A 57671-nucleotide genomic window follows, 5' to 3' on the forward strand; every position below is an offset into this window, starting at 1 on the left:
TAAGAAAACAAAAACCGGACAGTACGCAACTTCCGAAGATGTCCTTCAAAAGCTTTCCTCAAAACATGAGATCATCAAGCATATTCTGGAATACAGAACCTATCAGAAATTAAAATCAACCTATGTAGATGCGCTGCCTTCACAGATCGACAAGCAGGACAGTAGGGTACATACCAATTTCTCCCAGACTACAGCTGCTACAGGTCGTCTGGCGAGTGTAAACCCGAATCTTCAGAATATTCCGATCAGAACACTCCGCGGACAGCAGATCAGAGGAGCTTTCGTTTCAGGAGAAGGAAAAAAGATCATCTCTGCCGATTATTCACAGATCGAACTTCGTTTGATTGCTGAAATTTCAGGAGAAGACAATATGATCAAAGCGTTCCAGGATGGAGAGGATATTCACGCATCTACAGCCGCAAAACTGTTCAAAATACCTTTGGAAGAGGTTTCCAAAACCCAGAGAAGCCAGGCTAAAACCGTTAACTTCGGGATTATCTACGGTCAGGGAGCATTTGCATTGGCAGAGCAGACCGGTCTTTCAAGAAGTGAGGCCAAACAGATGATCGAAGCCTATTTTGAAACCTATCCGAAATTAAAGGAATACATGGCAGAGCAGGTAAGCAAAGCCCGCCAGATAGGCTATGTGGAAACGATTCTGGGAAGAAAACGTCATTTGAAAGACATCAATTCCAACAATTTCGTGGTAAGAGGTCATGCGGAAAGAAATGCCGTAAATGCACCGGTTCAGGGAAGCGCAGCAGATGTTGTAAAGCTTGCGATGATTAAAATCGATAAAGAACTGAAAGCACAGGAGCTGCAGACTAAAATGCTTCTTCAGGTGCATGACGAATTGGTGTTTGAAGCCCCGATAGACGAGATTGAAAGAGCCTCAAAACTCATCAAAAACGAAATGGAAAGTGCTCTGGAAACCCAGGTGCCGTTATTGGTAGAAGTGGGAGTCGGGAATAACTGGCTGGAAGCGCATTAATAGAAAATATTTTCAATACAATAAGGTGAGTTTTTAAGCTCACCTTATTTGTTTGTCTTAGTTATAAGAAGTGATAATTTGACTTGCATCAAAATAGAAACATGATGCGTCATAATCATGCCAGCATGCCTGATATTGAGGACCGTTACCGTAGTTTGATGTGTTTACATTATCAGGTCTTCCCCGTTGATAAACCAGCATGTCATAATGCATCCCAATCCATATTCTGTTTTCAGAGATATTGATGCAGTCTTCTTTTGACCATTCCGGATGTTTTTTGTGAATTTTCCCGGCTTTTGTTTTTGAAAATTTTTCTTCTTCAATTTTTTGCTGTTTATCGATACTATCACTTTTTGCTTTGTTTTTAATGCTATCCTCTTTTGAAAGTTTAATATCAAGACCTGTTGTGTAGTTTTTTTCTGTATCTGTTTCAGTTTTTGAACACTGTCGCGACAGAAAACCTATAAATAAAATTCCGAAGAATATAATTAAAACAATTGCACAACCGTTATTTTGCTTCTTTGGTATTTGAGAATTTTGTGATGCTGTATTGATGGCTGCTTTTGAATTATCATGGATCGAATTACCGCATTGGGGGCAAAAAGCTACAGTATTACTTACACTGTTCTGACATTTTGGGCATTTAATTAGTGACATAGTTACTTTTTTTTGGTATACAAAAGTATTTTGAACTGCTTAAAATAGCTTACGGATTTCCGTATTGTCAATAATTAAATGAAAACAAAAAACAAAAATTTTGATAGATTGATACAAAAAAGAAGACTAAAAATTTAGCCTTCTGAAGTTTTCCCTGTTTCTACAGGAAACCCTAATAATCATCTTTCACCTCATTGATCTTACCTTCCTTTGTTGTTTTTCGGATTGTATTTCAAAAGAGTCATCAATATCCTAAAGAAATACGGGATAAAGATATTAAGTCTGAACTTCCTGTGAAATACTACTTTAGGGGTAGTTTTTGATGAAGCTGATGATAGTAACTGTCCATTGCAGTAGAACAACCGTCCATTACGGCACACAACAATTGATCAGAACCAATTTTTTTGATGAGTAGATCATCTTCACAGTGATGGGTATGATAATCTCCCATCTGAAGAGCAGAGTAAATATTCATGGAATACAAAAATAGTTTAATTCCGGAAAATCAAAAGACAGTCTGAATATATTTTATCTTTTGATCAGTTCCCCTTGACAAGATCAACAGCTTTGCCGGGTTGGCTATAGTTCCATCCCAGTTCAATAGCTTCTGTGATTTTGGATTGAATGAGCTTTGGGGTAATATTCATCAATTCTCTGCCGTAATCGATGGATCTACAGAAACCGGTATATATCAAAAGAAGCTGTCCTTCACTTTCATGCTGTACGGGAATTCCATATTCATCATCATGTTTTTCGTTATGCGAAACGATCTTTCTTATTTTCCAGTAAAAGATCTGATCATCGACCACTATTTTCCGGAGTCCTTTTTTTGCTAAAGCCATGGTATTTTTTTATTCATTAGATGTTTTCCTTCCACGAATAGTATTTATCTGCAGTATTCTCTTAATTCGTTCAAGAGTTGGACCTGTTCGGTGACCCATTCTGTATCCAGATCATATTTGGATTTGAAATTATTTGTAGCTGCCAGAAATTCTTCAGCTTTAGTTTTTCCTTCATGCTGTTCAATGATACCAGCAGTTTGTATATTTCTCACCTTAGATATTTGATTTCTGTTTTCCAACATTTTTTCCCAATGAATAAGATGCTTTGCGAAATTATGGGTTCCATTGATGGTATCCAGATAAACAACAGTTTCCATCACTCTTTCCTGATCAAAATAGAGTTGAGGTTTTTGTAAATAATAATCAAGATATTTATTGAGATAGTCAAGTGCTTTCTCATTATTATAAAAAGCAAAAACAAGAGCATACACATCACCTGCATAGCATACTTCACTTTTAAGAAGATGTACCCCAATGATGTCAATCTGGTTTTGATAGTTTTTTATGGCAGAGAAATAAGCACCAACAGTCCTTGTTCTCCAGTTAAAATCCCCAAGGAGTGCAGATGTAACTTCTTCAGTGATCTCATCTTTAAGTTGCTTCACCTCTTCAATCCATGAGTCTGAAGTGTGGCGTATTTTCATATAGAATGGTAAGACCCACTTGTTGATAAATTCTTGGTCTAAGTCAAATTCATTCTTAAGGCTTTTCAAATGATCAAAATCAGATCGGTGCCGCACTGTGGCTCCGGCAGAATGTAAATTAATTTCGTTTTGCAGATCTTCGTTCATTTAAGTTTTTTTACTTATTTCTATGATTTTTAATTTTCTTCAGCTCATCAATCTCCTTTTTCATCCTTTCCTTCCATCCTTTTCCATTCCTTTTTTCCAGATAAGAATCGGTCATTTCACTGTATTTTTCCTGAGCTTTAATATCTATCAGATCAATGACACAACCCGTATTCTGTGAAATAATACCATATTTTTTACCGATACTGTCTATCTTTCTGGTCGTTACTTGGTCATAAATCTGGAATGAGAGTCCTCCTGTATACCTCATAACGATCTGATCTTTTTTAATGTCTTTTTGAGCTTCTTTGATGTAATAATTCTCCTGCTTGGTAAGCTCTCTTTTGTTTTTTATAAAACCTTCAGCCGCGATGTAAATAAAAAATGCCAGAGCCAGCGTATTTAAAAAAGGAAATACGCTTAAAAATTTACTTTTAAAGTTTAATTTCTTAAAATCCAGGCTACTGACCAGATAAGAAGCCAATGCTGTCACGACAAAAACAGCTGGCAGATATTGCAACTGGCACCCTTTGACCATCTCCCATAGATCAAAACTCACAGGATAATTGATGAAATAATATCCGAAAATATACACCACAGTCACCAGCAGGATGACCGCTACATTGACGATAATAAGTTTTTTGTACATATCAGAAATCTTTACTTAACTAAAATAAGATTTTCTAAGGAAACTCAGTGCTTTTATTGGCTTTCACTTCTCCGAACATATCCAGAATAGCTGCATATTTTTTCAACAGACGCTTATTAATACGCGGATGGTCAGATTCCAGGTATTTTTTTGATAAATAGGAATAGCTATTTTGTTTACCGTTTTGAATCACAGTCAGGCTGTAAGTCGTATCAAGTAAAACCGGATAGTTTTTATTTTTGTTTTTCAACTCAAAATCTGCCTGATTATATTTCAGAAATTTTTTAAACTTTTTTGATTGGATGATATTAAAAAGACGCTCTTCATCTTTCTGTGAAAGCTCTACCGTTTTGGAGTAAAGAGGGCCGTCTTTATAGTAGGCACTTACATCACCCTTCTCCTTAAAAATATACATCAGATATCGGGATGGTGATCCGGGCGAAGGATCGGATGTGCCTAAAATGACATATAGATCGTTTTTATTTAAACCCCGCAGCCCAAACTGAGTATAAGAACTCACCTCTGAACGCAACGCGAATGTGGGGACTTTTTGAGCATATCCTAAAGTCAGCACGAGCAAAAAGAAGATCAGTATTATTTTTTTCAAAATCGGAGCCTTTTTTTAGTTGTTGAGAAGCAGTAACAATCTAGTCATGGTTTACTTTTGTGTAGGTAATTTCTTCATCTTTCAAACCGTATATTTTGCAATCTTCATTCGTCAGATCAATCAGATCAAAAAACAGGTGGAACTTGTACGTTCTTCCATTGATCAGTTTAGGATATTGAATCGTTTCTTTAATTGCGATCGGGTACGTATAGATTTGTCCGGGTTTTATTTTTGTGGTTTTTTTGATACAGTCTTTGAAACAGTCCACATCAGCGATATAGTTGTTCATCTTGAGCTGCATTCTGTAAGGTGAAAAGGTTTTATTGATCTTGATTTTTTTGTTTCCTACGTTGGTGACAGTCAGTTCTACAACTCCTTTGTTTTGCAAATTCGCAGTACTGGCTTCAAGTTTTAAGGTACATTTTTTCTGCCCCGAAATGAACGAGGCGTAAAACATCATTACAATAAATAGAGCCTGTTTCATCAGTGATTTATTAATTCTAAGATAATTAAAATTTTAAACAAACTGATAAGTAATGTTAGATTGCCATTCTTTCTAATAAAGAAAATTTCTTTTTACGGCTTCAAGTTTCATGGGAAGTTCCAATTTTACCTTTTCACTGACAGCAGACCAACTTTCATAATTGTCTAACCTAAAACCTTTGTATATATCGAGAAAATCCAAAAAATTGGTTTTGAGGAGTCGTAATGTCTCGTACACATCATTCAGATTAAGAACCGTATGTTCGTCAAAACGGTACAACAGAAACTGTTCATCAGGGGTAAGTTGCTGTTCATAAGAAATTTGAGTAGCCATTTCAAAAACAGTTTTTAAGGCTGCCTGTTCTTCCAGAAGCAGATGATATAGAACTCCCAATACAGCTCTGGAAGTGATTTCCGTATCTGCGTTTGTGGAATTTTTATTTAAAATCTGTACAGTATCAAGTAGGTTTTTCGAGGTAGAAAGCTCGATAAATGTGTATTCAGATTCATTCTCTGACGCTAAAATAGAATCGGCCCATCCTGCAATATAATTCTTTGTAATCACACCATACTCCAGAAGGATTACAAAAACTTTCAGCAGATTTTTGTAATCCTTTATTGAAGCCCTTTTCATAGAAGGTTAGATATCATATTCAATTTCACCGATGTAGTACAGTGCATACTCTTCATCGTTTACAGAAACCGGATTGGGAATCGCATGTTTATTAGCGAAAATAATAGCATTCACCGGAGTTTCCAGACCAAGTTCATTGATTTTTTGTTCAATAACCGGAAGCCATTGATCGGCATAAGAATAATCTGTAAATTTTTCGTAGATGCCTAAACTTTCATCTTCGAAACCATATTCTAGAAAATCATAATCAAACCACTGTATATTTTGCGTTTCAGCGAATTTTGATACATAAAGATCTTCGTTTTCTTCCTCCGTATAATAACTTTCATCCTCTTCAGCAAAAGCATCGAATTCATCTTCATTTTTAAAATATCCCAACCAAAAGTGTGAAATCTCTTTCTCCATAAATTATTTTTTAAGTATACCGTATATTTATTTTAATCGTCTTAATTGTTCACTTTCACTGATGATTTTCTCCAGTCTTGAAAGTCTTGTTTTTTCCTGTTTGGCACTCATCAGCCAGTGAATGGTCACCTTTTTATAAGATGGCGCCTGCTTTTCAAAAAATTCCCAGGCATTTGTATGAGCTTTAAATTCTTTCTCATAAGCCGGATCAAGAATATGTTCCGTTTCATGATAATATGTTCCCGTTTTCTCCTCTTTTCTTGCGTCAAATACCTTCTGTCCTGCAGGTTTCATCAATCCGGCTTTCGTAAGTTCTTCCACCTTTTTTATATTGATGAGACTCCAGTTGCTGTTGGGCTTTCTTGGTGTAAACCGGTTGTAATAGCTTTCCTCATCTACCGACCTTCTTACCCCATCTATCCAGCCAAAACATAAAGCCTGATCCACAGATTCAGACCAGTTCATAGAAGCTTTTCCGGTGCCTTTTTTGTAAAAACCGACCAGAACTTCCTTTTCTGTTGTATGATTTTCCTCCAGCCACTTTCTGAATTCGTCCGTTGTTGCAAAAAATATAGGAGCCATGGTGAATCTTTTTGATGCGTATTAAAATGTAATATTACAAAACTTTTCTTTGAAATGAGAATTTGACAGGGACAAAATCGTCCGATCAAAAAATGCGGCAGTATGCTTTTTTATTGTAATTTTATTCAGGTAAAACGCTAGACAATGGAATTTCTTCAGGATCATTATGCCGTCCAAAACGAACTGCTCCTTATACTCATCTCAGTCCTTCTGGGATTACTGATCGGTGCAGAACGGGAGTACAGGAACAAATCTGCAGGGTTGCGGACCTTTATCCTCGTATGTTTCGGATCCTGCCTGTTCACTATTCTTTCCATTAAAATCGGAGTACAGAATCCGGATCGTCTGGCCGCCAATATCATTACCGGAATCGGTTTCCTGGGAGCGGGCGTTATTTTTAAAGGAGATAATAAAATCGATGGAATCACAACAGCCACCACCATCTGGGCGACTGCGTCTATAGGAATGGCCGTGGGTTCGGGATATGTCTATCTTTCACTTTTAGGAACAGCGTTGGTTATTTTAATTCTCAGTGCACTCATCTATCTGCAGAATTTCATAGACAGCAGTCACAAAATCAGGGAATACAGAATCACGGTGGCCGAATCAGAAGATATCAGCCATTGTGAAAAAATATTTAAGGATCACCACCTGAAATATTTTATGCTGAAAATGCAGTATACACGGGGAAGTCTTTCTATAACATGGAGACTCACGGGGAAACATACCAGACACGATGAGGTGGTAAGAAGTCTCATCAATGATCCTAAAATTACAGCCTATCAGTTTTAAGCTAAAGACAAAAAAATAAAGGCCTGAGCCTTTATTTTTTCTTGAAAACATACAGATCCTTGTTCGGTCCTGTGATTTCCTGTCCGTCCATATCAAGCTGTATCAGGATGTTTTCGCCTACTTTATATTTGTAACTGGCTGTTTTTCCTTTTAACGTAATCACGCTTCCTGAAGCATCCCATTCAAAAGTACCTTTATCCTGGTTTTTAGAATTTCTGTCGATGTATTCTTCAGTAATACTGAACGTTTTATCATTATTTAAAGTCAGGGAAGTCTTGATTCCAGGACAGTCGGCGCACGGAACCACCGCTTCATAAGTTCCCGGCCAGTCAAGAGCGTTTTCCGAAGTATCGCCTGCTGCGGTAGGAGTTGCCTTAGTAATGCTGTCCGCAGGATTGGTCTGTACAGCCGCAGAATCCGTTGCAGCATCCGTTGTTTCCGTTGTTTTTTCTTTCTGATTACACGATGCTAAAAAGACCGCCGATGCAATTCCGAGAATGAACATTTTGCTATTCATCATGATAAAGTAATTTAGATATATTAATAATTAAGTGCGGTGTTTGAAACAAAAACTGAGCCGTTTCGGGGTTGTAGAGTCGGAGAGTTTGAGTGTTTTAGAGTAAGAGAGTTGCTAGTTGACAATTACTGGTGCGAATCTCGAAACCCGAAACTCATATCCCGAAAAATATCTGAAATCTGATGTCTGGAATCTAAAATCTTGATTCTTAAATTCACCATTCACTTGCGAAGCAAAATTCACAATTGCCCTTTTTCAACCTCAATCTCAACCTTAGCCTTAAAAGTCTCATGTCTGAAATCTGGAGTCTGAAGTCTAAAATCTAAAATCCTCTCCCACGTAAGGCATATGTACAATATTCTTTGTAAATTGGGGCAAAATTTTGATTATGACAAAAAAGATACTTTTATCCGTATTTCTTTTGCCGGCTGCAATGGCATTCGCTCAGCAATATGGAGGAATGTGGATTCCGACAGAACTGAATGAAAAGGAAATGAAGGATATGGGAATGAAGATCTCTGCCAAAGACATTTTCAATACCCAGAAGCCTAGCATAAAGGATGCGGTGGTACAGTTTAACGGCGGATGTACTGCGGAAATCATTTCTCCAAAAGGGTTGCTACTGACCAACCACCACTGTGGATACGGACAGATCCAGGCACATTCTACGGTTCAGAATGATCTTCTTTCAAACGGATTCTGGGCTAAGAATCCAGAGGGAGAACTTCCGAATCCTGGCGTAAAAGTAGACTTCATTGTTGATATCAAAGAAGCTACCGATCAGATTTTAGAAGGGACAGACAACCTCGTGGAGCCTGAATTGGCTAAAAAGATCAGTAAAAATATTGAGGTTTATAAAAACGCTCAGAAAATAGAATCTTACCAGTCAATCATTGTAAAACCAATGTATTACGGTAATAAATATTACGCTTTTACTACTGAAACCTATAAAGATATCCGTTTGGTTGGGGCACCGCCTCAAAGCATCGGAAAATTCGGTAGTGATACAGATAACTGGGTTTGGCCTAGACATACCGGGGATTTCTCCATGTTCAGAATTTATGCGGGGAAAGATAACAAGCCTGCTGAATATTCAAAAGATAACGTTCCTTACGTTCCAAAACATTATCTGCCGGTTTCTATAAAAGATAAAGCTGAAAACGACTTTACATTCGTATTCGGATTCCCTGGAAAAACTACGGAATATCTTCCTGCGGTAGCTGTGGAGAAAATCATGAAGGATATTGACCCGGCGAGAATTGCTGTACGTGATGTGGCTTTGAAAACATTGGACGAAAAAATGCGTGTAGACAGTGAAACACGTATCAAATATGCTTCTAAATATGCATCCGTAGCCAATTACTGGAAAAAATGGATCGGTGAGGTAGAAGGACTGAAAAAGTCTAATGCCGTAGAGAAAAAAGTAATGTATGAAGGATCTTTAGTCGCTAAAAATCCTGAGATAAAAACTACTTTGGACCAGCTGAACAAACTGTACAATGACCAGGCTCCTTACGCATTGAACAATGCTTATTACACAGAAGTGGTAAGAAATGCAGAAACACTGAAGCTTGCCGGAGATTACTACGATTATGTAGCTTCTGTGGAAGCAGGAAGAATGGATGAAAAAGAGCTTGCGAAATTAAAAACAAAAGTGACTTCATTCTACAAAGATTACAGTGCAGAGCTTGATGCTAAGGTGACGGCAAAATTATTGGCTTTATATGCTAATAAAACAGCTCCTCAGTTTTTACCGGTAGGATTCAATAAATACAAGGACGAAAACCAGAATATTCCGATAATCGAGGAGATGTCTAAAAACTCCATCGTTACAGGAAGAGCTCAGGTAAACGGAGCAGCCCTGACAGCGGATGTAGAAAAGGCATTTTCTAATCAGGACAAACTGGTTAAGACGTTGAAAAAAGACCCTATTTATCAGCTGTATGTTTCTATGAAGGAAACGTATATGAAGAATGCAGATCCTCAGTTTACTGCTCTTCAGGGGAAAATTGATGATCTTCAGAAGAAATTCATGGCGCAGCAGATGGCAACGGATAAAGACAGAAAATTTTTCCCGGATGCGAACTCTACGCTTCGTGTAACCTACGGGAAAGTAAAAGGTTCTACGCCTAGAGATGCTGTTTCTTATGGCTACCAGACGCACCTTGCCGGAGTTATTGAAAAATATGTTCCGGGAGATTATGAATTTGATGTTCCTAAAAAACTCATCGATCTTTACAACAAGAAAGATTACGGATTTTATAAGGACAAATCAGGAGACGTTCCTGTTGGATTCACCGCTACCAACCACACTACGGGAGGAAACTCAGGAAGTCCGGCGCTTGATGCCAACGGAAATCTTGTAGGTCTAAACTTCGACAGACAGTGGGAAGGAACGATGAGTGATATCAATTATGACCCGCGTTTCAGCCGAAACATTATGGTAGATACAAAATATATCCTTTTCATTATCGATAAATTTGCCGATTCCAAATGGCTTATCGACGAAATGAAGGTGATCAAATAATACATAAAAATCATACCTTTAAGAATCTATTTAAATCCAATTTGAATAGATTCTTTTTTATTTAACAGAGATGAAAGATAAGATCATCAATATCCTTACTGCCTTCGAAACGGACGATATCGGGAAATCTTTTCCGCTGGATTACTGTCTGCCCCTTTACCACAGCGTTTCTGATGATAATTTGCCACATATAAGACACGTCATCAATTATAAAAATACCCAACAGTTTGAAGAGGATCTGGACTGTTTTTCAAAGCATTTCCAGTTTGTAAATTGGTCAGAATTCAAAGATTTTGTCAATGGCAGTTTTAAGCCAAAGAAAAAGATCGCTTTATTGACTTTTGATGACGGTTTCAGGGAGTTTTATGATGTGGCAGCTCCTATTCTGGAACGTAAAGGAATTTATGCCTGTAATTTTATCAATCCCGCTTTTGTGGATAATAAAGATATGATGTTCAGATGCAAAGCCAGTCTGCTGATCGATGAGATTGGAAAAAGAAAAACGATAGATCCTGAAGTATATCGCGTTTTGAATTTGAAAAATAAGGCGGAAAAACAAGCTTTGATTAACAGGATTTTAAACATCAGTTATCAGGAAAAAGAGATTCTTGATATCCTGGCAGAAAAGCTTGAAACAGACTACAAAGCCTATTCAAAAGAACAGAAACCTTATCTCAGTACAGACGAATTAAAAATACTGACTGAAAAAGGTTTTGGAATTTCTTCCCACAGTTGGGATCATCCCAAATACGGAGATCTTTCTCTGGAGCAGCAGATGGAAACCACCAACCGGACTTTCGGTTATCTGAAAGAAAATGGTTTTTTACACGAAACCTTTGCATTCCCTTTCACGGATTTTGGGGTGAGAAAGGAGTTCTTTGACGAACTGTTTAAAAATGAAGAAATCAAATTCAGCTTTGGATGTGCGGGCGTAAAACTGGACAGTGTGAAAAGAAATTTTCAACGAATTCCAATGGAAATGGGAGAGAGCGGAGAAAGGATCCTGAAAAAGGAAACGGCTTATTTCAGATTGAAAAAGATCATCAATAAAAATACAATTGTACGGAAATGATAGAGCTGAAAACCTACAACCGAGAACAACTGCAGGAGTTTATTTCTTCGGGAGATTTCCTGAAGTACGATTTTCTGCCCATCACCAGACACCGTGCAGAATCTCATATTAAAAATCCAAAGGCTTCAGATGAACAGACGCTTCTTATTCTGGCATTCTGTGAAGGAAAACTGGCAGGTTATGTAGGCTGTTTTCCCGACAGTTTTATCATCGATGGAAAAGAATTCAGCTACGCATGGCTGAGTACACTATATGTAAGCAGTGAATTTCGCAAGAAAAGGATACCCAAAAAGCTTCTTAAAAAGGTTTTTGAAGAATATGAAGACCGTATTGCCATAACAGAATTCACGAAAGAAGCGGAAGCACTCTATACGATTATGGGTGTTTTTGAGGATGTTTTCCCAAAAGACGGTAAACGTTACTACTTCCGGACAGATGCGGCTAAAATGATTCCCGAGAAAAAGCCAGGAACAAAGATTTTGACACCTCTTTTTCAAATAACAGACACAGCAGCCAATTCTTTAATTGCTTTAAAAAATGGCCCTTTAAAGAAGCCTGATTTTAAATTTGAAATTCTGGATCATATTGACACTGAAAGTTCTGAATTTATGTCAAAGTTCGGAAGCAGAAGAACGGCTGATGAAATCAATGTATTTATTAAAAATCCGTGGGTTTTGGAAGGAAAAAAAGAGCAGAAATACCTCTTTTCAAGCTATGCAGATGCTTTTAAATACTTCTGGGTAAAAGTTTACGACGACAATAATGTTTTAACATCTTGTTCATTACTGCTTTTGAGAGACGGATACCTTAAAATTCCCTACCTGTTTTCAGAATCAGGCTTAGATTATTTTACAGATTTTTTAAACTATTTTATCGTTAAAAATAAGATAAAAGCCCTCACCAGCTACCAGAAAGAGCTGAATGAAAAATTGAACTTATATAAAAATTTTCCAAAGATCTACCAACGTGATTTTAAACGCGAATATCTCTTCCACAAACAACTGCTGAATGATCTGCCCGAAGGCTTTGACCCAAAATATCAGGATGGCGACGGGGATTGTATGATGACGTAGGTTTTGAGTTTGAGAGTCGGAGTGTTTTAGGTTTTAAGCGTTGTTACGGGATTCAGGTTACGGAGTGCGAGTTTCGGAAACTTTGAATGTTTTAGGATGATTATGGTTATGAATTTCGGATGCCCTTAAATAAACGATAAAAATCTGGTGGCTGAGGTACTCGAAGCCACCAGTACTAATGTCTAAAATCTTGTTTCCTGGCTCTTGATTCTTGTCTCTAAAAAATAAAAAAACCGCCTCAATTATTGAAGCGGTCTCTATATTTAATGTCCGAAGATATCCTTCAGCGTTAGTTCTTGAAAGGTTCCCATCTCGTTGACGGCGTCCATATCGAGGTTTTCCTTCTTACCGATAATCGCGGTGTTGAAATGAACCGGTTTGATTTCTGTTTGATAAAACGTTTTGACGTCTTCAAAATTCAGAGTTTTGATCTGTCCGTAGATATCCTTTCTGAAATCGTGATAGATCCCAAGTTTTTTCAGTCGTAATGTGTTGAAAAATATATTGTTTCTGGTAATTCTTGTGGAAGCGATTTGTTTCAGCGCTGCATTTCTGGCGTTTTCAAACTGGGTTGGAACTTCAGGAAGTTCATTCATCAGTTCACCCATCGTGCTTACTGCGGTCTGAAGCTTGTCCGGCTGCGTTCCGATATATGTCGTGATATAGTCAGGATGTCCCAGTTCAGAATTGGCAGCATAAGAAACATAAGCTGAATACGCTAAACTCTTACTTTCACGGATTTCCTGGAAAACAATGGATGAAAGTCCTCTTCCAAAATATTCATTGAAAACATTGATCTTTCCGAAGTTTGAAGTATTCACCTCATGTCCTCTTCCTACTTTGCTCATTTCCATCTGCACCATGTCATAATCTGTGAAATAGACGTTTCCATTGGTTTCAGGTTCAGGATATTGCTTAGGTTGAGGGATCTGGAAACTTTCGTTTTCTACATATTGTCCGATATACTGTTTGAAATTTTCAAGTTTTTTCCCATAATAAAATACCTGATAAGGATATTTGAACAGCTTTTTCATTCGGTCTGTAAATACTTCCGCGTTGCTGGTTTCAAGTTCCTCCTTTGAAATAATATCCGTGTATCGTGAGAAGCTGCCCAGTTTGGTATAATTGGTCAGAGCAGTCATGATGCGGTTTTTATCTTTTCTGCTGGCCTGACGGTTTTCCAGAACGGTTTCTACAAACTGTCTGTAAATCTCCTGATCAGGTTTTACATCATACATCCAGTGCTGAAGAAGGGCAATCCCTTTTTCAATATTTTCCTCCAGTCCGCTCAGTGAAATCAGAAGCTGGTCGTTGGTTGTTTTAAAATCATTGCTCACACCGATCTTGAAGAATTCCTTCTTTAAATCTTCTGGTGAAAGATCTTCAGTTCCAAGATACTGTAGCAGCTGTGTAGAAATCCCAAGATCTCTGTCGTGATCACTTCCGAAAGGGAAAATAAAGTGAACCTGCGCAATATCATTGTATTTGTTCAGAACGAAGCTCAGCTTTTTATCCTTGATGGTATCTGTAAGGATTTCCTTCTCATAATCAATGAATTCCGGTTGTATGTCTTCCGTTTTTTCTGCGACGATTTCCTTTAAAAAATCTGACTGTGCTTCACGGTTTATCTTGATAGGGGTAATTCCAGGGTTTTCAACTCTTACCAACTGATCATTAACGCCTTTTTCTTTATAAACAATAACATAATTATCTTTGAAAAAAGCATTGGCAAAATCTACCACATCTTCTTTGGTGAAATCCTGATATTCATCCAGTTCATTCAGTTCCTGCTCCCACGATCTTCCCTTGATGTAAGTGTCATAAAGATTCGTAGCCAGTCCATCAGCTGTTTCAAGGCCTTTCAAACGCTGAAGTTTAAAATCATTGATGATGGCAGGAAGAATCCAGTCCGGGAAATCTCCTTTTTTGATCAGTTCGATCTGCTCCAGAACCATATCTTTTGCTTCATCCATCGACTGTGTTTCTTTAGGAACCGCTACGATAGAAAAATATCCGTACTGCTTCAGGCCAACAGAAAAAGCCTGTGCCCAAAGCATTCTTTGTGTCTGATTGATATTAAGATCAAGCAATCCCGCTTCGCCTCTGTTACTGAGAATATTGGCCACAATATCTGCCAACATCGCTTCTCTGGTTCCGTAGCTGTCTGTTCTCCACGCAAGCTGAACTCTTGGTGTAGTAGGACTTTTTACTGTTCTTTTTACAATTTCAGTTAATGGTTGTTCAGCTACAGGCGTTTTTTTCGGAAGTTCCCGGTAAGGAATTGTTCCAAAATATTGATTAACAAGCTGAATGGTTTCCTCGAAATCCAGATCTCCCACTAAAACCATAGCATAATTATTCGGCACGTAATATTCGTCAAAATATTTATGAATTGCTTTCATAGAAGGGTTTTTCAGGTGTTCCGGCCTTCCGATGGTCGTTTGCTGACCGTTTGGATGGGTAGGAAACAGGGCATCCATCAGTTCATAATTCACCACTCTTGAATCATTATCCTGAGCTCTGTTGAATTCCTCATATACCGATTCCAGTTCCGTATGGAAAAGTCGAAGGACAACTTCTGAAAATCTTTCCTTTTCTATTTTAAGCCATTTTTCAAGCTCATTATTCGGGACATTATTTTTGTAAACCGTTTCATCGAACCACGTATGAGCATTCGTTCCGCTGGCACCCAGTGAAGAAATCACTTTATCATATTCATTCGCGATGGCGTACTGGCTGGCATCTTGGGATACTTCATCTATTTTTTTATAAACCTCCTTCTTCTTTTCAGGATCCTGTTCCGCTTTGTGCTCTTCATACAACGCTGAGATTTGGTCAAGAAGTTCCTTTTCTTTCTCCCAGTTTTGCGTTCCGATCTTAGAAGTTCCTTTAAACATCATATGTTCAAGATAATGTGCCAAACCTGTATTGTCAGCCGGATCATTGTTACTTCCCGTTCTCACGGGAATATAAGTCTGTATCCTTGGGGCATCGAAATTCTGGGCAAGAAAAACCTTTAAGCCATTCTTCAGCGTATAGATTCTTACCTTATTTTCATCGTGCGTTATTGTAATATATTCGTAGTTGTTTTTATCTGTATGAACCGTTTCTTTGTATCTTTTGTCAATCATAAGCTAACTCATTTCATTCTTTTAGATCCGAATGCACTACAAATGTAAGCAATCAAAGAAAATTTCGGTGTGTTTTTGTGACTATTGCATCTATAACTTCGATTTGTAAAGATGAAAAGGAAATCTTTTTTCTTGTCACCATCATTCAGTGAATTTTTCAACGCCAACAATTGACCATTCATTGCGAAGCAAAATTCACCATTGACAGTTTCACGTTAAATTTCATCCCACTACTGTTCATTTGCTCAAAAAATTCAATAAGTTTGCATCAGGTTTTCCAAAAACAACCATTATGTCCGGAAACATTCTGATCATCGATGATGAGATCAAGCTCCTGAAATTACTGGGGATGATTCTTTCCCAAGAAAATTTTAACGTCAAAGAAGCTTCTACAGCACGTTCTGCGATGACCATGCTCGAGCAGCATGAATTTGATGTCGTTTTATGTGATGTCCGCCTTCCTGATGCTTTCGGGGTAGAATTGGTGCGATCTATCAAAACCAAGTATCCACATCTTGAAATTATTCTGATGACCGCTTTCGGAAATATTACTGATGCTGTTCAGGCCATGAAAAACGGGGCGTATGACTATCTGGTAAAAGGAGATGATAACGAGAAAATCATTCCACTGGTGTACAAAGCCCTGGAAAAAGTAAAAGATAACCGTTCTAAAATTGGTCAGAAAACTACTGTGTCAAAAGGATTCGGACAGATCATTGGAACTTCTCCGCTGATCCTTCAGTCTAAAAAACTGGCTGAAAAAGTAGCTTTAACGGATGCTGCTGTTCTTCTGACCGGAGAAACAGGAACCGGAAAAGAAGTTTTTGCCAATGCTATCCATGACGGAAGTGACAGAAAGAAAAATAATTTTGTAGCGATCAACTGCTCAGCTTTCAGCAAAGAAATACTGGAAAGCGAACTTTTCGGACACAAACAAGGCGCATTTACCGGGGCTGTAAAAGACAAAAAAGGTCTGATAGAAGAAGCCAACGGAGGAACCTTATTTTTAGACGAAATAGGAGAGATGCCCATTGAACTTCAAGCCAAATTGCTGCGTGTTCTCGAGACCGGAGAATTCATCAAAATGGGCGAGACGAAAGTATCCCGATCAGATTTCAGACTGATTGCTGCAACCAACCGCGATCTGGAAGACGAAATTAGACAAGGCCATTTTAGAGAAGATCTCTATTTCCGACTGAATGTTTTCGAGATCCATCTTCCGCCATTACGTGAAAGAAAAGAAGATTTGAAACTACTGGCCAAAAACTTTATTGATATTTTCTCCCGTAAACTTCACCTTTCAAACCTTCAGGTGAACCCTGATTACTATAAAACCCTTGAAAAAAACGACTGGAAAGGGAATATCCGCGAGCTTAGAAACGCCGTAGAAAGAAGCCTTATTCTGATGGAAGACAACATCCTCGATTCGGAAAGTTTACCCCATTATTCTGATAAAATCGTTCCTGAAAGCGACTCATTAAGCATGAGATCTCTTGAAAAAATTCATATCCAAAAAGTCCTTCAATACACAAAAGGCAATAAAGCCGAAGCCGCCAGGCTGTTGGAAATCGGTATTGCGACGCTGTATCGTAAGCTGGAGGAGTATGGATGGAGATAAATGAGTTGAAGAGTTTTAGCGTCGGAGTGTAAGAGAGTTATAAATTATGAGTTATTAGTTTCGGCGGGTGAGTGCCGATGAATAAACGACAAATATCTGGTGGCTGAGGTTCCCGAAGCCACCAGCGGTAATGTCTGAAATCTGAAATCTGAAATCTGATGTCTGACGTCTAGTATCTAAAATCTTGGCTCTTGCTTCTTGAATCTTGAATCTATCAATTCACCATTCCCTTGCGAAGCAAAATTCACCATTGACAGTTTCCCCTCTAACATCTAACCTCTAGTTTCTAACTTCTAATCCCTATCATTTCAATAAACGAGCCTATCAAAATGATAGGCTTTCGTGTTTTGGTATGGTTGAGTTATTTGTTTTAATGTATTGATTATTAGATTATTGAATGTTTTATTTTCAAATTGGGCCTTCTTTTGGCCTATAGGACAAGAATAAAATATTTTAAAAATGACAATTTCAAGAAAAACGTTCAAAAAACGTGAGCACGCAGGCTTCAGTCTGCTGATGGTATCGTACGTACTGATGACTCTATTAACCTTAATAATAACGATATGATGCTGATAAGTTTGATCCTGCTTTTTGCAGTGATGTTCTGGCTTCTCTATAAATCCGTTGAATTTTTTGATAAAATATAAAACTATGTGGAGTTTATTTTTCCTTTCAATTCTGGCCTTTGTGTACATCTGCTACGTTTTGCTGAAACCTGAAAAATTTTAACCGGTCATGAATACAGAAATTTTAGGCGTTATTGCCATGTTTGTGATCACATTAGTCATTGGAATATTTCTTGGAAAATACATTGCTAATGTGTACGGGTACAAAAAGACCTTTTTAGATCCTGTTTTTGAACCTGTTGAAAAAGTAATTTATAAAATATCGGGAATCAACCCGGCCCGTCAGATGACCTGGAAACAGAATATGTATGCCATGCTGACGATCAATCTGGTCTGGTTCATCATAGGATTCCTGATCCTGCTGACCCAGGCGTGGCTTCCTTTAAATCCCGACGGAAACCCGAATATGTCCCCTGATCTCGCTTTTAATACAGCTATTTCCTTTTTGGTGAACTGTAACCTTCAGCATTATTCAGGAGAAACGGGAGTCAGTTATTTAAGTCAGCTTTATCTGATGTTCCTGCAGTTTGTAACCGCAGCTACCGGAATGGCGGCTATGGCTGTTCTTTTCAAAGCTTTTAAAGATAAAACAACGACAGAATTAGGGAATTTCTACGATTTCTTTACTAAATCTGTGGTCAGAATACTCGTGCCGATCAGTATCCTTGTTGCTCTGATCCTTTCTGCTAACGGAAGTCCGATGACTTTTGAAGGGAAAGATCATATAACAACGCTGGAAGGACAAAAAGTGGATGTTTCCAGAGGCCCTGCAGCTGTTTTTGTAGCGATCAAGCACTTGGGAACGAATGGAGGAGGCTTCTTCGGAGCCAATTCAGCACACCCGCTTGAAAACCCTAATTATGTGACTAATATGACCGAAATGGTCACTCAGATGATCATTCCGTTTGCATTGGTTTTTGCGTTAGGATTCTATCTGAAAAAAAGAAAACTGTCATGGGTGATTTTTACCGTAATGACGGTCGGTTTTCTGGCGCTTGCCGTTCCGAATATCGTAAATGAAACCAACGGTAATCCTCTAATCACAGAAATGGGTACTGACAACAGCCTCGGAGCTATGGAAGGTAAGGAAATACGTTTCGGAAGTGCATCTTCAGGATATTGGAGCATTGCAACGACGGTGATCTCAACAGGGTCTGTTAATGCCATGCACGACAGTACAATGCCTCTTTCAGGCATGAATGAACTGCTGGCGATGATGATCAACTGTTTCTACGGAGGCTGCGGGGTCGGAATTCTGAATTATTTCATATTCATCATCCTCGCTGTATTTATCAGTGGTCTGATGGTAGGGAGGACGCCGGAATTCATGGGTAAAAAGATTGAAGCCAAAGAGATGAAGATCGCCATGATCGTGGCTCTGTTCCATCCGTTCCTAATATTGGTAGGAACAGCATTAACAGCTTATCTGCCTGAATTTGGTGCCAAAACATTGAATAATCCGGGATTCCACGGGTTCAGTGAAATGCTATACGAGTTTACTTCTTCTTCTGCGAACAACGGTTCCGGATTTGAAGGGCTTGGTGACAATACCCCATGGTGGAATATCTCAACAGGAATCGTATTGCTGTTATCCAGATTTATTCCGATCATCGGACCGATAGCGATTGCAGGATTATTGGCACAGAAAAAATTCATCCCGGAAAGTTCAGGAACTCTGAAAACGGATACGGCTACTTTCGGCTTTATGACGCTAGCGGTGATCCTTCTTATTGCAGCCCTGTCTTTCTTCCCGGCCCTTACATTAGGACCTATTGCAGAACAGATCCAGTATTTCTCTAAATAAACATTAAAAATTAAAATCAATAGTCAACCATTAGGAAGATTGAAATATCAGGGAACCAGTCTAAACTCATCGAAACATTCACCTGAATATATTATCCATTTTCAATCCTTTTTGTTTTAATCTGTCTTAATGGTTACCGTTGATTTACAATTATATAACTCTTTCAAAAAAAATGAAAAATCAATCACAGACATTGTTTCAAAAAGATTTGGTGAACGAAGCGATCAAACAGTCCTTCGTGAAGCTAAATCCGAAAATCATGTTTAAAAATCCCGTGATGTTCCTGGTAGAAGTAGGAACTGTTGTGATGTTCATCGTAAGCCTTTTCAGTCTTACAGGAGACAAATCACAGGGAAGCTTTGCTTATAATTTTACCGTATTCATTATCTTATTTTTCACCGTTCTTTTCGCCAATTTTGCAGAAGCTATTGCAGAAGCCAGAGGAAAAGCTCAGGCGGATACCCTTAGAAAAACACGTGAAGAAACTCCTGCTAAAGTAGTTTTGGAGAACAAACCGGGATTTCAGGTAGAAACCGTTCTGAGAATGTCTGCCGAAATGAAGCTTGGTGATATTTTCCTTTGCGAAACAGGAGACCAGATCCCGATGGACGGAGAAATTATCGAAGGACTTGCTACCATTGATGAATCTGCCATTACCGGAGAAAGTGCACCCGTTATCCGTGAATCCGGAGGAGATAAAAGCTCTGTAACGGGAGGAACAAAGGTTCTTTCAGACAGAATAAAAGTAAAAGTGACCACCAAACCGGGAGAGTCCTTTTTGGACAAAATGATTGCCCTTGTAGAAGGAGCATCAAGACAGAAAACACCTAATGAAATCGCATTAACTATACTTTTGGCAGGATTTACCCTGACCTTTATTATCGTAACACTCACTTTAAAACCTTTTGCAGACTATGCGCAGACTCCCATTACTATTGCGGCATTTATCTCACTTTTCGTTTGTTTGATTCCCACAACCATTGGAGGTCTGCTTTCTGCAATCGGAATCGCCGGAATGGACAGAGCTCTGAGAGCTAACGTAATTACCAAGAGTGGTAAAGCAGTGGAAACTGCCGGAGACATCGATGTACTGCTTCTTGATAAAACAGGAACCATCACCATCGGAAACCGTAAGGCGACGGAATTTCACCCTGCAGACGGAATCAGACTGCCGGATTTTATTAAAGCTTCTGCGTTAAGTTCAGTAGCCGATGAAACACCGGAAGGAAAATCCATTATAGAACTAAGCCAGCTAAAATCAGAAGACCTTCTTGTTCCCAACCCGGTCTATATAGATTTCTCAGCGGAAACAAGAACATCAGGAATTGATTTTGAAGACACAAGGATTAGAAAAGGAGCTTATGACACGATAAAAAAACTGACTGAAAAAGCCGGGAATATCTTCCCGAAAGAAACCCAGGATGCCGTTACCAAAATTTCCGAAAACGGAGGAACGCCTCTTGTAGTAAGCGTTAATGAAAAAGTCTGGGGGGTAATCGAACTTCAGGATATCATTAAAACAGGAATTCAGGAACGTTTCCAGAGACTGAGAAAAATGGGGGTAAAGACGGTAATGGTAACCGGCGATAATCCTCTGACTGCAAAATTCATCGCTGAAAAAGCAGGTGTAGATGATTTCATTGCTGAAGCCAAGCCCGAAGACAAAATGAACTACATCAAAAAAGAACAGCAGGAAGGAAAGCTGGTCGCGATGATGGGAGATGGGACGAATGATGCGCCGGCACTGGCTCAGGCCGATGTGGGAGTAGCAATGAACAGCGGAACACAAGCTGCAAAGGAAGCAGGGAATATGGTGGATCTTGACAATGACCCGACAAAGCTGATCGAAATCGTGGAGATTGGAAAACAATTGCTGATGACCCGTGGAACACTGACGACTTTCAGTATTGCGAATGACGTTGCTAAATACTTTGCCATTATTCCGGCACTGTTTATCACCTTCATTCCTTCGCTTCAGAAGTTGAATATTATGAATCTTCACAGCCCGGAAACAGCGATATTATCAGCCGTTATTTTCAATGCCGTGATCATTCCTTTCCTTATTCCGTTAGCATTAAAAGGCGTTGCCTATAAACCGATTGGTGCCAGTGCGCTCCTGAGAAGAAACCTTTTAATCTACGGTTTGGGTGGTGTTATTGTTCCGTTTATCGGGATTAAAATCATCGATTTAGTGATCAGTTTATTCTATTAAAATTAAAAAAATGAAAAATCATATTGTTGCAGCATTCAGACTGACTATTGTAATGCTGGCTGTCATAGGAATTTATCTGCTTATCGTGTATGGAGGCTCCAAAGTATTGCCTACAAAAGGAAATGCAGAGATCATCATTCAAAACGGACAGAAATTCTACGCCAATATCGGGCAGGAATTTAAATCAGAAAAATATTTCCATGGACGTCCTTCAGCTGTTGATTATAATGCAGCAGGAAGTGCCGGAAGTAATAAAGGACCGAGCAATGAAGAATACCTGCAAACCGTACAGAAAAGAATAGATACCTTAAAGATGACGCATCCGGGAATGGGAAATACAAAAGTTCCTGTAGAGCTGGTTACAGCCAGTGGAAGCGGCCTGGATCCGGATATTTCTGAAGAAGGCGCTTTGTATCAGGTAAAGAAAATTGCAGAAGTCAGAAATCTTTCAGAAGAAAAAGTAAGAGATTTAGTGAAAAATCAAACAGAGAAACCGTTTTTAGGACTTTTAGGGCCTTCAAAAGTAAATGTACTGAAGCTTAATATCGCTTTGGACCAATTAAAATAATCTAGCTATCACCGTGAAAAAATATATCATTACCAGTGCCATATTATTCGGGATCTTTTTCCCGAAAGCACAATCATCCGATTCATTAAAAACAGAAAATAAAGTGACTTTCTCTGCCTATGCAGAACTTTTCTACACCTATGATTTTAATGAACCTGCTAATCATCTCCGTCAGAATTTTTTATACTCCTACAATAGACATAATGAGCTCAATCTGAATTTAGGATTGGTAAAAGCCAATTATCAGAGTGAAAATCTCCGCGCCAATGTAGCTTTAATGGCCGGAACCTATGCACAGGACAATATGGCTGCCGAGCAGGATGCATTACGATACGTCAACGAAGCGAATATCGGAATCAGGATTTCTAAAACCAAAAACCTGTGGATCGATGCTGGGATTATGCCTTCACACATCGGTTGGGAAAGTGCCATAGGAAAAGATAACGTGAATCTGACCAGAAGTTTTGCCGCTGAAAATTCACCGTATTTCGAAACCGGGGCAAAAGTTTCTTACACGTCAGACAACGGAAAATGGTTTTTAAGCGGATTGGTGCTTAATGGCTGGCAGCGTATCGCAAAGCCGGAAGGAAACCAGACAATTTCTTTCGGGCACCAGGTGACCTATAAACCGACAGAAAAAATTACGCTGAACAGCAGTTCATTCATCGGAAATGATAAATCGAAGGCTGAAAAAAGGATGCGTTATTTCCATGATCTTTATGGGAATTTTCAGCTGACAGACCGTTTCTCAGCGTTACTAGGATTCGATATCGGGGCAGAGCAGAAAGAGAAAGGAAGCAGTAATTATAATATCTGGTACACACCCAACGTGTTAATGAAATACCAGCTAGACAACAAATGGGCTTTGGCGGGAAGAGTTGAATATTACAACGATAAAAACGGGGTCATCATCAGCACCAAAACGCCTAATGGTTTCCAAACATTCGGATATTCACTGAATGTGGATTATGCAATATTGAAGAACGTGATTTTCCGGACAGAAGCGAGAGGTTTCACATCTAAAGATGCCATTTTTGTGAAGAGTAATGAGATGAAACAGGGAAATTTCTTTATCACGACAAGTTTGGCTGCCTGGTTTTAGAGAGTGAAAAATAATTAATTAACCACAAAAGTCACAAAAGATTTTTACACTTAAGTTTTTTGAAGTTTAGATGTTTTGTGAGAAGAAGATCACATAAGTTTTTTTTAAATCAAAGATTTTTATTCAGAATATTATCCATAAACATCTGTGAAAATCCGTGCAATCTGTGGTTAAAAAACCAACCGCAAAAGTCACAAAAGCTTTTAACACTTAAGTTATTTGAAGTTTATATGTTTTGTGAAAAGAGATCACATAAGTTTTTTTTAAAATCAAAGATTTTTATTCTGATGATTATCAAAATCTGTGTAATCCGTGTGATCTGTGGGAGTTAAAAAATATCAACAAGATAGTTCAGCGAAACATTTTATACAGAATAATCGTACCTTACTTATACATTCTAAAGCGGTGGAAAATAAACCTTTTGTGCCTTTTGTGTTAAAAAAAATAAAGCAAAAAAAATCAATGTCATCAGCAAAACATTTTTTAGAATTGATCCAGAAATCCCGGAAAGGAAAATTCAAGATCTATATCGGGATGAGCGCAGGCGTGGGGAAAACATTCCGTATGCTTCAGGAGGCACAGTCTCTGCTGCGTAACGGCATTGATGTGAAAATCGGCTATGTAGAAACCCACGACCGTGAAGAAACCGTTGCTCTTACCGACGGAATTCCCGAAATACCGAGAAGATCGGTGTTCTACAAAGGTAAAAACCTGGAAGAAATGGATCTTCAGACTATTATTAATGAGCATCCGGAGGTGGTTCTTGTGGATGAATTGGCGCATACCAATGTAGAAGGTTCCAAAAACAAAAAAAGATGGCAGGATGTGCTGGAAATCCTTGATAACGGGATCAATGTCATCAGTGCCATGAATATCCAGCATATCGAAAGCCTGAATGAGGAGGTGAAGAATATTACAGGAATAGAAGTGGCTGAACGTGTTCCCGACAAAATTCTAAGTCTTGCCGATGAGGTGGTGAATATAGATCTTACCGCAGATGAACTGCTGGCCCGTCTGAAAGAAGGTAAAATTTACAAGAAAGAGAAAATCCAGACCGCCCTTACCAATTTCTTTCAAAGCGGACATATCCTGCAGCTCCGGGAGCTTGCCTTAAAAGAAGTGGCTGCACACGTAGAAAGAAAGGTAGAAACAGAGATTAAAACAGAGAATTTTAAACCTATAAAATTTCTGGCTTGCATCAGTAGTAATGAAAAGATTGCAAAAAATATCATCAGGAAAACAGCCCGTCTGGCGAGCTATTACAACAGCCAGTGGACGGTTCTGTATGTTCAGAAGCCGTCAGAGAATCCTGAAAAAATAGCCCTCGACAAACAGCGGTATTTGATTAATAATTTTAATTTAGCACAGGAATTGGGAGCAAAGGTGGTCCGGGTAAAAGAAAGCAGTGTCCACAAAGGAATTCTGGATTATGTGATTGCCCATAATATCACCACAGTTTGCATTGGAAAACCCCACGCAGAGCTCTGGCAGCGTCTTTCCGGCTATAGCTGGATTTATACGCTGATGAACAGGCTGAATGAAAGGCAGATAGATATTATTATTTTATCTTAGAAGTAATGAAACTTAAAACAAAACTCACCCTAGGCGTAGGTCTTTTATTTTTACTGATCGTTCTTATGTCAGTGATCGGATCCGTCTATATCAATAAACTGAAATCGGATACGGAAAAGATCCTTACGGCCAATTACAACAGTCTGGAGTTTTCCAAAAATATGTTGCTGGCACTGGATAAAATAAGTACGGACAGTGCTATTGCCGTTAATGATTTTCAGAAAAACAATAAACTGCAGGAGAAAAATCTTACTGAATTTGGCGAAAAGGAAGCGACTCAAAGTCTGAATCTCCATTTCAACAGCTATCTGAAACAAGCTTTTCCGGAAAAGGAAAAACTGATTCGTGAAGATCTGGCTAAAATCATGTCCCTGAATATGAAAGGGATTGAAAGAAAAAGTGATATCGCCATCATCACCGCTGAAAATGCCACCTTCTGGATCGTAAGTTTAGGAACGGTTTGTTTTCTGATTGCTTTTACCCTGCTTTTTAATTTGCCACAAACCATTGCGGAACCCATCAACCAGCTTACATTCAGTATCCGGCAGATTGCGGCTAAAAATTACAGTGAAAGAGTACATTTCAAAGGCAGCGAAGAGTTCAACAGCCTTGCAGATTCATTCAATACCATGGCGGAAAAGCTTCAGGAGTACGAAAGCAGCAGTCTTTCCAAGCAACTGATGGACAAAAAACGAATTGAAACACTGGTGAACAATATGCATGATGCAGTGATAGGACTGGATGAAAACCATTTTATCTACATGATCAATGACGAAGCGCTGAAGATCACCGGTCTGCATAAAGAAGAAATCATCGGAAAAACGGTTCATGAAGTGGCTGTCAATAACGATCTGATACGGGAACTTCTTAAAAATATTGATCATCCGGTAAAAGAACCGATCAAGATTGTTCGGGATCATAAAGAAAATTATTTTGAACAGGATATTATCCCTATCAATATTGTAAAAACGGGTGAAAAAGAAACCAAATACATCGGAAAAGTGATTCTTCTTCGCAACATTACGCCTTTCAAAGAGCTTGATTTTGCTAAAACCAATTTCATAGCGACCATTTCACACGAACTTAAAACACCAATATCTGCCATAAAAATGGGAGTGCAGTTACTCGGAAACCAAAAATTCGGGGAACTGAATGACCAGCAGAAAGAATTACTCAAAAGCATCAATGACGACGGTCAAAGGCTATTGAATATTACCGGAGAACTGCTGAATCTTTCGCAGGTAGAAACCGGAAACATTCGCTTAACCGTTGAAAAATGTTCACCGAAAGAAGTGGTGCAGGCTGCCGTGAAAAATGTCGAAAAGCTGGCAGAACAGAAAAATATTCTCATCAATACCGAATATCTTTTAGGCGACAATGATTTCGTGAATGCCGATTTCGATAAAACGGTCTGGGTGATGAATAATTTCCTTACGAATGCCGTTAAACATTCTTTCCAGGATGAAAACATTAGTATCACGGTAGAAAAACAGGACTCAATGATTCAATTCAGCATTACCGATACCGGAAGCGGCATTGATGAAAAGTACCACCGCCAGATCTTCGACCGCTATTTTCAGGTGCCGGGAGAGCATCAGAACGGAACAGGACTTGGACTGGCTATCTCCAAAAATTTTATAGAAAAGCAAAACGGCGAAATAGGAGTGAAGAGCTCCCCCAATCAGGGAAGTACTTTTTATTTCAGACTGCCGGTGGTTTAAACAGATTTTAAATAATTTTTTTTAAATTTGAATGAAAATCACACAAGATGAATACATCAGATCTAAAAGCTGACCTGATCAACAGAATAAGTCAGTTAAAAGAAAAAACAATTATGGAGGAGATTCAAAAACTGCTGGATTTTGAATTGAACGAAAACGAATATATTCTTACTGAATCCCAAAAAGACAGAATTGCTGAAGCACAGGCAGAATACAAAAACTCAGCATATCTTACAGAGGATAAAGCCAATCAGGATATTGAAGAATGGCTGGGAGAAAAGTAATCTGGACACATAAAGCCAATATTGAAAGAAAGGAAATTCTTGAATATTGGATTCTCAGAAATCAATCCAAAACATTCAGTATTAAACTAAATAAATTGATAATTAGCAGTGTCAAACTGCTGTCTCAATTTCCGTTAATAGGGCGGAAAACTGCTGTCACAAATGTAAGAGTAAAGATTGTTAAGGATTATCTTATATTTTATGAGTTTTCAGAAACAGAGCTAATCATCCTATCTCTTTGGGATGGAAGACGGGAGGAAAATAAAATTTGATGCGATGAACAGAGTTCCAAAGGTGAAAAAAGTGTTGCAGGATCAAAATTCTGAAGCATGGAAGCAACTGTGTCTTTATATTGATAAAGTAGCGGAAGAAGGACATGAGGAATTTGAACCGAGAAAAGGTATTGGTTCAGAATTGTTTCAATTGATCGAAACGCTTCCAAAGTCTATTGCCAAGCTGAAAAAAGTGAAAAAAATGATGCTTTATGGAAGTCATTTAAAGCAGATACCACCGGAAGTAAGGGAAATGGAATCTCTGGAAGAGTTTATTCCCTATACTTCTTATAATCTTATGTGGTTTCCTTATGAAATCATATACTGTAAAAATCTTAAAAGCAGTATAGTGAGTACAAGAGCGCTCTATGGAAATTATAAATTCCGGACGCATTTTCCTAATCTATATCAGCGCCCTTTAAGGTATTATGATTCTGAAATTGTAAAATGCAGTATCTGTAAAAATGAAATACCGGAAAATGAACCGGATCAGTATTGGGTTTCATTACCGATAGCAACAGATGTTCTTCCTCTGCTTGTGAATGTATGCTCAGAAAGTTGTAAAGCAAAAATCCCGCAGCCCTCGGAATTATATGTTCAGTTTCCACATAAAGGAGGAGAATTTATAAAGCAACCCGAAAAATATTAATTCAATAGCCATTTTTATTCCTGCCAATGCCTGATCATATCTTCGATTACCTATTACCCTTCTTTATAGCTGCGCCAGTGATATTTGGGATATTCTGTTATTTTCAGAATAAAAAAATCATCACAAAATACAGACAGCCGGATTCCGGTGAATTGAAAAATATCAGTGGAAAGATTGTTGTAGAAAGTGGTTCTCTACGTAAAAATTTCCGTTTTTGTACTTTTCAGATTCTGCTGAATCAAAACTCGGTTTTTTTATTTCCTACGGACTTCTATTTTATTCCCAGCCGTTTTATCAATCTTAATTTTAATTCAGATAAGAGAAACACGAAAAGTCCTACGGGGCTGAGAGAATTTAGTTTCAGTAATGATTCTGTTATTTTAATCTCCTATCCCGATTTTCTGGTTAATAAAAAGCGGACAATTTATCTGCAAAATCTTACACCTGACCAGATCAAGCTTTTTCAGGAAGCTTTAAAGAATAGATTTCCTTCTGTCCAGCATTAGTAAAATTCTTTTAAATTTACAGAATAACAAAACCATTCTATGAAAAGACTCATAAGTCTGTTATTATTCCTGTTCTTTTTCTATGCCTATTCTCAGGTTTCTGATAAAACAGCGTTTCTTATAAAACCTCTTGAAAAATTTGATTCATTCTATGCTCTTGATGATGAAAAAGTGAAGGATGTTGAAAAAGCACTGTATAAAAAAGTTTCTTCTGACGAACTTGTAATTTTAGCGGGAAAAAGCAAAAATGTGTATATAAAGGCTACAGCCATAAAAGTTCTGGCTCTGAAAGGAGATCAAAGACTGTTGGGTATTTTCAAAGATCATTTCTATTCCCAGGAAAATATAGTTTACAGAACGAGCTGTCTGTCCCACGAACAGTTGATTTCCACCTATATTTTTGAAACAGTTTCCAGTGAGGATAAAAAAGAGAATGGCTTTTCTATAAAGGATAAAAAGCGTTTAGAAAGAGAAATGGCTTCTCTTGTATTAAATGCAAAGCCCATCAACAAAGAATTGCTTGAAGCATTGAGCTATGCCCTGCCGGAAAATCAGGATACCTACACAAAGATCAGAAAACAGGTAATCGATACGAGATCTGCAGAACTGCTTGTAACCCTTGCGAAATATAAAAATCCAAATGATATTGAACTGATCAAAAGTTTCGGAGCGGATGCGTATTCTGCTATTGAACAGTTCCCTGATCCACAGTTTCTTCCGTTTATAAAAGAACATATTTCAGATTCATTAGATTTTTATGTGATGTTTGCGCTATCCAAATTTTGCAGTGAAGAGGCCAAAGAAATTGTGATCAAAGCGATTGAGCTGGATAAGGAACAGAATAAAGAAAATGATTGCGGCAACGGATGCCTTTCCACAATTTATCAGCATATCTATATGGAAAAATGCAAACTTTACTATCCTGTACTGGCAGATCTGTGGCTAACTGATAAAATTATATCTTTTGATATTCTGGATGATTATGAAAAAACGCATACCCAAAAAGAAACCGTAAAATTTCTACTTGATGGGTTTTCGCTGCCTGGGAAAGCGGAAGTTATTGTTGTTAATCAATTTGATATGGACAATACATTGGATTATTCAACGAGTGATATCGCCTTTGACAGTGGTTTGAGGCTTGTGAAACTGTTGGAAAGAACTAAAAAGATTTCGAAGGAAGTGTATGAAAAAGGACTGAGGGATTCTCTTCTGCATCTGGGTGATCTGGATTTTAAACGTTTCATATCAAAGCTGAAAGATAATGATTCAATACTGCAAAATAAGGATATCCTTTTGGACAAGCTTAGAAATAATGAAAGCGCTTACGGCGCTCTCGTTATCATAGACGGTATAAAGATGCTCAAGGATAAAAACCTTTTCAATGATGGGGCAGCTATTATTGTCAGCAGAAAAGCGGAATTCAAAAAGTTTCCGGTCTGGGAAAAAGAGTATAAAAATTTTATCAAAGAAAATAACATCAAAGAATAGTTGAACTATGAATACAATCAAAATCTTTATAATCAGTCTGTTTTGTACCCTTCTTCATGCACAGATGTCGGGACAGGCTTTTAAACTGGAAGAGCTTGCGAGATTTAATCAACTCACGATGACTGCTTTTAAAACAGAAATTAAGACACATCAATATACGTTCTACGACAAAACAGAAAGCCCTGTATTCATTCTGTTTGAGTATGACAGTCCGGGTTATGTTTACAAGATCGGAAAATTTGAATACACCGAAGAAAAATCTCAGGACAATATAGAGTTTCAGTTCAAGGACAAAAAAGAGCATGATGCCTACATAAAAACAATGCTCGCAGCAGGCTATAAACAGACCGAAAAAGGAAAGATTATGACCGGAGAAATGTATGTGGATTACTTTAAAAATAGAGCACAGATCAGAATGGTTTATCCTAAAACTGCACGAGACAGCTATACGATTCTCGTTTTTAAATAAATGACTGTTCAGCTCACAGCAACAAAAAAGAGCTGTGAAAAAAATCACAGCTCTTACAGATATAAAAAAGATAATTCGTTTAGATTTTAATAAACTTCTGACTCACGGTTTTGTCTTTCGTGAACAATTTAATGATATAGCTTCCCTTAGTTAATTCACTAACGTTTATGGTGTTCCCTGTTACACTTGTGGAGCTGATCATTCTGCCATTGGCATCATAAATTTCTGCTTTTATCACCGTGTTTTTAGATTTGATATTCAAAACATCCTGTACTGGGTTAGGATAGATGGTGGCAATATCACTGTCTTTACTTACTTCTGATGTGGCCAGTACATTTCGGACAGTCGTTGTGAAATTGTTGGTAATGATAGGATGATTGTAATCAAAATAAATTTTTGCAATATTACTGAAGCTGTCACCCATGGTAAGGGTAGCTTTTGTTTTGATTTTAAATGAAATGTATCCGTCATTAGTAGCATCATCAAAAGGCAGCTGAATATTTTCAAAAATAAATTCTATGACATTTGAGTTGCTGATCCTTGTGGTATAAGGGTGACTTCCCGCTAACGGCACTACAGAAGTAATATCAAATTTTGACAAATCGATTTCATCTTTTACAACAATATTCTGCGCATTTGCTGTTCCCTTATTTTCAAATCGGATCAGATAATGAACATAGTCTCCCACCTGCACCTGTGTGATGGATGTTCCTTCCAGACACGTTTTATCATTCGGATCAAAAGAATTGACAACGGTTTGATTGAGCGCAAAATGATTATCAGCAGGAGTTTCATCTGTTGCCCCGGTGATTTGCGCTGTGTAATGCAGAACTTCCCCGCCATTCAGTGCCGGTGTTTGGGTTGGCGTATTGAGTTTTAAAGTAACGGTAATTTCTTTTGTTTCAAATGGTAAAAGATTCGTGAAATTCCAGTTGAGAACACCTGTAGACTGTGAAGCAGGAACAGTCGTTGAGCTCAGATAATCTGTTACAGCATCATTGTAATTGAATACCAGTGTTCCTGATTGCGTAGTTGTTCCTTTGTTTTTATACACAATTTTGTACAGAGAATTGAATCCCGGTCTGGCATTGTTTGTGGGAATGATGACCACTTCCAGATCATTATGCGTTCCGTTTGCACTTACACAAAAGTTTTTAGTGAATGGGCTCGCCTGTGTTGGGAAATCCACGGTTGCACTGGCCGGAGAAATCGTAAAATAAGCAGGATTTTCAACAACCGGAGTGATCACATGAAGACCTTCCTGAACAGAAATAGAATAATTTCCGGAGCCGTCTGCTATATAAGTCCCGGAAGTAATTCCGTCTGTGATATTAAACTGCTGGAATGCCTTGTTCATATCATTCGTATCACAACCGTTATTGTTGGAATCATACTTGGTATTTCCCTGGATGGTATAGGTTGTTCCGCCGGGAGTAAATGAGCAGTAACTGTTCACTTCCACATTATTCTGCCCTACGCTGATCAGCATACTGGAAACCTGCTGTACTTTATCCGTATCGCAGCAGATATAAGCCAGATTGGGTGCGTACGTAGGCGATCCTGCATAGAAACTCAAATTGGGATTTCCATTTTTGATATTGACGTTTTTTATACTAGTTCCGCTTACACCAGCTCCCTGTAATTCTGTATTGTGGCTTAAATCCAGACTTGTAACCCCGTTTTCATTAAAATTAAAAGATTTTAGTCCCAGAACAGGAGAAACATCAAGAGAAGTCAATGCATTTCCGCCGATGCTCATATTGATCACTTCCGGAGTTCCTGTAAAATCAAGGGATGTGATATTGGTTCCTCCTAAGCTTAATGATTTAAGATTCGGCTTGTTTTGAAGAGAAACAGAGGTGATTAAAGGAGAGTTCAGGAGTTGCAGATTATCCAGACTATTGGTGTTTTGGATATTCAGTGAACTCAGTAATGGGTTGGCGTCCACAAACAGATATTGCAACAGTGGGGCATTGCTTAGATTGAGCGAAGTCAGTTTCGTATTTTTGATACTGAAATGCAAAAGCTGATTTAAAGACCCTAACGTTAGTGAGTTAAGATTTACCTTGTCAATGATAATTTTTTTTAGATTCACATTACTGGCAAGATTCAGACTTGTAACCGTGTTGGGGTAAATCGTATTGTCACTGAACTCAATTTCTTCAAGACCCGTAAGCGTTGAAATATTGACATTCGATAAGTGAGCATTGCCCCTGATGGTTAATCTTTTTAGAGTAGGATTCTGCAAAAAATTCATATTGGTCACATACCCTCCATTGGAACTAAGGTTGAAATCTTCAAGCTGGGTACAGCCTTGAGTATTGATGAGGTCTATTGCATTATTATTTACAATCAGAATTTTCAGGGCAGTCATATGGCTTACATTAACTTCATCCATAAAAATATTTCCCTGTACTACCAGCATTCTCAGATTGGCAAAATTCTGAATTCCGGTAATGTCGTGAATCTGGGTTTGATTTAAAGTGATGCTCGAAATATTCAAAGCTTCACTTACCTGAATTTCCCCGTCGTTGTTGGTGTCAATAACGGTCGTAGTTCCATTGAGATCCTGTGCAACAGAAGTCCATTGACTTGCTGAAAGAAGTTTTGCTTTAAATTGCGGATCCGGAAAGTTAATAATCTGTGCACTGAGTGATAAATGTGCAATGAGTAGCACAAAAAGATAGATTTTTTTCATGGTTTGGTGATATTAGTTGTGTAAATATATAAAAAATAATATTATGAAAAATAATTACATTTTAGTTTTTAATTATTTATATAATACTGTTTTTATTGTTTTTAATTGAATGAAATTATTTAAATAGATTGTTTGTGTTAATTTTTTTTAAATAATAATTTGAAGGCTTTTTAAATCCGAATCGTTCTGCAAACCCTGTCAAGGTTCAAAACGTTGACAGGGTTAATGGCTAAAAACAAGAAAAGCTGTGAGATTCTCACAGCTTTAAGGTATAATATGGTCAATTACTTTTATGCTTTAATAAATTTAAGCGTCAGCGTTTTGTTTTTTGTAGAAACTTTGATGATGTAATTTCCTTTCGCCAGATCAGAAACATTCACAGCATTGTTTTTTACTCCGGTTGTATTCAGTATTCTTCCGGCTGCATCGTAAATTTCAGCTTTAATGACTTCATCCTTTGATTGGATATAAAGAATATCTTTTACAGGATTAGGATAAATATTGAAACCATTTTTGCTGGTATTCACCTCAGATGTTGCCAGTACGGTTTGCACAGAAGTGGTATATGTATTGGTGACGATAGGAGCGTTATAGTCAAAATAAATTCTGGCTGTATTGCTGAAGCTGTTTCCGGCTGCTAAAGTAGATTTTGTCTTTATTTTGAATGAAACATAGCCATCGTTGTTGGCATCATCAAAAGGGAGCTGAATATTTTCAAAAATAAATTCCGCCGTATTGGTTCCCGAAATTTTGGTAACAAAGCTATGGCTTCCGCTTAATGGAACCAGCGTAGACAGATCAAATTTGGATGTATCAATATCATCTTTTACAACAATATTTCTTGCATTGGCAGTACCGTTGTTTTCGAATCTGATCAGATAATGAACATAATCTCCAACCTGAGCCTGTGCAATGGATGCGCCTTCCAGGCAGGTTTTATCATTCGGGTCAAAAGAGTTTACTACCGTCTGATTCAATGTAAACGTGTTATCTGCAGGAGTTTCATCTGCAACCCCGTTGATCTGGGCTGTGTAGTGAAGCACATCACCCATATTTAAAGAAGGGGTCTGCGTTGAGGTATTCAAAGTAAACTTAGCTTTGATTTCTCTCGATTCAAAAGGAAGAAGATTCGTGAAATTCCAGTTTAAAACTCCCGTAGATTGAGAATTGGGAACTGTAGTTGCACTTACAAAATTCATCAGGTCATCATTGAAACCGAATACCACATTTCCTGACTGCGTTCCGGTTCCTTTATTTTTGAAAACAATTTTATAATCTGCATCAAACCCCGGAACAGCAATATCTGTCGGGATGATTACAACTTCAAGATCCGGATGATTGCCGTTGGCCGTCATACAGAAATTCTGTGTTAGTGGACTTGTTTGCGCAGGGAAATTAGCTGTTAAACTTGTTGGCGAGATATTAAAATAAGTCGGATTTTCAAGAACCGGGCTGATGGTATGGGCTCCGGCTTGTACTGGAATTGAGTAATTTCCTGAACTGTTAGCCGTTATACTTCCTGAAATACTTCCGCTGGTAATATTGAATTTTTGGAATGCCTTGTTGGGATCATTCACATCACAACCATTATTGTTACTGTCAAATTTTGTATTTCCTGAGATCGTGTAAAAAGCTCCACCCGGAGTAAATGAACAGTATGAATTCACAACACATGAAGTGGTAGAAGGCAGTAAAGCGTTTACGTTGGAAATTTCAGAATCATCCGCACAGATATACGCAAGATTGGGTGTGTTGGAAAAAGTAGAATTATTATTTTGTGTAAAGTTATTGATGCCGTTTTTAATAAACAACGACTTAAGATTAGGATTCATGTCACATCCGAAAATTTTCAAATCTGTATTCTGAGATAAATCGATACTGATAAACTTGTTGTAGGTACAGTTCAGCATTTCAAGTTTTGGAAAACCACTGAAATTGAGTGTTATAAATTGATTACCCGCAATACTCAGAAATTTTAGATTAGGCGTCTGGCCTGAAGGCAGGGTTTGCAGCTTATTGGACGTTAAAGTCAGGTTGTTGAGATTTGTATTATTATTTAAAGATAGATTAGCAAGTTGACACTGCGTCATATCCACTTCATATAAATTGGTCAGTCCCGATAGATCCATAGACGGTATACTCGTGAAAAAAATGTCAAGATCATATAACTGGCTGCAACCCTGAAGATTTACGGATGATAAAACATAGCATCTGCTGAGATCAAGTTTATACAAGGCTGTACTATTGCTCAGATCGATGGTTTGTAATAAAGTAAAACTATCAATATAGAGATCCGTAAGATTGGTAAAGCTTTTTATACCTGCTATTGAAACTACATTATTAAAATTGGAGGAATAATTGGGCATATCATATAAATCAAAACGTAGTTTACTGATATTGGCAGCTTCAGATAATTGAATTTCGCCGTCATGGTTGGCGTCAATAATCGTATTATTACCCATGAGGTCTTTGGCCAGATAAGGTATATTAGCGACCAGTAAGCTTTTAAAATTGGCATCAGGAATATTCACAGTCTGAGCCTGAAATAAAGAGAGGATCATCATACAAATGATGAAGTAGATTTTTTTCATGGATTAATCTTATTTAGTTTATTATTCTTTTCTTGGTGAAAAAGAACAAAAATAAACCATTGAAATCTAATCTCAATGGTTTAATTATAATTTGTTAAAGATCTTACTGTTTCTCTATCAGATTCAGAAACTCCTGTTCATCCAGAATCGTGATGGTTCCGATGTCCTGAGCCTTTTTCAGCTTGCTTCCTGCCTTTTCTCCAACCACCAGGAAGTTGAGGTTTTTAGATACTGCAGAAATATTTTTGCCGCCATGTTTTTCCACCATTTCTTCCGCAGATTCTCTGGTGAATAAGGATAATTTTCCTGTGAAAAGGAACGTTTTCCCTTCCAGAACATTAGATAAAACCTCATTCGTGCTTTCACCTTTTTCAAGCTGTACTCCGTAAGACTTCAGACGCTCGATCATCAGAATATTTTCAGAATTCTTGAAAAATTCCACAATGCTTACCGCGATCTTCGTTCCGATATCTTCTACCTGACAAAGTTCTTCTGCTGTGGCTTCCTTCAGTTCATCGATCGTGGCAAAGTTTTTCACCAGTTTTTTGGCCACCGTTTCTCCCACATGCTTGATCCCGATTCCGTAAAGAACCTTTTCAAAAGGAATTTCCTTAGATTTCTCAATCCCTGAAATAATATTCTGTGCAGATTTTTCCGCCATTCTTTCCAGAGGAAGAATCTGTTCCTTCGTTAAAGCGTAAAAATCAGCAGGATTTTCAATTAATTTTTCTCTGTAAAGCTGCTCTATAGTTTCACTTCCAAGATTATCAATATTCAAAGCCTTTCTGGAAACATAGTGAATCATTCTTCCCACCACTTGTGGCGGGCAGTGAAGTTCATTCGGACAGAAATGGATCGCCTGGTCAACAATTTTCACCAATTCAGTTCCACATTCAGGACAGTTTTTAATATATTCGATTTCTCTGCTTTCTGAAGTTCTTTTTTCGGTGTGTACCCCTACAATTTTAGGAATGATCTCACCACCTTTTTCAACATACACAAAATCGTGCTCATGCAGATCCAGTTTTTTTATGATATCTTCATTGTGAAGCGAAGCTCTTTTAACGATGGTTCCGGCCAGTAAAACAGGTTTTAAATTAGCCACCGGAGTGATGGCTCCCGTTCTTCCTACCTGATAAGAAACACTCTGAAGCTCAGTTTCCACCTTTTCAGCTTTGAATTTATAAGCCATTGCCCATCGCGGAGATTTTGCCGTGTAGCCCAGCTGTCTCTGCTGCTGTAAAGAATTCACTTTTAAAACAATTCCATCAATTTCAAAAGGAAGATTGTGACGTTCCGTATCCCAGAAACTGATAAATTCCTTCACTTCATCCATTGTTTTGCAGAGTTTCGCCTGCTGTGAAGTTTTAAAGCCCCAGCCCTGTGCTTTCTGAAGCAGCTCCCAATGCGTTTCTGCAGGAACATCCTCAGAAATAAACTGGTAAAGTACAGAAGACAGACTTCTTTTTCTTACCTCGCCGCTGTCCTGCATTTTTAAACTTCCGCTGGCGGTATTCCTTGGATTCATAAAAGGGTCCAAACCTTCCTCCTCACGTAGTTTATTAAGCTTGTCGAAGTTTTTTCTCGTCAGATAAATTTCACCCCTCATAAAAAACTGAGCCGGGAAATCACCCTTCAGCGTCAGAGGAATATCCGAAATGGTTCGGACGTTGGAAGTGATTTCATCTCCCTGAAAACCATCGCCACGCGTTACAGCCTGAGTAAGCTTTCCGTTTTCATAAAGAATAGAAATGGAAACGCCGTCATATTTTAGCTCAGCAACAAATTCCACCGGATCACTGATGGTTTTGATAATTCTCTTCTCCCAGTCTTCCAGATCATCGAAATCATAGGAATTATCCAGAGAATACATTCTGAACTTATGCTGAATGGTAGGGAATACTTTGGTAATTCCTCCGCCTACACGTACCGTAGGTGAATTCTCGTCGTAAAATTCAGGGTGTTTTGCTTCCAGATCCTGAAGCTCTTCCAGAAGCATATCAAACTCATAATCAGAGATTGTAGCGGCATCTAGATGGTAGTAATTTTCATTATGCTGATGGAGCTCTTTTCGGAGCTGCTCTATCTTTTGCTGTATATTTTCAGACATTCCGTTCTATCTTTTGAGCAAAAATAGCTAAACTAATCTCATTAAAAAATACCGCAATAAAATATTATGGGAAAATTAAAAAAGCGTAATATGGTTTAACGTGTTGATTGAGTGCGAATTAAAACACTTGTTTAAATTAATTTAACACAATGTTATGATTTAGTTGAAAATTTGTTAAAGCTCTCTTAAACACCCGGTCCATAAAGTCAAAATACCTTTGCACATCTAATTTGTTAAGATGAGAAAAGTAAAGATTGTACTAGGATTATTGTTTTTGGGATTTGGAACACTGGCTTATGCGCAGACTACGCAGGCTTCTATTGTGGGAAGAATTACCGGACTGGGCAGTACCGCTCAGGAAAAAGTGAAAGTAACCATCGTGAACGAGTCTACAGGGTTCAGGACGGAGACGGAGACCAATTCGAAAGGTGAGTATATTTTTAAAGAAATTCCTCTGGGCGGACCTTATACGGTGATCGTGAACGAGGAAAAGAAAGAAGGATATAACGTTAATTTCGGAGATCAGGTTACGGTAAACATGAGCTTAGGTGGCGATGAAAAGCAGATAGAAGAAGTAGTAGTCACCGGAAACCTTAAAAACAAGATCGGAAACCTTGGAGCAGCGACCGCGATTTCAGCGAAGAACATCAGTATGCTCCCGGTCAACGGAAGAAATTTTACCAATCTTACTGAATTGTCCCCATTAAGCGGAAAAGGCGGAAACCTGTCCGGACAGCTGGGATCTTCTACTAACTTTACAATCGATGGGATGACGGCCAAAAACCCGACTTCTGCGGGATCTACAACCAGCCGTAGTGGCGCACCGTTTTCTATCTCGATAGAAGCTGTCCGTGAATTTAAGATCACGACCAACCAGTACGATGTAACCCTGGGAAGAAGTGGTGGTGGAACGGTAAGTGCCGTTACCAAATCCGGAACGAATAAATTTTCCGGAAGTGCATGGGAATACTTAAGAACCAACTGGCTTTCGAGCCCGTATGATATCAGAGGGAACAAAAGAGAGAACGATTTCTCTACATCTCAGTTCGGTTTTTCATTGGGAGGACCGATCATTAAAAACAAATTACACTTCTTTGTGGCATGGGATCACCAGCTGGATTCAAGGCCTTTGATTATTGCAGATATCAAATCTAAAGACGATGAGAAAAGATTCAATACCACCACACAGACGCTGAACCAATTCCTGGATATTGCAAGAGCAAAATACGGGGTAGGAAATTCGCCGCAGTTCGGGAGTTTTGATAAAGTAAGAAATTCGGATGCAGGATTCCTTCGTCTGGACTGGCAGATCAACGAAAAAAACTTATTGACATTAAGAAACAACTTCACGTACGATCTGAATAAAAACGGATTAGGAGATAATACTGCGATCAATTTCTTCGAATCTTACGGGAATGATAAAAACCTTGATAACAGCTTACTTTTGACGTTGAGAACAAATGTTAAGTCTAATATCACGAATGAATTAAAAGCACAGTATTTATACACGTTTCAGGACAGTTATCAGAACAATGAATTGGGAAAACCAGTTCCTAGAGCGGTAGTAGAAGGGGTTGCATCAAGTGTTGGATCAACCAATATCCAGATTGGAGGACATCGTTTCGGTCAGGAAGGTTTCAGAAATAATGTATTCCAGATTGTAGATAACTTATACTACAACACGGATAAAATTAAATATACCTTTGGAGTAGACCTGATGTATACCAGATCCAAATCTGTCTACGGAAGTGAAGTGAACGGAAGATTCCAGTTTCAGGGCATGAAAAATTTTGAAGATCTTACGCCTTACAGATTCTACAGAGAAGTACCATTGATGGATGATCCGTCTGTAAAATCCAGTATCTGGAATGCAGGATTGTATGGGCAGATTCAGACCAAAATAGCAACAGGCCTTGATTTTATGGCCGGATTAAGATTCGATTACGGAGGATATCCGAAAGCTGAATTCAATCAGAAGCTTTTTGACGAGATGGGTATCAGAACCGATAACCAGATCAAATCGTTTGTGATCCAGCCGAGATTTCAGTTTGACTGGAATATCAATGAAGGCAACAAAGATTTCTTAAAATTTGGCGCAGGAATCTTCTCTTCCGACATCAACAACTATATGGTGATCAATAACCTTGTTTTTGACGGAAAACATCTGGCAACAGTAGATGTGAATCCTGCTACGGCTGGTCTGACGCCTAATTTTCCAGGCTATAGAGATGATTACGGAAGTGTTCCTTCACTTTCACAGTATCAGATCCCGACCATCAATTATACAGGGAAAGATGCAAAAATCCCAATCGTCTATAAAGCGAATATCTCCTATACTCACTTCTTTAATGAAAGATTCAGAGCAGGAATTGCAGGATATATGGCGCTGGGAAGAAACAATTACTTCTACTATGACAGAAATATGAAGACTAACCCGGTTTTCAATTTAGCCAATGAAGGTGGAAGAGGAGTCTTTGTACCTGAATCTACGATCATCAATAATACGAATAACAGTGTAAGCATCGACTGGAAAGCAGGAAGAATCAATAATAACTTTGGACGAGTACTTGAACTTGTGAGCGATGGAAAAGTGAACCAGTACTCATTCGTGGTGGATACCAGCTACCGTTACTGGAAAGATGGGGAGATCACGGCAAGTTACACCTGGTCTGATATCAAAGACAATACTTCATACAACGGAAACGTAGCGAATTCCGCGACATTGTCCACTCCGATTCAAAGTGATCCGAGAGATTTAAGAATGAGCTATTCCGATAACCAGTTCCGAAATAAAGTAGTGCTTTACGGAAATTCGCCTACTATTGCAGGATTTACTTTGGGAGTAAGGTACTCTGGAATTGGAGGAACCCGTTTCTCAGTAACGGCAGGTGGAAATATCAACGGGGACTTTGTAGATTCCAACGACCTTGCGTATATCTTCCCTGAAATCATTACCCAACCGCTTCTCAATGATCCTGAAGTTGGACAGGCTCTGAAAGATTATGTGGAAAAATACAACAATGCTATAGCGGAACGTAATGGTGGTAAAAACGGATTCTACGGAGTTTGGGATGTACGTGTTGCCAAAAAAATCAAGTTTGACAAAATCGGAGCCTTTGAACTTTCTGTAGATATTTTCAACCTGGCGAACCTACTTAACAAAGAATGGGGAGTCAATAAGTCTTATGGAAATATGGCCTTATACAGAGTGACAAAATTTAACCAGGCTACAAAACAGTTTGAATACGTTAAGAATACCAGCGGTTTAGCGCCTCTTTCCGGGAATCCATACCAGATTCAGATCGGTGCCAAATACAGCTTTTAAAATGTAAACACTACCTTTATCAAACGTTTTTTAAGATTTTTATCTAATTATCTAAATTGTATTATGAAAAATTTTATCTTAGGGTTAGCAGTTTTAAGTACAGTCCTAATGAAGGCACAAACCCAGATTATCGCACACAGAGGCTATTTCCAGGCACAGCCGCCTACCACGGAAAATTCTATTCAGTCTTTAGAGAATGCCCAGAAATTAAAAATATACGGATCGGAATTTGACGTAAGAATGACCAAAGACGGCGTTCTGGTGGTGAATCACGACGAGCACCACGGGAAAATGGAGATCTCCGAAACGTCTTTCAAAGAACTGGAAGCGTTGAAGCTTTCCAACGGTGAAAAGTTTCCTACGTTGAAAGAATATCTGAAGCAGGGAAAAAAAGATACCGCTTTAAAACTGATCGTTGAGATTAAGCCTGCCAAAACTCCGGAACTGGAAGATGAGATCACTCAGAAGACTCTTAAAATGATCAAAGAAATGAAACTGGAAGGGCAGAGTGAGTATATTTCTTTCAGCTTAAACATCTGTAAAGAGATCAAAAAACTGGAGCCAAAATTCAAAGTACAGTACCTGAACGGAGAACTGTCTCCTGAGCAGATCAAAAAAGAAGGTCTTGACGGAATAGACTACCATTACAGTGTTTTCCAGAAAAACCCGACATGGATCGCTGATGCAAAAGCTTTAGGCCTTATCACAAATTCCTGGACAGTCAATGATCCGGCAGTATACGAGCAGTTGAAAAATCAGGGGATTGGTTTTGTAACCACAAATATTCCTGATCAGCTGAAAAATAAATAACAGTTTTTGTTACTGAAATTAATAGCCTGTCTCTTTTTTAGAGGCAGGTTTTTTTGTTTTTTACACTTGTAAACCACCCCGTCAAAAATTCTTTGAATTTTCGCCACCCCTCCACGGAAGGGGAATTTTCGTCAGTTCTGACAATTACATTCAACAGTATAAAAATCTTCGATTTTTGAGAGCTTATGTGAACTTCTTTACACAAAGCATTTAACCTTCAAATAACTTAAGTGCTAAGAGCTTTTGTGCCTTTTGTGGTTGAATTTTTTAACCACAGATTGCACAGATTTCCACAGATGTTTATGGATATTATTCAATATAAAAATCTTTGATTTTTTTTAAGGATTTATGTGAACTTCTTTTCATAAAGTATTCAACTTCAAATAACTTAAGTGCTAAAAGCTTTTGTGACTTTTGTGGTTGAATTTTTTAACCACAAATTGCACAGATTTTCACAGATGTTTATGGATAATATTCAGTCCAAAATCTTGATTTTTCCAGAACTTATGTGAACTTTTTATGCACAAAAAATTTAGACTTCAAATAACTTAAGTGTTAAAAATCTTTTGTGCCTTTTGTGGTTAAAAAAACTTAAGGATTTGATACCGCTATTAAAATTGTATTAAATGTCTATTCTTTAAGCCTTGTCAAAATGTTCTTTTGTAAATTTGTCCTAAGAAAGAATAATATTATGAATATAAACGGAAAAAATGCCATCATAACAGGTGGTGGAAGAGGGCTTGGAAAGGCGGTTGCATTAGCTTTAGCCAATGAAGGAGTACACGTGGCCATTACCGGTAGAAATGAAGAAAACCTTAAAAATACAGTGGAAGAAATCAAAGCGCTTGGGGTAAACTCTGCCTATGCGGTTTTCAGTATGGATAATGAATCTGAAGTGAAAGCGGGGATTGAGTCTCTTGCCAAGCAATTGGGAAGTGTGGATATCCTGGTGAATAACGCAGGAATCGGAGATTTTGGAAGTATTGAAGAGATGTCTTCCGAAACCTGGGAGCAGGTGATTAAAACCAATCTGTTTGGAGTGTATTATGCTTCCAAGGCTGTTTATCCGTTTCTGAAAGCGAATGGTGAAGGAGATATTGTGAATGTAGCTTCCACGGCCGGACTTAAGGGTGGTCCGAATATGTCAGCCTATGCAGCTTCTAAAGCAGCGGTAGTTTCATTATCCCAATCGATGATGGCGGAATGGAGAAAGCAGAATATCCGTGTTATCACATTGACGCCAAGTACCATCGCTTCGGATATGAGTATCCAGGGAGGACTTACAGACGGCAATCCGGATAAAGTGCTTCAACCGGAAGATTTCGCAGAATGGGTAAGAGATATTTTAAAAATGAACAGAAGAGCATTGATTGCTAACGGTTCTATTTTCTCTACAAATCCGTAAAAGGGTTAATCATATTTGTTTAATTGCTGCAGGATATTGGGTTATGTGATACCCGCTGCATTAATTTAAACAATAAAATATTTGATGGAGGCGGGCTTTAGCCCGTCTTTTTGCGTGAAATCGTACCATGATAAAGGTTAAATCTCCATTGGTGATGCATGGCATAATCGTTAATATGTCAAAATATTCAATAGAGGCGGACTTTAGTCCGTCTTTTTGCGTGAATTTATACAAATAATAAAGCTTAATGTCAATAGATGATGATACATAGCATATTCGTTAACATGTCAAAAATATTCAATAGAGACGGACTTTAGTCCGTCTTTTTGCGTGAATTTATACAAGTAATACAGTTTAATGTCAATAGATGATGATACATAGAATATTCGTTAACATGTCAAAAATATTCAATAGAAGCGGGCTTTAGCCCGCTTTTCATTTACACAAACCTATCCGGCTTTAGCCAAAATATAAAACAGCTTTATTTTCCTGTCCTGCTTATGGGCAACCTCTCTACGATCATAAAAAGTCACCCGATTCATCAAAACTTTGCGCCTTTGCGATTAAACCAAATAACATTGTTCTTAAAATAATCCATACTCATAGCACTTCAATTTTTTTAACCGTAATAACATTCTTATTTTTGCACCAAATTACTTACGCAATGCAAAATTATTTAGAATTCAATTTCAAAATTTCTCCATTACAGCCATGGAACGAGATATTAATGGCAGAGCTTATCGAAATAGGTTTTGACAGCTTTACAGAAGAAATCGACGGAATTTTAGGATATATTCAGAAAGAACTTTTTAAGGAAGAGGAACTTAAGACGCTTCCGCTTTTTGAAAATAAAAACGTGGAGATCACGTATTCGTTTGAAGAAATGCCGAATATCAACTGGAATGAAGAATGGGAAAAGAACTTTTCTCCAATCAATATTGATGATAAGGTGTTGATTAGAGCAGAATTCCATGAGTCGGTAGCGGGTATGCACGAAATTATCATTCAGCCTAAAATGTCTTTCGGAACAGGACATCACCCAACGACACACCTGATGATTCAGCAGATGATGGACATTGATTTCAATGGTAAAAAAGTCCTTGATATGGGATGTGGAACTTCTGTATTGGCGATTTACGCAAAACAGCAGGGTGCCGGAGAGGTAAAAGCTATTGATATTGATGAATGGTCTGTAGAAAACTCAAAAGAAAATGCTGTAAGAAACGGTGTTGAACTGGATATTGAACTGGGAACTGCGGAAAACTTAGGAAAAGAGAATTTTGATATTATTCTGGCCAACATCAACAGAAATATCCTGATCTCTGATATTCCTACCTATGTTGGTGTAATGAATGAAGGCGGTAAATTACTCCTTTCCGGGCTGTGTTTCTTTGATGTGGATGATATCCTTGAAGTATGTAAAGAAAGCGGTCTTGAGTTGAAGAAAAAGCTTCAGCGTGAAGAGTGGGTAAGCTTGTTGCTGGAAAAATAATGAAGCAAAATACGAATATGAAATCTTTACTCACCGTTTTATGTCTGCTATTCCTGCAGCTTTTCTCAGCGCAGGAAGAAAATATGACTTATGCTGACGGCGTTTTTAGCTTTGAGGAAAATAAAACCCAGAAAGTTTTTACGAACTGGACCAGAGTAAGAAAAGAACCCAATGTAAAATCGCAGGTTACGGATTCGCTGCAGACGAATCAACAGGTGATAATTCTTAAAAAAGAAGAAGCTATCCTGAGGCTAGGAGAGAGAGGTGCGAACTGGTACAAAGTTTCCTATCAGAAAGGAGAGGCAGTTTCCGAAGGTTATATCTGGGGTGGAAATCTCTGCGTAGGTTTTCGCAACAAAAACGGCTACGACTTCCTTTTTGGACTTTCCAAAACAGTAGACCGGAAAAGTAAAGAATACAACGGGACTGAAAAGCAGAATATCGCCGGCATCAAAATGATGGAAGGAAATACATTGATTGATGAGGTGTCTTTTGATACAGGAAGAGGAGAAGAACTGAGCTATGGAACATTTACCATTGAAAGCGGGCATAAACTACAGAATGTGGAGTTAACCCTTAAAGCAATGGTTTCCGGTGAAGCCTGTGGAATTGCAAGCTATAGTCAGTATGTATTTTTTAGGGATAAAAAATTAATAGCTCTGCCTCAGTTGATGAATGTAGGAGATGCCGATGTTTATTATCATACGGAAGAATTTGTTTTCCCTAATGACAAAGGTGGAATCTCTAATGCCTTTATCTTTAAAACGGAGGAAATGGAAAAAGACGATAAAGACAGGGAAAAGAAAAAGCATTCCTCCAAAACATATCTTTGGGATGGAAGTTCTTATCAACTGAAATAAGCTTTTGACTTAAAATAAATATAACCGCTGTATCAATTACAGTGGTTTTTTTATGCCTTAAATTAATGAAATGTGAATACAATTTCGATATTCAGGGAAAAAACTGGAGAGTGAACTGATATCTTCCCGAGTTACCGCTTTTAAGGTGTCAAAAATGGCGTAGACTCAATCTTTAGGCCTGTATATGGTTTTGCGTTAAACGAGCTTGATAGAAGGGCGTAACAGGGAGTAATTGTTTTTAAAGCAAAAATGAACGTTATCATAACAAAGTGGTGAGTAGAAATGACCTTATTGATCACTTATCACTTGTTTCTGCTTCTCACGCAGATAAATACTGTACATAATAATGCCAAATATTATTTCTACACAACCACCAGAGAGAGCAGACAAGAAGGCTCCTGCTTCTATTTTAAAAAGGCTGAAAGCTGCCAGTCCCAGAATGCCCCCAAGAATCCAATACATTTTTGTGCCATAAATACTGGCAAATGTCAGATATCTTCCGCCAATAATCATCAGCATGCCCTGGAAAAACCATTCAGTCTTATGTAACGAAAGTCCATATGCCAAAGGAATGCACATGATCATCCATATCGTTCCTTCCATGGCAAGCTTTCCGAGAGGGTTGCCTTTGTGATGGTCTCCTTTAATCCCTGTTAGTTTTCCTATAAGTGTTGAAAGGGGAAAAATAAAAACTCCCCCGATTATTAAAACCCAAATGGCTTTTTGGGGAGTATAGAAATGTACGGACAGGCTTGAAAGGAGCCATATTACTCCTGAAACAAATACGCCGATGGATCCATAGCCGTAGCTGTATTTCATATCTTGCTGGGCTTCCTTTAGATTATCCATATTAAATTTTTGATATAAATATGCTAAAGTTTTATATGCTGTACAATGTATTTTTCCGGTAGTCTACGAAAAGCTTTTTTTTCTCTACATGGAACGGATAAGGAAAAACTTTGCGAAAGGATTCGAACCTTTGACCGTCCCGATTAGAAAATCGGGATGCTCTATCCAGGGCTACCTTTTTTGAGATATTAAACAACAAAAAAGCCTCACAATAAAATTGTAAGGCTTAAGTGAGCGCGAAAGGATTCGAACCTTTGACCGTCTGCTTAGAAGGCAGATGCTCTATCCAGCTGAGCTACGCACCCATTAAATAATTTTGAAAAAATTACTAAAACAGTCGGGGCGGCAGGATTCGAACCTGCGACCTCCTGGTCCCAAACCAGGCGCGATGACCGGACTACGCTACGCCCCGATTATTAGGTCATCTGAACGAATTTTACTTCGTTTTTGCGAGTGCAAAGATAGAAAATTATTTTGAATAAAAAAGACAATTCTGAAAAATTATTTAATAATTATTTGTTGCATTATCGTAGTCACGGATTAAAAAAGAGACTGTTTCTTTGTGTGTCGAAATATGAGGTGTTAAATATCAGTGTTTTATAAGCGGGTGTGTTCTGTCTTTCAAATTATATCTGGGATTTTCAGGAATGAAAATAAAAATAAAAAAAACCTCCGGAATTTATCCGAAGGTTTATTATTGCTGGAAAAACTGCAATGTGAAATTTAATTTATTTTTTTATAAATTTTACATTTTCTGTTTTCTTGTCGCTTTTGAAAGTAATGAAATATGTTCCTTTTGTCAATTCAGCTACACGGATTTTCTGATCTTCAAGAGCTCCGGATTTTACGATTTGACCAACTGCGTTGTAAATTTCATATTTAGTATTGTTAGCTACGTTCGTAACGTTTAGAACATCACTTACAGGATTTGGATAAACGCCTGCTGTGTTTTTATCTTTTGTCACTTCGCTTGTAGATAACGCTCCTACTACTTTGAATTTTCTTTCCTGTGTATCCGTAAAATCATTACCTGCAATTACAGGTGCTCCTGCTGAATTTAAAATTCTGTAAGAACCGTCATATTCAAAGATACCGTCATCTTCACTATCATTGATTGTAAATGTATAACAATCGTTTAGAGGTAATACCCAGTTTTGAGTGATTAATGCAGGAAGAGGGTCTGTGTTAGGGTTTACAACATCAGGATAAGGGCCTCCACTGTAAAGTGTAGTTCCTGAACTATTTTTTAAGTTCCATGTAGTTTCAGATCCAAAATAGTCAAGCTGTAATTCGAACGTAAAGTTTGTACTTGATACAGGTACTATATTTCCTATCACTACAGATGAAGCGTTATTGCTTGCTCTCTGGTCTGTCGTTGCGTTAACAGATGTGATCTGTGCTGAAATATTACCAGTAGCTACACCAGTAGGAATACTAACGATAGCATATTTATCCTGTGCTAAATTTCCAGTCCAGTTGATGGTTTGTACTGCTCCGCCATTTACAGAATAGGTAATAACCGCTGAAGTAAGTGCGCTTGTTCCTCTGTTGTAAAGGGAGAACTGTGCTGTAACAGGAGTTGGAGTATCAATACATGCAGTTTGGTCACAGCTTCTTTCACCCTTTAATTCTGCATCATTAGCAAATAAAGGAATAGCAATGTCCGCTGTTGAAGTTTTCAATTCCATTCTTCTTGGAGAATTGTTCATCACGGCAACCATTCTGTCTTTTTGGTTAATGGTGAAAATATTCATACAGGTATCATAAGTATAATCCATGTAGTTTTCGAACATTTCATCTGCAGTACCACAGGTGTTGGATTTAGGATGTGCAGGGCATCCACCGTTAGATGTTCTGTGTATCGGAGTGTCTGCAACATAATCATTTCCACAGTTAGAATCTCCCCAGATGTGTCTTAGTCCTAAGAAATGTCCTACTTCGTGAGTCATTGTTCTTCCTTTGTCATATGGTGCACTTAATAAAAATGTTCCATCATTATAAGTGCTGCTTCCGAAAGTAGCATAATTAGCCACTACACCATCTGTATTAGCATACCCTCCATTCGCATTCAATCCCGGTAAGGTAGAGTTTGAAGGGAATTGGGCATATCCAAGAAGATCACCATTAGAGAATTTTACACTCCACATGTTCATGTATTTTGTAGGATCCCAGATGGTAGTTGGCTTTACATAGGCATCAATAGCAGAAGTTGCCCAAGAATCCTGGCAAAGTTTTACACGGTCTATACCATTGGTAGGGTTTCCTTTAGGATCTACTTTTGCCAAAGCAAATTGTATCATGGTATCTGCTCCCACAGGGCTGGTATTAGCTCCTGGAGTTCCCGCCAGTTTTCTGTAGTCATTGTTCATTACAGTGATCTGAGACTGAACCTGTGAATCAGTGATATTAGGTGCTGTACCTAGAGCCTCTCCATTATGAATAACGTGAACTACTACAGGGATTGTAATAACTCCTCCGTTTTGAGATTTGTTAGCCTGTGCATTAGCGATCAATGGGCCGATCCAGTCTTCAAACTGCTGCTCAGTCATTCTTTTCGGATTTATTTGCTGTAGCATAGCTTCATATTCCGTAGAAGCACATCTCACAAATCCGTTTGTTTTTCTAAGCTCTTCAAGGGAATAGACTTTTCCAAAAACAATCTTATCTTTAGGATCGTTTTTCTGTCCAAATGCCAAACAGAAGAGTGTTAAAAAAAGTAAAAACGGTAATTTAAAAGTAGTTTTACCTTTCATGTGTATATAATTTAATTAGTTTTACAAATATATTTATTTTTACTAATAATTTTCAGTAAAATTTTAAAAACAACGAAAATGAATTATAGATTATTAATTGCATTAATTCCTCTTATTTTAACGAATACCAATTGTACTTCTCAACAAAAAGGAGATTCAGGTGCAGTTGTGTCAAACGGAGTACAGAAAAAATCTAAGATTGAAAAGATAGAAATCACGGAACAGACCAGAGGTACAAACAGATTAATTTCATTTGCTCCAGGTTCTAAAACTACATCTGTAAACGGAACTGTTTCAGAGGATGTTTTGTCTGCAGCAGCCTGGGAAAGTATTGTAAAACAAGCCGAGTTGATCGATCTCGATAAAATAGCATCATTAAAATCTCCATCTGAAGGCAGATTTGGAGACAGAGCCTTTGCTTCCACCATATTGATTACGAGTGGAGGTAAGACCTACGAATCATCCACCTTTGATTCCGGTGTTCCGCCAAAAGAATTGGAAAGTCTTTACAGAGAGCTTTTTGTTGAAATAAAATCTAAACAGAAGCTTCCTAAAAAGGGTTTGCGATAATACGTGATCGCTCTTTGATATTTTAAACCAGAGAGCGATTTGAAAAAATCATCCCCCTTTCTTCCTCACAAACAAATAAAAACTCACGGCAGCAAAGATAAATACCGCAGCCATATTACAGTAATCCAGCCTTTCAAAAGAAATATTTTCAAACATTAAATTTCCGAAAAGTTTAGAGCCACCCGTATACACTAGAAAATCTGAAAACTTTTTCTCATTCAGGAATCCTGAAAGAATAAGCATAAACATACCGAACCCTATCGGGTAAATAAAACTTTTGAATACCAGACTCAGAGCTAGCTGTATCATAGCGATGGCAGAAAGTGCAATGGAGAATTTCAGAAAAACATAGAAGATAACCTCTCTGAAATTATAATTCTGAAACCCAAGCTCAGGGAAAACAATACTGAAGAAATAGCCACTCAGAAGGAAAATAATGTAGGTTAAAATCATCGAAAACCAAACTGTTATTAGGATAAACAATACTTTTGAAAAAAATATTTTTGATTTTGAAACCGGTATGGTAAACAGAATTTTATAATTATTATTTCTGTATTCTACGTCACAGCAGGCATAAACGAACAGAGAAACCAGAATAGGATAGAGTATATAAAAAAACTGGGATACGATTTTCCCCAATACGAGTTTCCAGGGATTGGACGTTCCTTCTTCGGGAATACCTTCGGTAAGAAGTCCATAGATATAATAAACATCAAAAGCTAAAATAATAACAGCGGGAAGTAGCAATATCCCGAATATTTCCTTATTCTTGGAGAGTTTATATTGCTCGGAAGAAAAGGCTTTATAGAAAGTATTAGTCATGATTTTTAGAAATTAGGTTAATGAAGATCTGTTCAAGATTTGTGCTCTGAGATTCTATATCGTAGATCTCAATTCCGTTGTCAATCGCTGTCTTTAAAAGTAAATTAAACTTTTTGTCATCGTTCGCCCTTACCGAAATCTTATTGGGACTGTTTACTGAGACGGGAAAAGATTCCTGGAGCACAGAAACAGCTTTTTCAGTATTGTTTACTCTCAGAATCACCTCTTTTTCCACCTGGCTCAGAAGTTCATTCTTTGTCCCCTGGAAAACCATTTTACCTCCTTCAATGATTCCGATGTGAGTAGCTGTTTTCTCCAGTTCGCTCAGAATATGACTCGACAGGAAAATAGTTTTACCCTGCTCGTTCAGATGCTGAAAAAGCTTTCTCATTTCAAAAATTCCCTGAGGATCCAGACCGTTTAGGGGCTCATCCAGAATCAGCAGTTTGGGATCGTGAAATATTGCCATTGCAATCCCAAGTCGCTGCTTCATTCCCATTGATAGGGCGCTTGCTTTCTTTTTCTTTTCCTTGTGAAGATCTACCAGTTCCAGAACTTCATCAATTCTTTTACTTCCCTTTCCGTAAATAATATCCAGATATTTTAAATTTTCAAAAACCGTCAGCTTCGTATAAAAACAAGGCGATTCTATCAGGTTTCCGGTTGAGGCAAGAATTTCTGTACGGTTCTGTTTTAAACTTTTATTTTGGATGAATATTTTATCACCGGTTTCCTCCAGAAGTCCCAGAAGCAGCTTTATTGTCGTCGATTTTCCGGCTCCGTTTCTTCCCAGGTAGCCATAGATGCTTCCTTCCGGAACGTTCAGGCTGATGTTATTTAAAATGGCCTTAGAGCCTATGGTATAACTAAGGTTTTTAGTAGTGATGCTTTCCATTATTTCTTGATTGGTGTTAAAACAGTATTGGTGTCTATGTAAAAGATTCCATCAAAAGAGCGGCTCCAGTTCTTTTTCATGTCTGTTTTCTGGTTGATGGTCGATACAAATTCCTTTTTCAGGAATGAGCTTTCCGGAATATTTCTCAGGTTAAGAAAGAAATACGGAGTTTTTGTCCTGTGAAACACGTTTTCAATAGCATATTTCCCAGGCTTGTCAGAAATACTTCCATTGTTATTTTGTTGGGCATATGAAGAAAAATCCATTATATAGGCTGAATTTCCATATTGATTACGGATATAGGCACCCAAGGGGAGATAGTCTTTACTGTATCTTTCTGCAAAAGAGTGAATATTCGCGCACCATACGATAACCTTTTTATCTTTATAAACAGAATCAATCTGATATATAAGATTCTTAGCCATTAGTGAATCTCTAAAGTGCATGCTCGGCATAGATCCAGGTTTAAATTTCCAATTCTTGGTCAAATTATCCTTTATATCACGAAAATATCGGGCGTATATTATATTTTCAGGTGTTTTTTCCAGTTTTAAAACAGCCTGTTCCAGTCTGGTAAGTTCCTGTAGCAATTCATTCTTTTGATTTCCCTTTAAAACCCTGCTGACGTACTTTTTGTAAATAAAATTATTAAGCTCATCAGTATGTTTACTGAGGATGGGGAAAGTCTTAATATCAATGTTATTGCGGCTTAAAAAATCTTTTAATAGCTTTCCGCGTTTAAATGCCAGTACACTTCCTGAAAACTGAATATCAAAACCTCCCAGTTCAATAGGGCTAGCAGTTGTTTTTGTTTTTTGATAATATTGTATCAGTGGCTGGCTTTCTTTAGCACCCCACCAGTATCCGAAAAGCCCCAGACCTCCGATGGAATCTGCAGAAGTTTTGAGCTTATGATGCTTCATTTCTTCGTTCATGATCCAGGTGTCGTACTGTCCCGCTTCGTAAAGCACAACAGTATAGTTCATATTTTCATGGAGATATTTGATGAGTCGGCTTTTGGCTTCGGAAGTCGATCCGTCAATATGGGTATTTTCCCCGAGTATTAAAACCTTATTGTCTTTCAGGATAGTGTCAAATATTTTCAGATCGCTGTTGTCACGGTACTCCATAGAAATACTTTTCAAAGGATGTTTGTAGCTCTGGATTTCAGAGAGCTGTTCTTTGGTGGCTTTCTCAGGGATTTCCTGATATATGATTTTGTTCAGGACAAAAATGGCAATAACGGAAATGATAAAACTGTAAAGTATTTTTTTCATTCATTAAAATTTACAGGTTAATAAATTTTCTGTGGTTTTCTTTAATTGGTGGTGTTTTACTAAATAATGTTACTCTTCTGTGTGAATTATTTATGAGAATAACGAAAATAATGCCAGTGAATAGAGTAGTGACGAATTGTCATTTGGGAATTCGGATTGAGTACAGTGGAATCAATTTGAAGATTTTAGTAACAAATTTTAGCCAGCCTCACATGAGTACAGGCGATGAAATTCACGATGAAAACATACGCTTTCAGAAGGTAAAAGAGGTAATTAATCCAAGTAATGACAGTGGCTTGTCAATTTGAATTTAATGAAGTTGTAATAAATGAATAATTAATACGTTATATTTGTACAATCCGGTAATGTGCCGGAAATCTCAATACCCTCCTTATTCCAACACCCGATTTTAGCACATCTGTTTGTTCGCGTCAGGTAGATCAAACAAGATATGTTATGTCACAAAAAGTAAAATTCTCATCAGTTTCTGGTTCTCATTTTTACGCAACCCTCAGAAGCAGAGTAGATGAATTTTTCAGTCAGAATCAAAGAAGTCAACACGCGAATGCCCATATGTGGGGAAAAACTATATTTTTCCTTACGGGGTTTATCGGGATTTACCTTGTCATCATTTCAGGCCTAATGCCTGTCTGGATGCTTTTGCCATTGGCAGCGGCTCTGGGGATGTTTAGTGCCTTTGTAGGCTTCAATGTATGCCACGATGCTATACATGGCTCCCTTTCCGGTAACAAAAAGGTGAATAAACTGTTCGGGTTTATTTTTAATCTGATCGGTGCCAATCCATATGTTTGGAGTATCACTCATAATCTGGTTCACCATACCTATACCAATATCCCCGGACACGATGAAGATATTGAGATCGCCCCTGGACTGATCCGGATTGCTGAAGAAGATGAAGTGAATCGTATTCAGCGGTATCAGCATTGGTATGCCTTTCCGCTTTACAGTCTGGCTTCTCTTTCATGGGTATTTCGTAAGGATTATGTGAAATTTTTCCAGAAAAAAATTGGCGCACATCAGAATAAACATCCTAAGCGGGAATATTTCAATTTATTTTTCTTTAAAGCGCTTTATTACTTTCTGTTTATTGTATTGCCTCTATTGGTGCTGGATATTAGCTGGTGGCAGTTTCTGATCGGTTTTCTGCTTCTGCATATTGCGGAAGGTCTGACGATGGGACTGGTGTTTCAGCTGGCCCACGTTGTGGAAGGAACCACTTTCCCGTTACCGAACGAAGCAGGGCAGATAGAAGAAGCCTGGGCGGAACATCAGATGCGTACGACAGCGAATTTTGCAACACACAATAAGCTCGCAGCATTTTTCCTTGGTGGGCTGAACAGGCAGATCGAGCATCATCTGTTTCCAAAAGTTTGCCACATACATTATGGAGAGATCTCCGTAATTGTGAAAAAGACAGCAATGGAGTTCAATTTGCCTTACAATGAAAATAAGAGCTTTTCATCCGCGCTGCGTTCCCATTTTCTAACGTTGAAAAAATTTGGCAAAGAGGCGGCTGTCAATTAACCTGATTATATCTGTTGGCTTATTGTAAAAGTATGGCCAAACTCTAGGCTATAGCTATCCAATTGTGTCTCCTTAAATAAGCGCAAAAAGATCCGAACCTATTGACCAAGTATTCTGTTGGGAATTTAAAGCCAGACTCGTGTCATTTAAATTGTAGAGCAATCTCATTTTTGCTCTCGCAGATTTTGAAGATCGAGCAAATCAATAAGCCTGAAAACTTGCCTTATCTGATTAATCTGCGTGAATTTTTTAAAATCATGATATATCCGTTACCTTCATCAGAATCAATTTCATTGATTCCACCTTTACTTTCCTTTATAAAATGTCATAATAATTAAAAATAAAACTTTCCGCAAGTTTTGCATATGATCAGTTTTAATGAATTTTATTTCAGGAAGATTAAATTTTGTAAAATGGAAAGGCATAAAAACAAAAAAACTCACCATAAAATAATGAGTTCTGTATAAGTAGCATAGGAAGACTTGTTGAATACTTGTACAGCTAATTTGAAGTGCTTATGCTGTTTAATGAGTTGATTTCTGTAAAATAAAATTTCGAAATATTCTCTGTCATAGTATAAGTTTCAACCCCCGTAAGATTAGTAAATAGAATAATAGATAAATTATCATTAGGATAAATAGTAACAGAGGCACGCCCACCTCCAAAAGCAGAAGCCGCGAAATGTGTTTTTCTATTAATGATTGGCCAGCCTAATGCATATGAATTTAAAACTCCTCCAAAGCCATCATATGTTCCGTTATTTAACTTTACAGGTTCCCACATTTTTATGATATTTTCTCTGTTTTTTAAAAATTTACCATTTTGTAATGCCATAGTCCATTGAACCATATCATCAGCACTTGTAAACACGCCTGCATCAGTTCTGAAACTCGTTGGAAAATCTTCGTATAATTCAGTTAATCTATTAGTTTTCATATACTCTCCAGTTGTTTTGTCCAAAGTATAAAAGCTATATGTTGGCGCTTTATATCCAATAACATCATATGAATTTGCGTATCTTGTATGCTGCATTTTAGCAATATTTAATTGATGTAATTGAACAGACTTTTCGAATGGAAGGTTTTCAATTTTTTCAATAACCTTTTGTAACAGAAGATAGTTTGTTGCATTATAGTTGAATTTTTCTCCAGATTTAAATTGTAAAGGTAAAGTTTGAACTTTGACCCAAGCTGAATCCTGTCCTTTATCACTAATTAAGCCATCCCCAATTGAGTTTTCAATGTCAGGCAGACCGGAAGTATGACTCAATAATTGTTTTATTGTTATATGCCCCCAATCTTTAGGTACAGATGTCAGATAAGTAGAAAGCGGTTTTTCAAGTTGCAACTTATTCTGTTCTACAAGTTGCATGATTGCGACAGAAGTAAATATTTTAGCAATAGAATTGATAGAGAATTTCGTATTATTGGTTACAGGAACAGCGAACTCAGCATTTGCTATACCCAGGGATTCTGAAAATAAAACTCTGTTTTTTTTTATTACAGCAACCTGTAATCCCGGAATTCCTTGCTCCTTCATTTCTTTTTTTAGATATTCTATAATTTCTTTTTTATGGTTTTGTGCAGAAATTAAATCATTCTGAATGAGTAATATACATATGACAAATAATATTTTTCTCATAGAAAATATTTTTTTTGAAAGTTACATATAATTTACTTATTAAGGGTGTGAATGCGGGTTTATGCTGTTATTTCATCGGAAACAAAACCAATGGTATCAAATGTTAGAAAAATACATTAAATCCAAAAAAATCGAAATCCGGACATTTGAAAAGCTATGTCTAAAGATTCTGAATAAAGTATATAGAGGTAGCACATGAAACGAATATAAATAAAAAATAGCACCATTATAAAACAAAAAAGACTCACAATGAAAATTGTAAGACTAAGTGAGCGCGTCAGGATTCGAACCTTTGACCGTCCCGATTACAAAATCGGGATGCTCTATCTAGGTTTGTTTTTATTGGGGTATTATAAAACAAAAAGACTCACAATAAAAATTGTGAGTCTTTTTAAGTGAGCGCGTCAGGATTCGAACCTGAGACCGTCTGCTTAGAAGGCAGATGCTCTATCCAGCTGAGCTACGCACCCATTAAATAATTTTGAGAAAATTAATAAAACTGTCGGGGCGGCAGGATTCGAACCTGCGACCTCCTGGTCCCAAACCAGGCGCGATGACCGGACTACGCTACGCCCCGAAGTATATATGATAGTGAAAGAAAAAATAGCGGAGGGTAAGGGATTCGAACCCTTGCGACGCTTGCACGTCGACAGTTTAGCAAACTGCTCCATTAACCACTCTGGCAACCCTCCTTTTTTCTTATTTTTTAATGATCGTTGTTCCGTTATTGCGAGTGCAAATATAGAACAGATTTCTTTATTTACCAAATAAAATTCAAGAAAAATTTGCGTATTTTTGAGGTGATAAATGATTAAAAAAATAAACTGATGCGTAAGACATTATATATCATCGGATTAAGTACTTTTGTTTTTTCATGTACTTCCCAACAAAATGTAAAAAAAAATACATACAAGCCGAAAACCCCGGTATCACAGGTGAAATCGACTGTTAAAACTCCGGTCGCCGAAACTCAAAAACCAAAAATTACCAACGAGCACGGTGTAGAATTTTTTACAACCAATCTGGCTGATCCCGCGAAAAATGATAATACGGCAAGTTACGGTTCTATAGTATCAGCAAAACCGGCCGGATATAAAGTAGTGAAGACTTATTTCCCGGCCATTGCACAGAATTTCAGACAGCGTTATCTTATACTACATTATACTGCACTTCCTGATGATACATCCATTAAGGTTCTTACCCAGCAGGGAGTAAGTGCGCATTATCTGGTGAATAATACCGGAGATAATGAGATCTATCAATTGGTAGATGAAAACAAACGTTCTTATCATGCAGGAGTAAGTGCATGGAGAAATGACAAAAACCTTAACGATACCTCTATAGGAATCGAAATCGTGAATGCAGGCTATACATCAGATGCTACAGG

The 57671-nt window shown here is 37.9% G+C and carries 47 protein-coding genes and 5 tRNA genes (2 of these 52 running past the window's edge); 26 read left to right on the top strand and 26 right to left on the bottom strand.

Annotated elements, in window-relative coordinates:
- Positions 1 to 991, top strand: partial view of a DNA polymerase I gene (gene polA, locus BM143_RS07955; protein ID WP_090024025.1) — the 3' end only. Its footprint begins 1844 nt before the window's first position; the window shows 991 of its 2835 coding nt (coding positions 1845–2835); the start codon falls outside the window, past its left edge; the stop codon is at positions 989 to 991.
- 57 nt (positions 992 to 1048) lie between these two features.
- On the opposite strand, the gene BM143_RS07960 is transcribed toward polA, so the two are convergent.
- The 10 genes from BM143_RS07960 to BM143_RS08000 form a co-directional block, all read right to left on the bottom strand.
- Complete coding sequence (locus BM143_RS07960) at positions 1049 to 1648, bottom strand: zinc-ribbon domain-containing protein (RefSeq protein ID WP_090024026.1); 600 nt, start codon at positions 1646 to 1648, stop codon at positions 1049 to 1051.
- 301 nt (positions 1649 to 1949) lie between these two features.
- Positions 1950 to 2123: a hypothetical protein gene (locus tag BM143_RS23950; protein WP_167375259.1), complete on the bottom strand. Its 174-nt coding sequence runs from the start codon at positions 2121 to 2123 to the stop codon at positions 1950 to 1952.
- 64 nt (positions 2124 to 2187) lie between these two features.
- The gene (locus BM143_RS07965) at positions 2188 to 2490 is read right to left on the bottom strand and encodes a hypothetical protein (protein ID WP_090024027.1); all 303 of its coding nucleotides are present in this window, start codon (positions 2488 to 2490) and stop codon (positions 2188 to 2190) included.
- A 44-nt stretch (positions 2491 to 2534) separates the two neighbouring features.
- Positions 2535 to 3281: a DUF6000 family protein gene (locus tag BM143_RS07970; protein WP_090024028.1), complete on the bottom strand. Its 747-nt coding sequence runs from the start codon at positions 3279 to 3281 to the stop codon at positions 2535 to 2537.
- Positions 3282 to 3291: 10 nt separating this feature from the next.
- Entirely contained in the window at positions 3292 to 3927 is a 636-nt protein-coding gene (locus BM143_RS07975) for an FEKKY domain-containing protein (RefSeq protein ID WP_090024029.1), read from the bottom strand.
- A gap of 34 nt (positions 3928 to 3961) precedes the next feature.
- Complete coding sequence (locus tag BM143_RS07980; protein WP_139222010.1) at positions 3962 to 4534, bottom strand: hypothetical protein; 573 nt, start codon at positions 4532 to 4534, stop codon at positions 3962 to 3964.
- 40 nt (positions 4535 to 4574) lie between these two features.
- Positions 4575 to 5018, bottom strand: coding sequence for a hypothetical protein (locus BM143_RS07985; protein WP_090024031.1), 444 nt, complete (start codon positions 5016 to 5018; stop codon positions 4575 to 4577).
- Positions 5019 to 5090: 72 nt separating this feature from the next.
- On the bottom strand, positions 5091 to 5651 hold the full coding sequence (locus BM143_RS07990; protein WP_090024032.1) for a hypothetical protein: 561 nt from the start codon (positions 5649 to 5651) through the stop codon (positions 5091 to 5093).
- Positions 5652 to 5657: 6 nt separating this feature from the next.
- On the bottom strand, positions 5658 to 6056 hold the full coding sequence (locus tag BM143_RS07995; RefSeq protein ID WP_090024033.1) for an immunity 22 family protein: 399 nt from the start codon (positions 6054 to 6056) through the stop codon (positions 5658 to 5660).
- Between the two features lie 27 nt (positions 6057 to 6083).
- Positions 6084 to 6638: a YdeI/OmpD-associated family protein gene (locus tag BM143_RS08000; RefSeq protein ID WP_090024034.1), complete on the bottom strand. Its 555-nt coding sequence runs from the start codon at positions 6636 to 6638 to the stop codon at positions 6084 to 6086.
- A 144-nt stretch (positions 6639 to 6782) separates the two neighbouring features.
- Here BM143_RS08000 and BM143_RS08005 point away from each other — a divergent pair, with 144 nt between their 5' ends.
- Entirely contained in the window at positions 6783 to 7430 is a 648-nt protein-coding gene (locus BM143_RS08005; protein WP_090024035.1) for an MgtC/SapB family protein, read from the top strand.
- A gap of 31 nt (positions 7431 to 7461) precedes the next feature.
- Here the strand turns inward: BM143_RS08005 and BM143_RS08010 are convergent, their stop codons facing one another.
- A complete protein-coding gene (locus tag BM143_RS08010; protein ID WP_228407851.1) occupies positions 7462 to 7950 on the bottom strand; it encodes a copper resistance protein NlpE in 489 nt (162 codons plus the stop codon).
- Positions 7951 to 8335: 385 nt separating this feature from the next.
- Here BM143_RS08010 and BM143_RS08015 point away from each other — a divergent pair, with 385 nt between their 5' ends.
- The 3 genes from BM143_RS08015 (at position 8336) to BM143_RS08025 (ending at position 12619) form a co-directional block, all read left to right on the top strand.
- Positions 8336 to 10474, top strand: coding sequence for a S46 family peptidase (locus tag BM143_RS08015; protein WP_090024036.1), 2139 nt, complete (start codon positions 8336 to 8338; stop codon positions 10472 to 10474).
- Positions 10475 to 10544: 70 nt separating this feature from the next.
- Positions 10545 to 11546, top strand: a complete 1002-nt coding sequence (locus BM143_RS08020; protein ID WP_090024037.1) for a polysaccharide deacetylase family protein — start codon at positions 10545 to 10547, stop codon at positions 11544 to 11546.
- A complete protein-coding gene (locus BM143_RS08025) occupies positions 11543 to 12619 on the top strand; it encodes a GNAT family N-acetyltransferase (protein WP_090024038.1) in 1077 nt (358 codons plus the stop codon). The genes BM143_RS08020 and BM143_RS08025 overlap by 4 nt, the downstream gene beginning before the upstream one ends.
- Before the next feature lie 263 nt (positions 12620 to 12882).
- Here BM143_RS08025 and BM143_RS08030 read toward each other — a convergent pair whose 3' ends face one another.
- Positions 12883 to 15750 (bottom strand): M16 family metallopeptidase, encoded by a 2868-nt coding sequence (locus BM143_RS08030; protein ID WP_090024039.1) that lies wholly within the window; start codon positions 15748 to 15750, stop codon positions 12883 to 12885.
- A 292-nt stretch (positions 15751 to 16042) separates the two neighbouring features.
- Here BM143_RS08030 and BM143_RS08035 point away from each other — a divergent pair, with 292 nt between their 5' ends.
- The 13 genes from BM143_RS08035 to BM143_RS08100 all read left to right on the top strand — a co-directional run bounded on the left by BM143_RS08035 (position 16043) and on the right by BM143_RS08100 (position 30641).
- A complete protein-coding gene (locus BM143_RS08035; protein ID WP_090024040.1) occupies positions 16043 to 17368 on the top strand; it encodes a sigma-54-dependent transcriptional regulator in 1326 nt (441 codons plus the stop codon).
- A 735-nt stretch (positions 17369 to 18103) separates the two neighbouring features.
- Positions 18104 to 19798, top strand: a complete 1695-nt coding sequence (gene kdpA, locus BM143_RS08045; RefSeq protein WP_090024042.1) for a potassium-transporting ATPase subunit KdpA — start codon at positions 18104 to 18106, stop codon at positions 19796 to 19798.
- Positions 19799 to 19970: 172 nt separating this feature from the next.
- Positions 19971 to 22010: a potassium-transporting ATPase subunit KdpB gene (gene kdpB / locus BM143_RS08050; protein WP_047456337.1), complete on the top strand. Its 2040-nt coding sequence runs from the start codon at positions 19971 to 19973 to the stop codon at positions 22008 to 22010.
- 10 nt (positions 22011 to 22020) lie between these two features.
- The gene (locus BM143_RS08055; protein ID WP_090024043.1) at positions 22021 to 22578 is read left to right on the top strand and encodes a K(+)-transporting ATPase subunit C; all 558 of its coding nucleotides are present in this window, start codon (positions 22021 to 22023) and stop codon (positions 22576 to 22578) included.
- Positions 22579 to 22591: 13 nt separating this feature from the next.
- Positions 22592 to 23680, top strand: coding sequence for a porin (locus BM143_RS08060; RefSeq protein ID WP_185116539.1), 1089 nt, complete (start codon positions 22592 to 22594; stop codon positions 23678 to 23680).
- A 462-nt stretch (positions 23681 to 24142) separates the two neighbouring features.
- Complete coding sequence (locus tag BM143_RS08065) at positions 24143 to 25252, top strand: histidine kinase (RefSeq protein WP_090024044.1); 1110 nt, start codon at positions 24143 to 24145, stop codon at positions 25250 to 25252.
- Between the two features lie 5 nt (positions 25253 to 25257).
- Complete coding sequence (locus tag BM143_RS08070) at positions 25258 to 26973, top strand: HAMP domain-containing sensor histidine kinase (RefSeq protein ID WP_090024045.1); 1716 nt, start codon at positions 25258 to 25260, stop codon at positions 26971 to 26973.
- 47 nt (positions 26974 to 27020) lie between these two features.
- On the top strand, positions 27021 to 27257 hold the full coding sequence (locus BM143_RS08075) for a hypothetical protein (RefSeq protein ID WP_076506414.1): 237 nt from the start codon (positions 27021 to 27023) through the stop codon (positions 27255 to 27257).
- Complete coding sequence (locus BM143_RS08080) at positions 27239 to 27529, top strand: type II toxin-antitoxin system RelE/ParE family toxin (RefSeq protein ID WP_090024046.1); 291 nt, start codon at positions 27239 to 27241, stop codon at positions 27527 to 27529. The genes BM143_RS08075 and BM143_RS08080 overlap by 19 nt, the downstream gene beginning before the upstream one ends.
- 4 nt (positions 27530 to 27533) lie before the next feature.
- A complete protein-coding gene (locus BM143_RS08085; protein ID WP_139222011.1) occupies positions 27534 to 28178 on the top strand; it encodes a leucine-rich repeat domain-containing protein in 645 nt (214 codons plus the stop codon).
- A gap of 26 nt (positions 28179 to 28204) precedes the next feature.
- The gene (locus tag BM143_RS08090; protein ID WP_090024048.1) at positions 28205 to 28684 is read left to right on the top strand and encodes a hypothetical protein; all 480 of its coding nucleotides are present in this window, start codon (positions 28205 to 28207) and stop codon (positions 28682 to 28684) included.
- A 39-nt stretch (positions 28685 to 28723) separates the two neighbouring features.
- Positions 28724 to 30172, top strand: coding sequence for a hypothetical protein (locus BM143_RS08095; RefSeq protein ID WP_090024049.1), 1449 nt, complete (start codon positions 28724 to 28726; stop codon positions 30170 to 30172).
- Between the two features lie 7 nt (positions 30173 to 30179).
- Positions 30180 to 30641 (top strand): hypothetical protein, encoded by a 462-nt coding sequence (locus BM143_RS08100; protein WP_090024050.1) that lies wholly within the window; start codon positions 30180 to 30182, stop codon positions 30639 to 30641.
- 79 nt (positions 30642 to 30720) lie between these two features.
- Here the strand turns inward: BM143_RS08100 and BM143_RS08105 are convergent, their stop codons facing one another.
- The 3 genes from BM143_RS08105 to ligA all read right to left on the bottom strand — a co-directional run bounded on the left by BM143_RS08105 (position 30721) and on the right by ligA (position 38040).
- A complete protein-coding gene (locus tag BM143_RS08105) occupies positions 30721 to 33339 on the bottom strand; it encodes a DUF7619 domain-containing protein (RefSeq protein ID WP_090024051.1) in 2619 nt (872 codons plus the stop codon).
- Positions 33340 to 33629: 290 nt separating this feature from the next.
- Positions 33630 to 35930: a DUF7619 domain-containing protein gene (locus BM143_RS08110; protein WP_090024052.1), complete on the bottom strand. Its 2301-nt coding sequence runs from the start codon at positions 35928 to 35930 to the stop codon at positions 33630 to 33632.
- A 103-nt stretch (positions 35931 to 36033) separates the two neighbouring features.
- Positions 36034 to 38040: an NAD-dependent DNA ligase LigA gene (gene ligA, locus BM143_RS08115; protein WP_090024053.1), complete on the bottom strand. Its 2007-nt coding sequence runs from the start codon at positions 38038 to 38040 to the stop codon at positions 36034 to 36036.
- A gap of 238 nt (positions 38041 to 38278) precedes the next feature.
- Here ligA and BM143_RS08120 point away from each other — a divergent pair, with 238 nt between their 5' ends.
- The 5 genes from BM143_RS08120 (at position 38279) to BM143_RS08140 (ending at position 45932) form a co-directional block, all read left to right on the top strand.
- On the top strand, positions 38279 to 41365 hold the full coding sequence (locus tag BM143_RS08120) for a TonB-dependent receptor (RefSeq protein ID WP_090024054.1): 3087 nt from the start codon (positions 38279 to 38281) through the stop codon (positions 41363 to 41365).
- A gap of 63 nt (positions 41366 to 41428) precedes the next feature.
- On the top strand, positions 41429 to 42175 hold the full coding sequence (locus tag BM143_RS08125; RefSeq protein WP_090024055.1) for a glycerophosphodiester phosphodiesterase: 747 nt from the start codon (positions 41429 to 41431) through the stop codon (positions 42173 to 42175).
- 691 nt (positions 42176 to 42866) lie between these two features.
- On the top strand, positions 42867 to 43580 hold the full coding sequence (locus BM143_RS08130; RefSeq protein ID WP_090024056.1) for a 3-ketoacyl-ACP reductase: 714 nt from the start codon (positions 42867 to 42869) through the stop codon (positions 43578 to 43580).
- A gap of 664 nt (positions 43581 to 44244) precedes the next feature.
- Entirely contained in the window at positions 44245 to 45072 is an 828-nt protein-coding gene (gene prmA / locus BM143_RS08135) for a 50S ribosomal protein L11 methyltransferase (RefSeq protein WP_090024057.1), read from the top strand.
- A 17-nt stretch (positions 45073 to 45089) separates the two neighbouring features.
- The gene (locus BM143_RS08140) at positions 45090 to 45932 is read left to right on the top strand and encodes an SH3 domain-containing protein (RefSeq protein WP_090024442.1); all 843 of its coding nucleotides are present in this window, start codon (positions 45090 to 45092) and stop codon (positions 45930 to 45932) included.
- 288 nt (positions 45933 to 46220) lie between these two features.
- On the opposite strand, the gene BM143_RS08145 is transcribed toward BM143_RS08140, so the two are convergent.
- The 4 genes from BM143_RS08145 to BM143_RS08160 all read right to left on the bottom strand — a co-directional run bounded on the left by BM143_RS08145 (position 46221) and on the right by BM143_RS08160 (position 49534).
- Entirely contained in the window at positions 46221 to 46781 is a 561-nt protein-coding gene (locus BM143_RS08145; protein WP_090024058.1) for a DUF7010 family protein, read from the bottom strand.
- A 231-nt stretch (positions 46782 to 47012) separates the two neighbouring features.
- A tRNA-Arg gene (locus BM143_RS08150) sits at positions 47013 to 47086 on the bottom strand.
- A gap of 32 nt (positions 47087 to 47118) precedes the next feature.
- Positions 47119 to 47193: transfer RNA gene (locus BM143_RS08155), tRNA-Pro, on the bottom strand.
- Between the two features lie 316 nt (positions 47194 to 47509).
- On the bottom strand, positions 47510 to 49534 hold the full coding sequence (locus BM143_RS08160) for a M43 family zinc metalloprotease (protein ID WP_090024059.1): 2025 nt from the start codon (positions 49532 to 49534) through the stop codon (positions 47510 to 47512).
- A 78-nt stretch (positions 49535 to 49612) separates the two neighbouring features.
- Between BM143_RS08160 and BM143_RS08165 the strand changes: the two genes are divergently transcribed.
- Positions 49613 to 50104, top strand: a complete 492-nt coding sequence (locus tag BM143_RS08165; RefSeq protein WP_090024060.1) for a hypothetical protein — start codon at positions 49613 to 49615, stop codon at positions 50102 to 50104.
- 48 nt (positions 50105 to 50152) lie between these two features.
- On the opposite strand, the gene BM143_RS08170 is transcribed toward BM143_RS08165, so the two are convergent.
- From BM143_RS08170 to BM143_RS08180, 3 genes are read right to left on the bottom strand one after another with little or no spacing between them, the layout of a single operon-like run.
- Positions 50153 to 50926: an ABC transporter permease gene (locus tag BM143_RS08170; protein ID WP_090024061.1), complete on the bottom strand. Its 774-nt coding sequence runs from the start codon at positions 50924 to 50926 to the stop codon at positions 50153 to 50155.
- The gene (locus tag BM143_RS08175; protein ID WP_090024062.1) at positions 50919 to 51821 is read right to left on the bottom strand and encodes an ABC transporter ATP-binding protein; all 903 of its coding nucleotides are present in this window, start codon (positions 51819 to 51821) and stop codon (positions 50919 to 50921) included. The genes BM143_RS08170 and BM143_RS08175 overlap by 8 nt, the downstream gene beginning before the upstream one ends.
- Complete coding sequence (locus BM143_RS08180; protein WP_090024063.1) at positions 51821 to 53098, bottom strand: erythromycin esterase family protein; 1278 nt, start codon at positions 53096 to 53098, stop codon at positions 51821 to 51823. The genes BM143_RS08175 and BM143_RS08180 overlap by 1 nt, the downstream gene beginning before the upstream one ends.
- A gap of 456 nt (positions 53099 to 53554) precedes the next feature.
- Here BM143_RS08180 and BM143_RS08190 point away from each other — a divergent pair, with 456 nt between their 5' ends.
- Positions 53555 to 54643 carry a fatty acid desaturase family protein gene (locus BM143_RS08190; RefSeq protein ID WP_090024065.1) on the top strand — a complete coding sequence of 363 codons (1089 nt, stop codon included), beginning with the start codon at positions 53555 to 53557 and terminating at the stop codon, positions 54641 to 54643.
- A gap of 501 nt (positions 54644 to 55144) precedes the next feature.
- Here the strand turns inward: BM143_RS08190 and BM143_RS08195 are convergent.
- The 4 genes from BM143_RS08195 to BM143_RS08210 form a co-directional block, all read right to left on the bottom strand.
- Positions 55145 to 56284 carry a serine hydrolase domain-containing protein gene (locus BM143_RS08195; protein ID WP_090024066.1) on the bottom strand — a complete coding sequence of 380 codons (1140 nt, stop codon included), beginning with the start codon at positions 56282 to 56284 and terminating at the stop codon, positions 55145 to 55147.
- Between the two features lie 396 nt (positions 56285 to 56680).
- Positions 56681 to 56754: transfer RNA gene (locus tag BM143_RS08200), tRNA-Arg, on the bottom strand.
- Between the two features lie 32 nt (positions 56755 to 56786).
- Positions 56787 to 56861, bottom strand: a tRNA-Pro gene (locus tag BM143_RS08205).
- Positions 56862 to 56891: 30 nt separating this feature from the next.
- A tRNA-Ser gene (locus BM143_RS08210) sits at positions 56892 to 56976 on the bottom strand.
- Between the two features lie 135 nt (positions 56977 to 57111).
- Between BM143_RS08210 and BM143_RS08215 the strand changes: the two genes are divergently transcribed.
- Positions 57112 to 57671, top strand: the 5' portion of a protein-coding gene (locus BM143_RS08215; RefSeq protein WP_090024067.1) for an N-acetylmuramoyl-L-alanine amidase. It continues 466 nt past the right edge of the window; only the first 560 of its 1026 coding nucleotides appear in the window; the start codon lies at positions 57112 to 57114; the stop codon falls past the right edge of the window.

The organism is Chryseobacterium oleae (genome assembly GCF_900115055.1).
Taxonomy (GTDB): Bacteria; Bacteroidota; Bacteroidia; order Flavobacteriales; family Weeksellaceae; genus Chryseobacterium; species Chryseobacterium oleae.

Excerpts from the sequence above, each read along its gene's own strand:
- kdpA (WP_090024042.1), top strand. The coding sequence starts at position 18,104 with ATGAATACAGAAATTTTAGGCGTTATTGCCATGTTTGTGATCACATTA.
- BM143_RS08025 (WP_090024038.1), top strand. The coding sequence starts at position 11,543 with ATGATAGAGCTGAAAACCTACAACCGAGAACAACTGCAGGAGTTTATT.
- BM143_RS08055 (WP_090024043.1), top strand. The coding sequence starts at position 22,021 with ATGAAAAATCATATTGTTGCAGCATTCAGACTGACTATTGTAATGCTG.
- BM143_RS08180 (WP_090024063.1), bottom strand. The coding sequence starts at position 53,098 with ATGAAAAAAATACTTTACAGTTTTATCATTTCCGTTATTGCCATTTTT.
- BM143_RS08170 (WP_090024061.1), bottom strand. The coding sequence starts at position 50,926 with ATGACTAATACTTTCTATAAAGCCTTTTCTTCCGAGCAATATAAACTC.
- BM143_RS07990 (WP_090024032.1), bottom strand. The coding sequence starts at position 5,651 with ATGAAAAGGGCTTCAATAAAGGATTACAAAAATCTGCTGAAAGTTTTT.
- BM143_RS08160 (WP_090024059.1), bottom strand. The coding sequence starts at position 49,534 with ATGAAAGGTAAAACTACTTTTAAATTACCGTTTTTACTTTTTTTAACA.
- BM143_RS08005 (WP_090024035.1), top strand. The coding sequence starts at position 6,783 with ATGGAATTTCTTCAGGATCATTATGCCGTCCAAAACGAACTGCTCCTT.
- BM143_RS08070 (WP_090024045.1), top strand. The coding sequence starts at position 25,258 with ATGAAACTTAAAACAAAACTCACCCTAGGCGTAGGTCTTTTATTTTTA.
- BM143_RS08105 (WP_090024051.1), bottom strand. The coding sequence starts at position 33,339 with ATGAAAAAAATCTATCTTTTTGTGCTACTCATTGCACATTTATCACTC.
- prmA (WP_090024057.1), top strand. The coding sequence starts at position 44,245 with ATGCAAAATTATTTAGAATTCAATTTCAAAATTTCTCCATTACAGCCA.
- BM143_RS08175 (WP_090024062.1), bottom strand. The coding sequence starts at position 51,821 with ATGGAAAGCATCACTACTAAAAACCTTAGTTATACCATAGGCTCTAAG.
- BM143_RS08085 (WP_139222011.1), top strand. The coding sequence starts at position 27,534 with ATGAACAGAGTTCCAAAGGTGAAAAAAGTGTTGCAGGATCAAAATTCT.
- BM143_RS07965 (WP_090024027.1), bottom strand. The coding sequence starts at position 2,490 with ATGGCTTTAGCAAAAAAAGGACTCCGGAAAATAGTGGTCGATGATCAG.
- BM143_RS08000 (WP_090024034.1), bottom strand. The coding sequence starts at position 6,638 with ATGGCTCCTATATTTTTTGCAACAACGGACGAATTCAGAAAGTGGCTG.
- BM143_RS23950 (WP_167375259.1), bottom strand. The coding sequence starts at position 2,123 with ATGAATATTTACTCTGCTCTTCAGATGGGAGATTATCATACCCATCAC.
- BM143_RS08030 (WP_090024039.1), bottom strand. The coding sequence starts at position 15,750 with ATGATTGACAAAAGATACAAAGAAACGGTTCATACAGATAAAAACAAC.
- BM143_RS08145 (WP_090024058.1), bottom strand. The coding sequence starts at position 46,781 with ATGGATAATCTAAAGGAAGCCCAGCAAGATATGAAATACAGCTACGGC.
- BM143_RS08130 (WP_090024056.1), top strand. The coding sequence starts at position 42,867 with ATGAATATAAACGGAAAAAATGCCATCATAACAGGTGGTGGAAGAGGG.
- kdpB (WP_047456337.1), top strand. The coding sequence starts at position 19,971 with ATGAAAAATCAATCACAGACATTGTTTCAAAAAGATTTGGTGAACGAA.
- BM143_RS07960 (WP_090024026.1), bottom strand. The coding sequence starts at position 1,648 with ATGTCACTAATTAAATGCCCAAAATGTCAGAACAGTGTAAGTAATACT.
- BM143_RS08095 (WP_090024049.1), top strand. The coding sequence starts at position 28,724 with ATGAAAAGACTCATAAGTCTGTTATTATTCCTGTTCTTTTTCTATGCC.
- BM143_RS07970 (WP_090024028.1), bottom strand. The coding sequence starts at position 3,281 with ATGAACGAAGATCTGCAAAACGAAATTAATTTACATTCTGCCGGAGCC.
- BM143_RS08110 (WP_090024052.1), bottom strand. The coding sequence starts at position 35,930 with ATGAAAAAAATCTACTTCATCATTTGTATGATGATCCTCTCTTTATTT.
- BM143_RS08140 (WP_090024442.1), top strand. The coding sequence starts at position 45,090 with ATGAAATCTTTACTCACCGTTTTATGTCTGCTATTCCTGCAGCTTTTC.
- BM143_RS08075 (WP_076506414.1), top strand. The coding sequence starts at position 27,021 with ATGAATACATCAGATCTAAAAGCTGACCTGATCAACAGAATAAGTCAG.
- BM143_RS07995 (WP_090024033.1), bottom strand. The coding sequence starts at position 6,056 with ATGGAGAAAGAGATTTCACACTTTTGGTTGGGATATTTTAAAAATGAA.
- BM143_RS08015 (WP_090024036.1), top strand. The coding sequence starts at position 8,336 with ATGACAAAAAAGATACTTTTATCCGTATTTCTTTTGCCGGCTGCAATG.
- BM143_RS08100 (WP_090024050.1), top strand. The coding sequence starts at position 30,180 with ATGAATACAATCAAAATCTTTATAATCAGTCTGTTTTGTACCCTTCTT.
- BM143_RS08165 (WP_090024060.1), top strand. The coding sequence starts at position 49,613 with ATGAATTATAGATTATTAATTGCATTAATTCCTCTTATTTTAACGAAT.
- BM143_RS07985 (WP_090024031.1), bottom strand. The coding sequence starts at position 5,018 with ATGAAACAGGCTCTATTTATTGTAATGATGTTTTACGCCTCGTTCATT.
- BM143_RS08065 (WP_090024044.1), top strand. The coding sequence starts at position 24,143 with ATGTCATCAGCAAAACATTTTTTAGAATTGATCCAGAAATCCCGGAAA.
- BM143_RS08010 (WP_228407851.1), bottom strand. The coding sequence starts at position 7,950 with ATGATGAATAGCAAAATGTTCATTCTCGGAATTGCATCGGCGGTCTTT.
- BM143_RS08125 (WP_090024055.1), top strand. The coding sequence starts at position 41,429 with ATGAAAAATTTTATCTTAGGGTTAGCAGTTTTAAGTACAGTCCTAATG.
- BM143_RS07975 (WP_090024029.1), bottom strand. The coding sequence starts at position 3,927 with ATGTACAAAAAACTTATTATCGTCAATGTAGCGGTCATCCTGCTGGTG.
- BM143_RS08020 (WP_090024037.1), top strand. The coding sequence starts at position 10,545 with ATGAAAGATAAGATCATCAATATCCTTACTGCCTTCGAAACGGACGAT.
- BM143_RS08120 (WP_090024054.1), top strand. The coding sequence starts at position 38,279 with ATGAGAAAAGTAAAGATTGTACTAGGATTATTGTTTTTGGGATTTGGA.
- BM143_RS08035 (WP_090024040.1), top strand. The coding sequence starts at position 16,043 with ATGTCCGGAAACATTCTGATCATCGATGATGAGATCAAGCTCCTGAAA.
- BM143_RS08080 (WP_090024046.1), top strand. The coding sequence starts at position 27,239 with ATGGCTGGGAGAAAAGTAATCTGGACACATAAAGCCAATATTGAAAGA.
- BM143_RS08195 (WP_090024066.1), bottom strand. The coding sequence starts at position 56,284 with ATGAGAAAAATATTATTTGTCATATGTATATTACTCATTCAGAATGAT.
- ligA (WP_090024053.1), bottom strand. The coding sequence starts at position 38,040 with ATGTCTGAAAATATACAGCAAAAGATAGAGCAGCTCCGAAAAGAGCTC.
- BM143_RS08190 (WP_090024065.1), top strand. The coding sequence starts at position 53,555 with ATGTCACAAAAAGTAAAATTCTCATCAGTTTCTGGTTCTCATTTTTAC.
- BM143_RS08090 (WP_090024048.1), top strand. The coding sequence starts at position 28,205 with ATGCCTGATCATATCTTCGATTACCTATTACCCTTCTTTATAGCTGCG.